This window comes from Serratia sp. JSRIV004 (genome assembly GCF_019968705.1).
Classification (GTDB): domain Bacteria; phylum Pseudomonadota; class Gammaproteobacteria; order Enterobacterales; family Enterobacteriaceae; genus Chania; species Chania fonticola_B.
Window position 1 is genome coordinate 3,561,606 of sequence record NZ_CP074140.1, and the last position, 55,038, is coordinate 3,616,643.

62 protein-coding genes, 2 pseudogenes and 1 riboswitch (2 of these 65 running past the window's edge) are annotated in these 55,038 nt (G+C 54.6%); of the genes and pseudogenes, 17 read left to right on the plus strand and 47 right to left on the minus strand.

The genetic code is table 11. From position 1 onward, the window contains the following. Window positions 1-425 carry the start of a prolyl aminopeptidase gene (gene pip, locus KGP21_RS17070; RefSeq protein WP_051363733.1) on the minus strand. 565 nt of this gene lie to the left of the window's left edge, so the window shows 425 of its 990 coding nt (coding positions 1-425); the start codon lies at window positions 423-425; its stop codon lies beyond the left edge, outside the window. A 112-nt stretch (window positions 426-537) separates the two neighbouring features. After that, the gene (locus tag KGP21_RS17075; RefSeq protein WP_021806760.1) at window positions 538-975 is read right to left on the minus strand and encodes a TraR/DksA C4-type zinc finger protein; all 438 of its coding nucleotides are present in this window, start codon (window positions 973-975) and stop codon (window positions 538-540) included. A gap of 421 nt (window positions 976-1,396) precedes the next feature. Between KGP21_RS17075 and exoX the strand changes: the two genes are divergently transcribed. Continuing rightward, complete coding sequence (gene exoX, locus KGP21_RS17080; protein ID WP_021806761.1) at window positions 1,397-2,065, plus strand: exodeoxyribonuclease X; 669 nt, start codon at window positions 1,397-1,399, stop codon at window positions 2,063-2,065. A gap of 30 nt (window positions 2,066-2,095) precedes the next feature. Here the strand turns inward: exoX and KGP21_RS17085 are convergent, their stop codons facing one another. The 4 genes from KGP21_RS17085 to dbpA form a co-directional block, all read right to left on the minus strand. Next, a complete protein-coding gene (locus KGP21_RS17085) occupies window positions 2,096-4,129 on the minus strand; it encodes a S9 family peptidase (RefSeq protein WP_223535843.1) in 2,034 nt (677 codons plus the stop codon). 154 nt (window positions 4,130-4,283) lie between these two features. Next, on the minus strand, window positions 4,284-4,592 hold the full coding sequence (gene yqfB, locus KGP21_RS17090) for a N(4)-acetylcytidine aminohydrolase (RefSeq protein ID WP_179246594.1): 309 nt from the start codon (window positions 4,590-4,592) through the stop codon (window positions 4,284-4,286). 39 nt (window positions 4,593-4,631) lie between these two features. Beyond that, window positions 4,632-4,958: a YebG family protein gene (locus KGP21_RS17095; RefSeq protein WP_021181047.1), complete on the minus strand. Its 327-nt coding sequence runs from the start codon at window positions 4,956-4,958 to the stop codon at window positions 4,632-4,634. Window positions 4,959-5,043: 85 nt separating this feature from the next. Beyond that, window positions 5,044-6,426, minus strand: a complete 1,383-nt coding sequence (gene dbpA / locus KGP21_RS17100) for an ATP-dependent RNA helicase DbpA (protein ID WP_021181046.1) — start codon at window positions 6,424-6,426, stop codon at window positions 5,044-5,046. Between the two features lie 211 nt (window positions 6,427-6,637). Here dbpA and purT point away from each other — a divergent pair, with 211 nt between their 5' ends. Further along, entirely contained in the window at window positions 6,638-7,816 is a 1,179-nt protein-coding gene (gene purT / locus KGP21_RS17105; protein WP_223535845.1) for a formate-dependent phosphoribosylglycinamide formyltransferase, read from the plus strand. A gap of 37 nt (window positions 7,817-7,853) precedes the next feature. On the opposite strand, the gene KGP21_RS17110 is transcribed toward purT, so the two are convergent. Beyond that, entirely contained in the window at window positions 7,854-8,093 is a 240-nt protein-coding gene (locus KGP21_RS17110) for a YoaH family protein (protein WP_021181044.1), read from the minus strand. A gap of 63 nt (window positions 8,094-8,156) precedes the next feature. After that, window positions 8,157-9,164: a glycosyltransferase gene (locus tag KGP21_RS17115; RefSeq protein ID WP_223535848.1), complete on the minus strand. Its 1,008-nt coding sequence runs from the start codon at window positions 9,162-9,164 to the stop codon at window positions 8,157-8,159. A gap of 266 nt (window positions 9,165-9,430) precedes the next feature. Here KGP21_RS17115 and pabB point away from each other — a divergent pair, with 266 nt between their 5' ends. The 4 genes from pabB to KGP21_RS17135 all read left to right on the plus strand — a co-directional run bounded on the left by pabB (window position 9,431) and on the right by KGP21_RS17135 (window position 15,054). Further along, on the plus strand, window positions 9,431-10,804 hold the full coding sequence (gene pabB / locus KGP21_RS17120) for an aminodeoxychorismate synthase component 1 (RefSeq protein ID WP_021806768.1): 1,374 nt from the start codon (window positions 9,431-9,433) through the stop codon (window positions 10,802-10,804). Continuing rightward, on the plus strand, window positions 10,801-11,379 hold the full coding sequence (locus tag KGP21_RS17125) for a CoA pyrophosphatase (protein ID WP_115158061.1): 579 nt from the start codon (window positions 10,801-10,803) through the stop codon (window positions 11,377-11,379). Before pabB ends, KGP21_RS17125 begins: the two co-directional genes overlap by 4 nt. A 372-nt stretch (window positions 11,380-11,751) precedes the next feature. Continuing rightward, a complete protein-coding gene (gene sdaA / locus KGP21_RS17130) occupies window positions 11,752-13,116 on the plus strand; it encodes an L-serine ammonia-lyase (protein WP_021806771.1) in 1,365 nt (454 codons plus the stop codon). Between the two features lie 336 nt (window positions 13,117-13,452). Continuing rightward, window positions 13,453-15,054 (plus strand): EAL domain-containing protein, encoded by a 1,602-nt coding sequence (locus KGP21_RS17135; protein WP_223535849.1) that lies wholly within the window; start codon window positions 13,453-13,455, stop codon window positions 15,052-15,054. Window positions 15,055-15,141: 87 nt separating this feature from the next. Here the strand turns inward: KGP21_RS17135 and KGP21_RS17140 are convergent, their stop codons facing one another. After that, on the minus strand, window positions 15,142-16,689 hold the full coding sequence (locus KGP21_RS17140; RefSeq protein ID WP_021806773.1) for a transporter associated domain-containing protein: 1,548 nt from the start codon (window positions 16,687-16,689) through the stop codon (window positions 15,142-15,144). Window positions 16,690-17,275: 586 nt separating this feature from the next. On the opposite strand from KGP21_RS17140, the gene manX reads away from it, so the two are divergent. The 5 genes from manX to mntP all read left to right on the plus strand — a co-directional run bounded on the left by manX (window position 17,276) and on the right by mntP (window position 21,453). Further along, window positions 17,276-18,247, plus strand: a complete 972-nt coding sequence (gene manX, locus KGP21_RS17145; protein ID WP_021806774.1) for a PTS mannose transporter subunit IIAB — start codon at window positions 17,276-17,278, stop codon at window positions 18,245-18,247. 56 nt (window positions 18,248-18,303) lie between these two features. Further along, entirely contained in the window at window positions 18,304-19,104 is an 801-nt protein-coding gene (locus KGP21_RS17150) for a PTS mannose/fructose/sorbose transporter subunit IIC (protein ID WP_021181036.1), read from the plus strand. Window positions 19,105-19,119: 15 nt separating this feature from the next. After that, window positions 19,120-19,962 carry a PTS mannose transporter subunit IID gene (locus KGP21_RS17155; protein ID WP_037376029.1) on the plus strand — a complete coding sequence of 281 codons (843 nt, stop codon included), beginning with the start codon at window positions 19,120-19,122 and terminating at the stop codon, window positions 19,960-19,962. A 56-nt stretch (window positions 19,963-20,018) separates the two neighbouring features. Next, window positions 20,019-20,477, plus strand: coding sequence for a DUF986 family protein (locus KGP21_RS17160; protein ID WP_021806775.1), 459 nt, complete (start codon window positions 20,019-20,021; stop codon window positions 20,475-20,477). A gap of 217 nt (window positions 20,478-20,694) precedes the next feature. Then, window positions 20,695-20,874: riboswitch (yybP-ykoY riboswitch) on the plus strand. A gap of 12 nt (window positions 20,875-20,886) precedes the next feature. Further along, window positions 20,887-21,453 carry a manganese efflux pump MntP gene (mntP, locus tag KGP21_RS17165; protein ID WP_024487163.1) on the plus strand — a complete coding sequence of 189 codons (567 nt, stop codon included), beginning with the start codon at window positions 20,887-20,889 and terminating at the stop codon, window positions 21,451-21,453. A gap of 137 nt (window positions 21,454-21,590) precedes the next feature. Here the strand turns inward: mntP and rlmA are convergent, their stop codons facing one another. After that, the gene (gene rlmA, locus KGP21_RS17170; protein ID WP_021806777.1) at window positions 21,591-22,457 is read right to left on the minus strand and encodes a 23S rRNA (guanine(745)-N(1))-methyltransferase; all 867 of its coding nucleotides are present in this window, start codon (window positions 22,455-22,457) and stop codon (window positions 21,591-21,593) included. Between the two features lie 145 nt (window positions 22,458-22,602). Between rlmA and pgeF the strand changes: the two genes are divergently transcribed. Continuing rightward, window positions 22,603-23,316, plus strand: coding sequence for a peptidoglycan editing factor PgeF (gene pgeF / locus KGP21_RS17175; protein WP_071682966.1), 714 nt, complete (start codon window positions 22,603-22,605; stop codon window positions 23,314-23,316). Between the two features lie 65 nt (window positions 23,317-23,381). On the opposite strand, the gene cspE is transcribed toward pgeF, so the two are convergent. The 3 genes from cspE to KGP21_RS17190 form a co-directional block, all read right to left on the minus strand. After that, window positions 23,382-23,591 carry a transcription antiterminator/RNA stability regulator CspE gene (gene cspE, locus KGP21_RS17180; protein ID WP_002221949.1) on the minus strand — a complete coding sequence of 70 codons (210 nt, stop codon included), beginning with the start codon at window positions 23,589-23,591 and terminating at the stop codon, window positions 23,382-23,384. A 41-nt stretch (window positions 23,592-23,632) separates the two neighbouring features. Then, window positions 23,633-23,749 carry a DUF2627 domain-containing protein gene (locus tag KGP21_RS17185; protein ID WP_002211058.1) on the minus strand — a complete coding sequence of 39 codons (117 nt, stop codon included), beginning with the start codon at window positions 23,747-23,749 and terminating at the stop codon, window positions 23,633-23,635. A gap of 746 nt (window positions 23,750-24,495) precedes the next feature. Then, a complete protein-coding gene (locus KGP21_RS17190) occupies window positions 24,496-25,494 on the minus strand; it encodes an MBL fold metallo-hydrolase (RefSeq protein WP_021806779.1) in 999 nt (332 codons plus the stop codon). Between the two features lie 213 nt (window positions 25,495-25,707). Here KGP21_RS17190 and KGP21_RS17195 point away from each other — a divergent pair, with 213 nt between their 5' ends. Then, entirely contained in the window at window positions 25,708-25,992 is a 285-nt protein-coding gene (locus KGP21_RS17195) for a hypothetical protein (RefSeq protein ID WP_115158066.1), read from the plus strand. 36 nt (window positions 25,993-26,028) lie between these two features. Here KGP21_RS17195 and KGP21_RS17200 read toward each other — a convergent pair whose 3' ends face one another. The 3 genes from KGP21_RS17200 to KGP21_RS17210 form a co-directional block, all read right to left on the minus strand. Continuing rightward, window positions 26,029-27,399, minus strand: coding sequence for an amino acid permease (locus tag KGP21_RS17200; RefSeq protein WP_024486480.1), 1,371 nt, complete (start codon window positions 27,397-27,399; stop codon window positions 26,029-26,031). A 162-nt stretch (window positions 27,400-27,561) separates the two neighbouring features. Then, window positions 27,562-27,798: a DUF4060 family protein gene (locus KGP21_RS17205; protein ID WP_021181027.1), complete on the minus strand. Its 237-nt coding sequence runs from the start codon at window positions 27,796-27,798 to the stop codon at window positions 27,562-27,564. Between the two features lie 90 nt (window positions 27,799-27,888). After that, window positions 27,889-28,191, minus strand: a complete 303-nt coding sequence (locus tag KGP21_RS17210; RefSeq protein ID WP_024486479.1) for a phage protein NinX family protein — start codon at window positions 28,189-28,191, stop codon at window positions 27,889-27,891. 110 nt (window positions 28,192-28,301) lie between these two features. Between KGP21_RS17210 and KGP21_RS17215 the strand changes: the two genes are divergently transcribed. Beyond that, window positions 28,302-28,709: a VOC family protein gene (locus tag KGP21_RS17215; RefSeq protein WP_209526762.1), complete on the plus strand. Its 408-nt coding sequence runs from the start codon at window positions 28,302-28,304 to the stop codon at window positions 28,707-28,709. A gap of 87 nt (window positions 28,710-28,796) precedes the next feature. On the opposite strand, the gene KGP21_RS17220 is transcribed toward KGP21_RS17215, so the two are convergent. The 3 genes from KGP21_RS17220 to KGP21_RS17230 form a co-directional block, all read right to left on the minus strand. Continuing rightward, window positions 28,797-29,078: a YebO family protein gene (locus KGP21_RS17220; RefSeq protein WP_059201072.1), complete on the minus strand. Its 282-nt coding sequence runs from the start codon at window positions 29,076-29,078 to the stop codon at window positions 28,797-28,799. A gap of 98 nt (window positions 29,079-29,176) precedes the next feature. Further along, window positions 29,177-29,320, minus strand: coding sequence for a PhoP/PhoQ regulator MgrB (locus KGP21_RS17225; protein WP_021181024.1), 144 nt, complete (start codon window positions 29,318-29,320; stop codon window positions 29,177-29,179). A 119-nt stretch (window positions 29,321-29,439) separates the two neighbouring features. Beyond that, entirely contained in the window at window positions 29,440-29,679 is a 240-nt protein-coding gene (locus KGP21_RS17230) for a DUF2766 family protein (RefSeq protein ID WP_021181023.1), read from the minus strand. 169 nt (window positions 29,680-29,848) lie between these two features. On the opposite strand from KGP21_RS17230, the gene KGP21_RS17235 reads away from it, so the two are divergent. Further along, entirely contained in the window at window positions 29,849-30,061 is a 213-nt protein-coding gene (locus KGP21_RS17235) for a YccJ family protein (RefSeq protein ID WP_021181021.1), read from the plus strand. Window positions 30,062-30,562: 501 nt separating this feature from the next. Next, complete coding sequence (locus tag KGP21_RS17240) at window positions 30,563-31,498, plus strand: IS110 family transposase (RefSeq protein ID WP_059199132.1); 936 nt, start codon at window positions 30,563-30,565, stop codon at window positions 31,496-31,498. Window positions 31,499-31,561: 63 nt separating this feature from the next. On the opposite strand, the gene cbpM is transcribed toward KGP21_RS17240, so the two are convergent. From cbpM to KGP21_RS17265, 5 genes and pseudogenes are all read right to left on the minus strand, one after another. Then, window positions 31,562-31,864, minus strand: coding sequence for a chaperone modulator CbpM (gene cbpM, locus KGP21_RS17245; protein WP_021181020.1), 303 nt, complete (start codon window positions 31,862-31,864; stop codon window positions 31,562-31,564). Further along, window positions 31,864-32,784 (minus strand): curved DNA-binding protein, encoded by a 921-nt coding sequence (gene cbpA, locus KGP21_RS17250; protein ID WP_209523953.1) that lies wholly within the window; start codon window positions 32,782-32,784, stop codon window positions 31,864-31,866. The genes cbpM and cbpA overlap by 1 nt, the downstream gene beginning before the upstream one ends. Before the next feature lie 608 nt (window positions 32,785-33,392). Continuing rightward, window positions 33,393-34,199 (minus strand): DmsC/YnfH family molybdoenzyme membrane anchor subunit, encoded by an 807-nt coding sequence (locus KGP21_RS17255; protein ID WP_223497974.1) that lies wholly within the window; start codon window positions 34,197-34,199, stop codon window positions 33,393-33,395. A 12-nt stretch (window positions 34,200-34,211) separates the two neighbouring features. Further along, complete coding sequence (locus tag KGP21_RS17260) at window positions 34,212-34,760, minus strand: 4Fe-4S dicluster domain-containing protein (RefSeq protein ID WP_024486412.1); 549 nt, start codon at window positions 34,758-34,760, stop codon at window positions 34,212-34,214. Between the two features lie 3 nt (window positions 34,761-34,763). Next, window positions 34,764-35,042, minus strand: a pseudogene (locus KGP21_RS17265) (molybdopterin dinucleotide binding domain-containing protein); the annotation flags it as partial. 390 nt (window positions 35,043-35,432) lie between these two features. Between KGP21_RS17265 and KGP21_RS17270 the strand changes: the two are divergent. Further along, window positions 35,433-36,356, plus strand: a complete 924-nt coding sequence (locus tag KGP21_RS17270) for a GNAT family N-acetyltransferase (protein WP_223535850.1) — start codon at window positions 35,433-35,435, stop codon at window positions 36,354-36,356. A gap of 4 nt (window positions 36,357-36,360) precedes the next feature. On the opposite strand, the gene KGP21_RS17275 is transcribed toward KGP21_RS17270, so the two are convergent. The 23 genes and pseudogenes from KGP21_RS17275 to KGP21_RS17385 all read right to left on the minus strand — a co-directional run. Beyond that, window positions 36,361-36,933 (minus strand): tail fiber assembly protein, encoded by a 573-nt coding sequence (locus KGP21_RS17275; protein ID WP_223535851.1) that lies wholly within the window; start codon window positions 36,931-36,933, stop codon window positions 36,361-36,363. Further along, a pseudogene (locus tag KGP21_RS17280) lies at window positions 36,933-37,631 on the minus strand (phage tail protein); the annotation flags it as partial. The gene KGP21_RS17275 and the pseudogene KGP21_RS17280, both read right to left, overlap by 1 nt. 488 nt (window positions 37,632-38,119) lie before the next feature. After that, the gene (locus tag KGP21_RS17285; RefSeq protein WP_223498980.1) at window positions 38,120-38,692 is read right to left on the minus strand and encodes a YmfQ family protein; all 573 of its coding nucleotides are present in this window, start codon (window positions 38,690-38,692) and stop codon (window positions 38,120-38,122) included. After that, window positions 38,689-39,759 (minus strand): baseplate J/gp47 family protein, encoded by a 1,071-nt coding sequence (locus KGP21_RS17290; RefSeq protein ID WP_223498981.1) that lies wholly within the window; start codon window positions 39,757-39,759, stop codon window positions 38,689-38,691. The genes KGP21_RS17285 and KGP21_RS17290 overlap by 4 nt, the downstream gene beginning before the upstream one ends. Next, window positions 39,759-40,109, minus strand: coding sequence for a phage GP46 family protein (locus KGP21_RS17295; RefSeq protein WP_223498982.1), 351 nt, complete (start codon window positions 40,107-40,109; stop codon window positions 39,759-39,761). The genes KGP21_RS17290 and KGP21_RS17295 overlap by 1 nt, the downstream gene beginning before the upstream one ends. Before the next feature lie 53 nt (window positions 40,110-40,162). Next, window positions 40,163-40,825, minus strand: coding sequence for a phage baseplate assembly protein V (locus KGP21_RS17300; RefSeq protein ID WP_223498983.1), 663 nt, complete (start codon window positions 40,823-40,825; stop codon window positions 40,163-40,165). 10 nt (window positions 40,826-40,835) lie between these two features. Beyond that, window positions 40,836-42,038, minus strand: a complete 1,203-nt coding sequence (locus KGP21_RS17305) for a phage baseplate assembly protein (protein ID WP_223498984.1) — start codon at window positions 42,036-42,038, stop codon at window positions 40,836-40,838. Further along, a complete protein-coding gene (locus KGP21_RS17310) occupies window positions 42,022-43,332 on the minus strand; it encodes a DNA circularization protein (RefSeq protein WP_245398477.1) in 1,311 nt (436 codons plus the stop codon). Before KGP21_RS17310 ends, KGP21_RS17305 begins: the two co-directional genes overlap by 17 nt. 41 nt (window positions 43,333-43,373) lie before the next feature. Then, a complete protein-coding gene (locus KGP21_RS17315) occupies window positions 43,374-45,614 on the minus strand; it encodes a phage tail tape measure protein (RefSeq protein WP_223498986.1) in 2,241 nt (746 codons plus the stop codon). Then, window positions 45,604-45,759, minus strand: coding sequence for a hypothetical protein (locus tag KGP21_RS17320; protein ID WP_223498987.1), 156 nt, complete (start codon window positions 45,757-45,759; stop codon window positions 45,604-45,606). Before KGP21_RS17320 ends, KGP21_RS17315 begins: the two co-directional genes overlap by 11 nt. Next, a complete protein-coding gene (locus KGP21_RS17325) occupies window positions 45,759-46,157 on the minus strand; it encodes a hypothetical protein (protein WP_223498988.1) in 399 nt (132 codons plus the stop codon). Before KGP21_RS17325 ends, KGP21_RS17320 begins: the two co-directional genes overlap by 1 nt. Beyond that, window positions 46,154-46,528, minus strand: a complete 375-nt coding sequence (locus KGP21_RS17330) for a phage tail protein (RefSeq protein WP_223535853.1) — start codon at window positions 46,526-46,528, stop codon at window positions 46,154-46,156. Before KGP21_RS17330 ends, KGP21_RS17325 begins: the two co-directional genes overlap by 4 nt. Before the next feature lie 13 nt (window positions 46,529-46,541). Then, the gene (locus tag KGP21_RS17335; RefSeq protein WP_223498990.1) at window positions 46,542-47,963 is read right to left on the minus strand and encodes a phage tail sheath C-terminal domain-containing protein; all 1,422 of its coding nucleotides are present in this window, start codon (window positions 47,961-47,963) and stop codon (window positions 46,542-46,544) included. Further along, window positions 47,956-48,207 (minus strand): DUF2635 domain-containing protein, encoded by a 252-nt coding sequence (locus KGP21_RS17340; protein WP_223535854.1) that lies wholly within the window; start codon window positions 48,205-48,207, stop codon window positions 47,956-47,958. Before KGP21_RS17340 ends, KGP21_RS17335 begins: the two co-directional genes overlap by 8 nt. After that, entirely contained in the window at window positions 48,188-48,856 is a 669-nt protein-coding gene (locus tag KGP21_RS17345; RefSeq protein ID WP_223498992.1) for a DUF1834 family protein, read from the minus strand. Before KGP21_RS17345 ends, KGP21_RS17340 begins: the two co-directional genes overlap by 20 nt. Continuing rightward, window positions 48,853-49,284 carry a gp436 family protein gene (locus KGP21_RS17350; protein ID WP_223535855.1) on the minus strand — a complete coding sequence of 144 codons (432 nt, stop codon included), beginning with the start codon at window positions 49,282-49,284 and terminating at the stop codon, window positions 48,853-48,855. Before KGP21_RS17350 ends, KGP21_RS17345 begins: the two co-directional genes overlap by 4 nt. Before the next feature lie 2 nt (window positions 49,285-49,286). After that, window positions 49,287-49,700, minus strand: a complete 414-nt coding sequence (locus KGP21_RS17355; RefSeq protein ID WP_223498994.1) for an HI1506-related protein — start codon at window positions 49,698-49,700, stop codon at window positions 49,287-49,289. Window positions 49,701-49,703: 3 nt separating this feature from the next. Further along, window positions 49,704-50,612, minus strand: coding sequence for a Mu-like prophage major head subunit gpT family protein (locus KGP21_RS17360; protein ID WP_223498995.1), 909 nt, complete (start codon window positions 50,610-50,612; stop codon window positions 49,704-49,706). 14 nt (window positions 50,613-50,626) lie between these two features. Continuing rightward, complete coding sequence (locus KGP21_RS17365) at window positions 50,627-51,025, minus strand: hypothetical protein (RefSeq protein ID WP_223498996.1); 399 nt, start codon at window positions 51,023-51,025, stop codon at window positions 50,627-50,629. A 4-nt stretch (window positions 51,026-51,029) separates the two neighbouring features. Continuing rightward, the gene (locus tag KGP21_RS17370; protein WP_223498997.1) at window positions 51,030-52,124 is read right to left on the minus strand and encodes a phage protease; all 1,095 of its coding nucleotides are present in this window, start codon (window positions 52,122-52,124) and stop codon (window positions 51,030-51,032) included. A gap of 208 nt (window positions 52,125-52,332) precedes the next feature. Next, window positions 52,333-52,869: a phage virion morphogenesis protein gene (locus tag KGP21_RS17375; protein ID WP_223535856.1), complete on the minus strand. Its 537-nt coding sequence runs from the start codon at window positions 52,867-52,869 to the stop codon at window positions 52,333-52,335. Beyond that, a complete protein-coding gene (locus KGP21_RS17380) occupies window positions 52,869-54,032 on the minus strand; it encodes a phage minor head protein (protein WP_223535858.1) in 1,164 nt (387 codons plus the stop codon). Before KGP21_RS17380 ends, KGP21_RS17375 begins: the two co-directional genes overlap by 1 nt. Beyond that, on the minus strand, window positions 54,019-55,038 hold the 3' portion of the coding sequence (locus KGP21_RS17385; RefSeq protein ID WP_223499000.1) for a DUF935 domain-containing protein. 564 nt of this gene lie beyond the right edge of the window; 1,020 of the gene's 1,584 nt are visible here — the last part of the coding sequence; the start codon falls outside the window, past its right edge; its stop codon occupies window positions 54,019-54,021. The genes KGP21_RS17380 and KGP21_RS17385 overlap by 14 nt, the downstream gene beginning before the upstream one ends.

Genomic DNA, 55,038 nt, shown 5'->3' on the forward strand with positions numbered 1-55,038 from the left:
CGCAGCGTGAAGATCCCCCGCAGCACCATCTCGCTGACGCGTTGCGGATGCGTCTGTGCATAGGCCAACGCCAGCGTGGACCCCCAGGAGCCACCAAAGACCAGCCACTGGTCCACTCCGGCCATGACACGCAGTCTTTCGAGATCGTCGACCAGATGCCAGGTGGTGTTATTGTCCAGGCTGGCATGCGGTTTGGAACGGCCACAGCCGCGCTGATCGAACAACAAAACCTTATAGCGTTGCGGGTCGAACAGTTGGCGATGATAAGGTGCGCTACCACCGCCAGGCCCACCGTGGATAAAGACCGCAGGCTTACCGTTTGGATTGCCGCTCAGCTCCCAGTAGATCCGGTGCCCATCTCCAGTATCCAGCCAACCGCTGTCATAGGCGGATAATGGCGGGTACAAACCTCGTAATTGTTCCATGGCGCGTACGTCTCTCTGTGAGTGATACCTTCATCAAAGCCGAAGCCGCTCATCAGGTCAACGGTAAAACGCTAAAACCTCCACCTATACCAACATGTTAGTGCGCGTTTGCTTAAAATGAAGTCGACTTGCTTTTACGCATATGGGGTTCGCGCATTTCTTGTGCGGTTTTGGCTTCAATACTCAGCTCTGCCGTGGGGCGCAATAACAGGCGTGGCAGGCCAATAGGCTCACCCGTTTCAAGGCAATAACCGAAATCACCGGTTTCCAGGCGCTGCAGGGCGGCGGCCATTTTGGGCAGCAGGCGGGTTTCCCGATCCAATTGGCGGAACAGCAGGCGCAGATCTTCTTCGCGCGCGGCTTTATCCGCTTCGTCACCACTGATATCGCCGCTGTCGATATCACGTTTCAGCACGTCGATGTGCTGCCAGAGTTTTTGTTGCTCGTCCAATAGGCGTTGGCGGAAAAACGCCCGCTGCTCCGTATTCATGTAATCAGATTCTGGCATCGCCAGCAGTTGTTGCTCGCTTAATAATGTCATGACTGTCATGGCACACTCCGTGTACATAAGTTTGTTACATTATAACATTTTTAACACATAAAGGTTAATAATAAATAATCATTGGATAAACAAGGCGTTGACGTTTCCATACCCTTTGCTGCTTGCATATGATGGTCGCTAGGGGGTTAATGGTCCGGCAAGCCACCCAACCATAGGTTAACCAAGAGGCCATCATGAGTAAGGGAATGGACAGCAAGAAAAATGCGAAGAAGAAGCCGTTGAAAACCCCAGCCGAGAAAAAAGCGGAGAAACGTTCCAAAAAAGGACAGGCGTCTACATCTGGTGAGTAAATCAGTTTCTGACCGTAGTTAAACCCGCCAAGGCGGGTTTTTTGTTGCCTGCGAAAAGACAGGTTGGCATCGCAACCCCATATCGTTAAGCTAGGCAGTAGACTTTAGCTGGGAACATCATGATGTTACGTGTAATCGATACTGAAACCTGTGGGCTAGACGGCGGCGTAGTGGAAGTCGCTTCCGTTGACGTGATCGACGGGCAAATCACTAATCCGATGAGCGACCTGATCAGCCCAGACCGGCCTATCGGCCTGGACGCCATGGCCATTCACCACATCACCGAGCAGATGGTTGAGGGCAAGCCGCGTATCGCCGTCGCTATTGGGCGTTATCAGGGCAGCCAATATTATGTTGCGCACAACGCCGCCTTTGATCGTGCCATGCTGCCGGAAATGAACGGTGCCTGGATTTGTACCCTCAAGCTGGCACGTACGCTGTACCCAGACATTAAATATGGTAATCAATACCTACGCTATGCGCTGAATCTGGATGTACAACTGCCGCAGGATACCGCGCTTTATCCACACCGCGCACTGTACGACTGCTACGTCACCGCCGCACTGCTGCAACGCATTGTGCAAGACTCCGGTTGGACGCCAGAACAGATGCTGGAAATCACCGAGCAGCCGGTATTGTTGAAAAAATTCAAGTTCGGCAAATATCGTGGGCAATCTATTGAGCAGGTTGCGCTGGACGATCCTGGCTATCTGCGTTGGATGCTGAAATCCATCGACGATCTCAGCCCGGATATGAAACACACGTTGAAATACTATCTGTTGGGTTAATCAGGCGGGCAGTCTCCTGCCCGCGATGATTTATTCCGCCAGCGCCAGAATAAACGCATATTCCAGCGCAATATCTTCGTAAGCCTTAAAGCGCCCAGACTTGCCGCCGTGGCCGGCATCCATATCGGTATACAGCAGCAGTTGGCGATCGTCGGTTTTCAACTCACGCAGTTTCGCTACCCACTTGGCAGGCTCCCAGTATTGCACCTGCGAATCATGCAGCCCGGTGGTGACCAGCATATGCGGATAATCCTGCGCTTTCACCTGGTCGTAAGGGCTGTACTGCAAGATGTAATCGTAATACGCCTTGTCGTTTGGGTTGCCCCACTCGTCATATTCACCGGTGGTGAGCGGGATGGACTCATCCAACATGGTGGTGACGACGTCTACAAACGGCACCTGAGCCACTACGCCATTGAACAGCTCAGGAGCCTGGTTGACTACCGCGCCCATCAGCAAGCCACCGGCACTGCCCCCCATCGCGAACACCCGGTCAGCATCGCCATAGCCCTGCTCTACCAGCGCCTTGGTGACGTCGATAAAGTCGTTAAAGGTATTTTGCTTGTTGAACAGCTTGCCGTCTTCATACCAGAGCTGCCCCAGCTCGGCACCGCCGCGAATATGCGCCAGCGCGAAGACAAAACCGCGATCCAGCAGGCTGAGGCGGCTGGCACTGAATGCAGGATCCATGCTGCTGCCATAGGAGCCGTAGGCATAGACCATCAGCGGGTTCGTCCCATGTGCGAAGCGGTCAGCACGGTAAACCAAAGATACCGGTACCTCAACGCCGTCACGGGCTTTCACCCACACGCGCTCGCTACGGTAATCTTCCGCCGTGAAGTTTTTCACTTCCTGCTGCTTGAGCAACTCCCGCTCGCCGCTGTCCAGATTCAGCTCATACAGCGTAGTTGGCGTGGTCATGGAGGAATAGCCGTAACGCAGCAGCTCGGTTTCCGGGTCTGGATTGTAGGCCAGCCATGTGACATAGGTCGGATCGTCAAAAGCGATGCGCTTGTCTTCACCGCTCTGCCAGTGGATTTGGCGCAGCTGGGTCAGCCCGGCGATGCGCTCCTCCACCACCAGCCAGTCACGGAACAGGCTGAACCCTTCGAGCATGACATCGGTGCGCGGGGCAATCAGTTCCTGCCATTGGCTTTCCTCAGCCTGCTCGCTCTGATACAGGCCAAAGTTCTTGCCGTTTCTGTTAGAACGAATGTAGAAATGCTCACGGTAGTGATCGATGGCATATTCGTGATCTTTGCGGCGCGGCGCAAACATCTGCGGCTTGCTGTCTGCACTGTTCGCATCCAGCAGCAGGATCTCCGAGGTGGTGGTGCTGCTGAGGTGGATCAGAATAAAGCGCTCGGAGGTGGTTTTTTCCAGGCTGACGTAGAAAGTGTCATCCTGTTCCTCGTAGATCAGCACGTCCTGCTGCGGATCGCTACCCACCACGTGGCGATAGACCTGATACGGCAGCAATGTCTTGGCGTGTTTACGCACGTAGTAGACGGTGGCGGAGTCATTCGCCCACTCGAAGTTGCCAGAGGTGTTTTCCAGCACCTCATCGGCCCAGCTATCGTCGCGTAGGTCCTTGAAACGGATATCGTATTGGCGGCGTGACAGGAAGTCCTCCGCCACGGCCAGGCGCTGGTTGTCCGGGCTGACATCCAACCCGCCCAGCGTATAGAATTCGTGCCCTTCCGCACGCTGGTTGCCATCGAGCAAGGTGTCCCAAAGCTCGGTAGCCGCTGCAGGCTGGCGCACATACAGCGCATATTCATTACCCGGCTCATAGCGGGTCTGATAGCGGAAACCACGCCTGACGTAAGGTACGGAATGTTCCTGCTGTGGGATGCGCGCGACCATCTCCTGATACAGAGTTTCACGCAGCGCCTGTTGCGGCTTTAGCTGAGCGTCGGTGTAGGCATTTTCGGCCCGCAAATACTCCAATACCTGAGGATCGGTACGTTCGTCATCGCGCAGCCAGTAGTAGTCATCCACACGCGTGTCGCCATGGATAGTGATGGGATAAGGACGTTTTTCTGCCTTGGGAGGTGTCATCATTGCTAAATCATCCGCTTACTTTGATTAAGGCAAGAATGACACGAATTTCACAAGGTTAACAAGCCACGTAAGTAAATGGGCGCAGCAGCGCCCCTACGCAGTGAACCGGTTAGGTTTGTCAGCATCTCATCGCAATGTGAGATGGCGTACCGCATCAGCGCTTGGTAAACGCGATGACAAACAGCTCATCCAGCCCTGGGTAGATATCCTGGATCACCTGCTTGAGTTCGCTGAGCGTCATATTCTCCTGCTGCGCATGTTCATGCGTTAGCTCATCCAGGCGCACCGGCGTTACCGACGTTACCTCGATATAACAGAAAAATACGCCGTCTTCGTTGCGGCTGACGCGCAGCACCTCGTTCGGCTGGAAGTCAGCTTCGCTGGCATCCCGAATGGTGATGGTTTTGCGCCCGGCCAGAATATCTTGCTCAAAACGGCTGAAGAAGGTTATCTCACGGGACATGCTGGATCCTTGGTTATCATCATGTTGCTGTACCACTGCTTAGGCGGCCTGCTGCTCTTCTGACGCAGCGCCTTCTTCCGGAGCGGCGGCAGGTTTCTCACCTTTGGTTTTGGCTGGTTTTTTGGCGGCTTCTTGCGGGGCACCACCACGCAGGATCTGCGCCAGCACATCTTTGTGTTCCGCCAGGAAGAAGCTCAACCCTTCACGCTGTTCTTCTTCCAGCGAGACTGGCGCTTGCTGCAACCATTCACCGAGGCTATCGGCCAGATCCAACATTTTGTCGTAGGCATCGGCTTCTTTCTTGTTTGCGAAAGTCATTTTTTCCTCACCGTTTCTCACTACTACATATTTCACTTCAACAGCCATGAGCATCTTCCTCAAAGGTTATGATACTGTATTTTTATACAGTATAGAGTGATTTCGGGCAGGGCTGCAAGCGCCCTGTCGTTTATTATTTCAACAGCCGCACTTTGCAGCTCTTGCCTTTGATCTTACCTTGCTGAAGCTGTTGCAGTGCCTTACGGGCGCTGGCCTTACGGATAGCCACATAGGCATGCACCGGGAACATGTCGATCTTGCCGACTTCTGCCGCCGTTAGCCCGGCGTCACCGGTCAACGCCCCAAGAATATCGCCAGGGCGGATTTTTGCCTTGCGGCCACCGTCTATGCAAAGGGTGACCATTTCCGCTTCCAGCGGCGCGTTAGACGCCCCGCTCAGCTCAGACACCGGCGACCATTTTGCGCGCATGGACAGATACTCTTCGAGAGCATGAACACGCACCATTTCCTGCGGCGTACACAGGCTGATTGCCAACCCACTCAGACCGGCACGGCCAGTACGGCCAATGCGGTGGACGTGAACCTCAGGGTCAAACGACAACTCGTAGTTGACCACCAGCTCCAATTCTTTGATATCCAAGCCACGCGCGGCCACGTCGGTCGCCACCAATACACGGCAACTACGGTTGGCAAAGCGAACCAGCACCTGGTCACGATCGCGTTGTTCAAGATCGCCATGCAGCGCCATACAACTGATACCACGGGCTTCCAGCGCTTCATACACACTCTGGCAATCACGCTTGGTGTTACAGAACACCACGCAGGACGCAGGCTGATAATGGCGGATGGCGCTCACCAGCACCGCAGGACGTTGATCGCGAGTGGTTTCATAGAAACGTTGTTCGATAGAGGCTTGCTCATCGCCATCTTCAACCTCCACATTCAGTGGCTGGCGTTGCACACGGGCGCTAATACGTTCAATGCCCGCCGGATAGGTGGCAGAAAACAGCAGGGTCTGGCGCTGTGGCGGCGTGTAGCTGATCACATCATCGATATCATCGGCAAAGCCCATGTCCAACATGCGGTCGGCCTCATCCAGCACCAGCACGGTCATCTCGTCCAGCACCAGGGTTTTCTTGCGCAGATGCTCCTGCACACGGCCCGGCGTACCCACCACAATGTGCGGCGCATGCACCAGGGAGTCGAGCTGTGGCCCCACCGGTTGGCCACCACACAAAGTCAGTATCTTGATGTTCTGGGTAAAGCGGGCCAGGCGGCGCAGCTCTTTGCTCACCTGGTCGGCCAGCTCACGCGTCGGGCACAGAATAAGCGCTTGGGTTGCCACTTTGGCAACGTTGATTTTATCCAGCAGGCCGATGCCAAATGCCGCCGTCTTACCGCTACCGGTTTTCGCTTTGGCACGTACGTCCTGCCCGTTCAGGATGGCAGGCAGTGCTGCGGCCTGTACCGGCGTCATTTCGGCATACCCCAGTTCGTTGAGGTTGGCCAACTGTTCAGCTGGCAGCGGCAGGGAAGAAAAAGAAACTGTGCTCACGGCAATAACTCTTATATAGCAAGTGGAAAGGCGGCGCTGCGCTTGGCTGGCACCGGATCAGGCGCAGATGATAACAGAGTTGGTGGGGTTTCCGGATTTCGGCGTTAAAAAAAGCGGTTATTATGCACCGCTGGTCGTACGCAATCGTTTTCGTATATACTGCGCGCTCAGTGTCAGACCCGTGAATTCATTCAGATCCAGGTATCAGACTATGTTAACTATTGGAACCGCCCTGCGTCCTGCCGCCACCCGCGTTATGCTACTCGGCTCAGGCGAGCTGGGCAAAGAAGTGGCCATCGAATGCCAGCGTTTAGGCTTGGAAGTGATTGCCGTTGACCGTTATGCCGATGCCCCAGCCATGCATGTGGCACACCGCAGCCACGTCATCAATATGCTGGATGGCGCGGCGCTAAAAGCGTTGATCGAACAGGAACGCCCCGATTTTATCGTGCCGGAAATAGAGGCTATCGCTACCAGCATGCTGGTTGAGTTGGAGCAACAGGGCCATAATGTCGTCCCCTGCGCAGAAGCCACTCGTCTGACCATGAACCGTGAAGGTATTCGCCGTCTGGCCGCTGAAACGCTGGAGCTGCCAACCTCCAGCTACCGCTTTGCCGATAACGAGCAAAGCTTCCGCCAAGCGGTGGCCGAAATCGGTTACCCGTGCATCGTCAAGCCAGTGATGAGCTCATCCGGCAAAGGGCAAAGCCTGATCCGTGAAGAGCAGCAACTGGGCGCCGCCTGGGATTACGCACAGCTCGGTGGGCGCGCTGGCGGAGGCAGGGTCATTGTTGAAGGGCTGGTCAAATTTGATTTCGAGATCACTCTGCTGACCATCAACGCCGTCGATGGCGTACATTTCTGTGAGCCGATCGGCCACCGTCAGGAAGATGGAGATTACCGCGAGTCCTGGCAACCGCAACGGATGTCAGAGCTGGCATTAAGCCGTGCTCAGGCGATCGCCGCAAAAGTGGTTAACGCACTGGGTGGATTTGGCCTGTTCGGCGTTGAGCTGTTCGTCTGCGGTGATAAGGTGATTTTCAGCGAGGTCTCACCACGCCCGCACGACACCGGCATGGTCACGCTGATTTCGCAGGATCTGTCCGAGTTTGCGCTGCACGTGCGTGCTTTCCTTGGGCTGCCGATTAACGCGATACGCCAGTTCGGGCCCGCCGCCTCTGCGGTGATCTTGCCGGCGCTAAGCAGCGACAACGTGCGCTTCAGCGGGTTGGAGACGGCACTGAATGGTTATAATCAGGTGCGGTTATTCGGTAAACCGAACATCGAGGGCAAACGCCGGATGGGCGTTGCACTGGCCGTTGCGCCAGAAGTAGAGCAAGCGGTAGAGCTGGCCAAACAGGCTGCTGCTGCGGTGACGGTGCAAGGGTAAACCGGTTGGGGATTCGGGACGCCGACCCCCGCTAACGTCAGTAGTTTTCGTCGTCTTCGCTATCTTCGTCCAGATACTCGGTCGGTTCTTCCTGCTGCTGTTCTTCTTCATCGTCGAACATCACGCTAACCTGATCGCCCTGATGTTTTTCGCGGATTTCTTGCGCCACAGTCGCGATGGCCTCTCCGCTGCTCATGCCCTGCCCCATCAGCAGATGGATACGTTCAGCAGCTTCCTGCTGTTCTTGGTGACTCAGTGACGGCATACCTGCAAGCATGTCTTTCTCCCCGGTAAAATAGGCATGAATTATACGCGCTAACGACGCAGATCCCTACACCTGTTATTCGCTGGCCCGCAAGGGGGTCGCGTTATCAATGCGCCACTGTTTTAAGCGATGCAGCCACAGCAACACATGCCAGGTCTGCTTGATACCTCGCATATTGTCGATCATCATCCGCTGAATGCCACGCCGGTAAAAATCTTCAGCAATCTGTTGTTGTGCCTGCAATTCGGGCTCACGGCGAATACTATGGCAAATCCCCAGTGCTTCACGCGCGATTTGCCAGTGGAAGGCCGCACAAATCGGGACCTTGCTGCTGTAACGCTGATTCAGCGCCACCAGCATCTCGACGATTTTCATATAGTGGCGCTGGTACTCGACGTTCGCCTGCCCGGTACGCCGACGGTTGCTGATCGAGCGGTCGTGTACCCGTTGGCGATATAGCGGTTTGCTCGGGTATTTCACTCGTTGAGCATTGAACATTACCTCGGTGGTCCACGGGATATCCTGGTGGTGTAAACCAGGTTCGAAATAAAGTTGGTGCTGCTTGATAAAATCCAGGCGATACACGGCTAACCACACCACATGAATAAAGCGTCGTGATTTCAACGCCATTTCCAACCACTGCGCGCCAGAAATAACCGCCGTATCTTTCAAGCGCCCAACAGGAATAATGGGGTTCACATCACCATTATTTGCAAAATAGCGTTCGCCGTTACATTGCATCACGTCTAATTGATGTTCTTCGGCTAATGTAAGCAGCGTTGAATATATTTTTGGATCCAATAAGTCATCGGCATCGGGGAAGGCAACATATTTGCCACGGGCCACGGCCAGCCCAGCATTGCGGGCATTGGAAACCCCTGAATTGGGCTGGTCGATGACCTTGATATGCGGATGCTGCGCAGCGTAGCGGTGCGCGATCTCTCCTGAGCCGTCGGTGGAACCATCGTTAACGATGATCACCTCCAACTGCTGCTCATCTTGCGCCAGCAATGAATTCAAGAAAGGAATAAATAGCTCCCCTACATTATGCAAAGGAACAATAACGCTTAATTTTAATGACATTGCCGCCTCACCTGCAGAATGATTTTCGGGTGAAAAAAGATAATTTTGAATTTATTTTTACTTATTAGAGCATCCATCGCGGAAATTTATTCCGGTGAATATAGGCGGGATTTTTACATGTTATAATATGGCAGACGTGGCAAAAAATGCTCCATTTACGCTTGGTTTACTTTTCATCCGGCTAATCTGTAAGCAGCACCCTATAGCGTAATGTGGCAGAATGGCTGCCAACACCGCTGTTTACGTAAGTCAGGTTGATTGATCCTATGAATGTCACCGCCCCAAACCTTAAATCGTTACCCTATACGCGCGAAGCCGTATTAACGCTGTTCGCTCCATTGGCACAACGGCCTTGGGCTATGCTGCTGCATTCAGGCTTTGCCGAGCACCCGCATAACCGGTTTGACATTCTGGTGGCAGAACCGCGCACCACGCTGACGACTTGCGGTGCCAGCACCGAGATCCAGCAGGGAGAGACTCGCAGTCACTCACCGGAAGATCCCTTTGTGCTGTTGCAGCAACAGCTAGATGCTCTCAACCTGCATCCGCCACTGAACGGCGAACTGCCCTTTCAAGGGGGAGCGCTGGGGCTATTTGGCTATGATTTGGGGCGACGTATCGAAGCATTGCCGCAGTTGGCACAGGCCGATATCAAGCTGCCGGATATGGCGGTGGGTATTTATGACTGGGCCCTGATCGCCGATCATCATCAGCAAAAACTGACCCTGCTCAGCTATGGGGATGTAGAACAGCGCTGGCAATGGCTTAACCAGCAGCGGGTTGTGCCACAGCCCCCCTTCGCACTGACCGGCAACTGGCAGGCCAACATGACGCGCCAACAATATGGCGAAAAATTCCGGCGGATCCAGAGCTATCTGCGCAGTGGCGATTGCTATCAGATCAATTTGGCTCAGCGTTTTTCCGCCCCGTACCAAGGGGACGAATGGCAGGCATTCCAACAGCTAAGCGCCAGCAACCGTGCACCGTTCTCCGCTTTCCTGCGCCTGCCCGCCAACGCGGTGTTGAGCGTTTCACCAGAACGTTTCCTGTGGTTGGCCGATCGGCAGATCCAGACCAGGCCCATCAAAGGCACACTACCCCGCCTTGCCGATGCCGCGCTGGATGCAGAACAGGCACAAAAGTTGGCCAATTCCCCCAAGGACCGGGCCGAAAATCTGATGATTGTCGATCTGCTGCGTAATGACATTGGCCGTGTGGCAGAGCCTGGCAGCGTCAAGGTGCCGGAACTGTTCGTGGTTGAGCCGTTCCCGGCGGTACATCATCTGGTCAGTACCATTACGGCCACCCTGCCCGTTAACCGCTCGGCTAGCGAGCTGTTGCGCGCCTGTTTTCCCGGCGGATCGATTACCGGCGCGCCCAAAGTGCGGGCAATGGAAATCATCGAAGAGTTGGAGCCGCAGCGTCGTAATGCCTATTGTGGCAGCATTGGCTATCTCAGCGTTTGCGGTACCATGGACACCAATATCACCATCCGTACCCTGATTGCCGAAAACGGGCGCATCAGCTGTTCTGCCGGTGGTGGCATCGTTGCAGATAGTCAGGAACAGGCGGAGTATCAGGAAACCTTTGATAAGGTAGGCCGTATCTTGCCACAGCTGGGGGAGTTTACCGTTTCGTGAGCCATCAGGACTATCCGGCCTCATTGGCCGATTTTATCAGCCGCTTTCAGCTGCAACAGCCGCAAGCGATGCAGATCTCCCACCACTCGCGCCCAGCCGCCGTGCTGATCCCGATCGTTTGTCGGCCAGAACCGACCCTGTTGCTCACCCGCCGCGCCGATTCACTGCGTAAACACGCGGGTCAAGTGGCCTTCCCCGGCGGTAAAACCGATGCTGAAGACGGTTCTCCCATCGTTACCGCACTGCGTGAAGCGCAGGAAGAAGTGGCGATCCCGCCGCAGCGGGTGCACATCCTCGGCCAGTTGGCCCCGCTCGACAGCAGCACCGGTTTTCAGGTGACACCGGTGGTGGGCCTGATCCCGGCAGATGTGGCGTTTCATGCCAACGAAGATGAGGTCGCCGAGGTGTTCGAAATCCCGCTGCAAGAAGCGCTGCGGCTCTCACGCTATTATCCACTGGACATTCATCGTGGCGGCCACGCACATCGAGTCTATCTTTCCTGGTATCAGAGCCAGTTCGTCTGGGGTCTGACGGCCGCGATTATTCGCCGCCTGGCACAGCAAGTCAGCCTTTGAATCGGGCATTTTTTGAGACATACATCACGTTAAAGCCGGGATTACCTGTCGTTTTGAGTATAAAGCGATCGCTATCACTCCAGCAGTCTGTTTTATCAACTACCGTTACCGCTATCGATGTTTTAAAAAAACTGTAAACTCTCTCTTCAACCTTACGAAATACCTGTAAAATAGCCACGACCGGAATAAACCACTAATATTATAAGGATTACCCCGGTAGCGTTTTAAGGCGTTAACAGCAATACCAAGGATTACTTTATTTCATGCGAAAAGGGCCGCAAAACCCGTACGGCCCTTTTACACTATCGCCGTTCCCTGCGCGGTTTTTAACCGTAGCAGCCATAACAATATGCCTCTTTAAGGAGTTTTAGCGTGATTAGCGTTTTCGACATGTTTAAGATCGGCATCGGCCCGTCCAGCTCTCATACGGTTGGACCGATGAAAGCCGGCAAACAGTTTGTCGACGATCTGGTAAACGAAGGCTTGATGCCTTCCGTCACGCGTGTTGCCGTCGATGTTTACGGCTCACTCTCATTGACCGGTAAAGGTCACCATACCGATATCGCCATCATTCTCGGCCTGGCGGGCAATATGCCTGATACCGTCGATATCGATGGCATTCCAGGCTTTATTCGCGATGTTGAGCAACGTCAACGCCTGATGCTGGCCAACGGCCTGCACGAAGTCGATTTCCCCCGCGACGGCGGCATGGTATTCCGTAGCGACAATATGCCGCTGCACGAAAACGCCATGCAGATCCATGCCTTTGCTGGCGACAAGCAGATTTACAGCAAAACTTATTACTCCATCGGTGGCGGGTTTATCGTTGACGAAGAACATTTCGGCAAAGCCGAAAGTAATGAAATCTCGGTTCCCTATCCGTTCCACTCGGCAAGTGAAATGTTGGCCCACTGCAACGCCACCGGTCTGTCCCTCTCCGGGATGGTCATGCAAAACGAACTGGCACTGCATAGCAAGCAGGAGATCGAAGCCTATTTCGGTAACGTTTGGCAAACCATGCGCGCCTGTATCGATCGTGGTCTGAACACCGAAGGCGTACTGCCTGGTCCTCTGCGGGTTCCACGCCGCGCCTCTGCCCTGCGCCGCTTGCTGGTTTCCTCAGACAAACTGTCCAGCGACCCAATGAACGTGATCGACTGGGTCAACATGTTTGCGCTGGCGGTGAACGAAGAGAACGCCGCCGGTGGCCGCGTGGTGACCGCCCCAACCAACGGAGCCTGCGGGATCGTCCCTGCGGTGCTGGCTTACTACGATCATTTCATCGAGTCCGTCAGCCCGGAAACCTATGTCCGTTACTTTATGGCATCCGGTGCGATTGGCACGCTGTATAAAATGAACGCCTCAATTTCCGGTGCCGAAGTGGGCTGCCAGGGCGAAGTTGGTGTGGCCTGTTCAATGGCCGCTGCGGGCCTGGCCGAGTTGCTTGGCGGCAGCCCTGAGCAGGTTTGCATCGCCGCCGAAATCGGCATGGAGCATAACCTGGGCTTGACCTGCGATCCCGTTGCCGGTCAGGTACAGGTCCCTTGCATCGAGCGCAATGCCATTGCCTCGGTGAAGGCGATCAACTCGGCGCGTATGGCATTGCGCCGCACCAGCGAGCCGCGTGTGTCGCTGGATAAGGTGATCGAAACCATGTACGAAACCGGTAAAGACATGAACGCCAAGTATCGTGAGACCTCCCGTGGCGGTCTGGCGATCAAGGTTCAGTGTGACTGATTAAGTCTGTCCCCCCTCGTCATCACCGGCGAGGGGGAACGGCTGAAAAAGCCTGAACTGGCTACGCAACCGCGTGCTGCGCACACTCAGAGAATCAATAGATTAGCTGGGGAAAAACCTCGTTGCCCCGTACAAATTCAGCAATACTGCTAACCTGACCACCTCGCCCATCCGCCGGTTAACCCCAAAATTTCCCCTTTGATTGCACGAACCGAAATAATTTGTTGAGTTACCATCAATTTTCCATGCGAACAGGCTAGAATTAGCCAAGCATAGTATTACTGAATTGCGCCTGGAAGTGGCGTCAGGCAGCTAGACTGAACAAGGACTTACCGGATGTTGATGACCCAACTTGCCGCATCGAAATACCGCTATTACCGTTGGCTTCTCGCCGGCGCGGTTGGGTTGGCTATTTTGTTGATTTCGCTTTATACCCGCTACTATCAGGAAATCCGTAATACCGAGCAGAACCAGCGCGTCCTGGCCAGCCGAGTGATCACCAAACTCAATGCGTTGCTGCTGCCCGCAGAGCAACAGGCTCTCAGCACCATGTCGCTAATCGGGCAACCCTGCGATTCGGTGATGCCAACGTTACGCTTTCGTGCCGCACAGAATCAGGCGCTGCGCTCGTTGCTGCTAGTCAAGGATGGTACGATTTATTGCTCCAGCCTGTTTGGTCAGCGCCACTATGTGTTTACCTCCATTTTCCCGACCATGACCCAAGGCGGCATGCAGCTGGCACTGCGCCCCTCCCTCATGGTGGCAAAAGGAACGCCAACGCTGGTGCTATGGACTCCGTTGCCCAACCAAAGTACCAGCGGAGTGTTGAACGTTTTCAATATCGATCTATTGTCCAATTTCCTGCTGGAACCACAAGAGCCTTACGCTCACCGCGTAGCCCTGAACGTGGGTGCCTACAGGCTGGAATATGGTCAACAGGAAATTACCCTGAGCGATGCCAATGCAGACGGCCTGCAATACACTGCAAAATCCGCCAAATATCCTTTTTCCATCTCCCTGTTTGGACCTGATGCCCGAACTCTGGCGCTGGCCGCACTACCCCGCCATTTTCCTCTGGCGCTGATGCTGAGCCTGCTGGCGGCCTACGTGGTCTATCTGATCACCGCCAACCGCATGAGCCTGTCTTACCACATTGGCCACGCCATTTCGCATCGCGAATTTCGCGTTTATTGCCAGCCGATTATCAACAGCGATAATGGGCGCTGCGTCGGTGTTGAAACCTTGATGCGCTGGAAAAACAAACGACAAGGCTGGATTTCGCCAGACGTGTTTATTCCGCTGGCCGAACAGCACGCCCTGATCATTCCCCTCACGCGTTATCTGATGACCACGGTGGTAGAAAATCTCAACCTGTTCCCCCCCCGCCCCTCTTTCTATATCAGCATCAACGTCGCCGCTGAGCATTTCAATACCGTCAGCATTATCGATGACATCCGCCGGATTTGGCTGCCCGCCCATCCGATGCCTTCATTGATGCTGGAACTGACAGAGCGAACCGCCCTGTCAGAAATTCAGTATGAGCAGATTAAAACGCTCAAAGAGATGGGCATCATGCTGGCGATAGACGACTTCGGTACCGGCCACAGCTCGCTCAGTTACCTGAAAAAGCTCAGCCCGGACGTGTTGAAGATCGATCGTGGCTTTACCGCCGCCATTGGTACTGACGCAGTCAATGCCACCGTGACCGATACCATCATAACGTTGGCACAGCGCCTGAAATTAAAACTGGTGGCCGAAGGGGTTGAGACAGAGGAACAGGCTGAGTATCTACGTTCACAGGGAGTAAATGCCTTACAGGGATATTATTTTGCCAAGCCGATGCCGATCAACGTGTTCCCGCTGTGGCTGCAGCAGTATGAAACCCGCCAACGCGCGCTGCATCAAAAGCCGCAAACAAAAGAAAAGCGAGACGGCTGATACAATTCAACCGGCTCGCTATGTACGTTAGCCAATGGACCAGCAACGCGGCAAACTGTGGCCGGGAGATACCCCCGGCCTGAACACTTACTCGTCTTGTTCGTGCAGCGGTTTCACCTTGGTGATACTGACCAGCTCGATGCGATAATCCGAGATCTCAAGGATTTCAAAGCGCAGGTCGTGAAGTTCGACCACGTCGCCCACCGTTGGCATCTGGCCAGAATATGAGAGCAGGAAGCCCGCCAGCGAGGCGTAATCCTCGGTGGGGCTAACCAGATCGTCACAGTCCAACGCCTGCTCCAACGAGTGGAGATCCGCTCCACCTTTCACCAGCCAACGGTCGCCATCCTCGATAATATCCGGCGTTTCATCTTCATCCGGGAACTCACCGGCAATCGCTTCCAGCACGTCTAATGGCGTGACCAGCCCCTGCACCACGCCAAACTCATTGGTCACCATCACCAGACGGCCCTTGGCCCGGCGCAATACCGCCAGCAGCTTGATCACGTCCATGGTTTCCGGCACCACGATCGGTGGGGTACGTGCGGCAAACTCGGCGATATCCACGCCCTGATCCAACGCGACCAGCAGATCCTTGGCTCGCACTACGCCGATAAACTCGTCCAGCTCATAGCGGCAAACCGGGAACAGGCTATGCGGGGTATCCAGCAACTGTTCGCGCACCTCGTCGCGGGAGCGTTCGCAATCTACCCACGAAATCTCGGTGCGCGGCGTCATGACGCTGCGCAAGGTACGGGAAGCCAACGTCAGCACGCCGCTGATCATATAGCGTTCCTCCTGCGCAAAGGTTTCTTTCACCTTATGCAGGCTGTCTTCATCCACCTGCTGCTGGGTACGCTGTTGTCCCATCAGGCGCATAATCGCTTCAGCCGTGCGTTCGCGCATCGGGCGACGAGACTCGTGCTTGATGAAGTTGCGCCGTGCAATCTGGTTAAACATCTCGATCAGGATCGAGAAACCAATCGCCGCATACAGATAGCCTTTCGGAATGTGCACGCCAAGGCCTTCGGCAATCAGGCTCAGGCCGATCATCAGCAGGAAGCTCAAACAGAGCACCACGATGGTCGGATGGGCGTTCACGAAGTTGGTCAAAGGTTTCGAGGCCAGCAACATCACCGCCATCGCAATCACTACTGCTGCCATCATGACCGGCAGATCGTTGACCATCCCCACCGCCGTGATCACCGCGTCGAGCGAGAACACCGCATCAAGGATGACAATCTGTACCACCACCGCCCAGAATTTGGCGTAGCCACGGTTGGCACCTTCCTGATGGGTGCTGCCCTCCAGCCGTTCATGCAGCTCCATCGTAGCTTTGAACAACAGGAATACCCCACCAAACAGCAGGATCAGGTCGCGGCCAGAGAAAGCGAACTCCCCCACGCTGAACAGCGGTTTGGTCAGCGTCACCATCCATGAAATCACCGACAGCAACCCAAGACGCATCACCAAGGCTAATGAAAGACCGATAATGCGCGCTTTATCACGCTGCTTGGGCGGTAGTTTGTCGGCCAGAATGGCGATGAATACCAGGTTGTCGATACCCAGCACGATTTCCAAGACCACCAGGGTCAATAACCCGGCCCAAATCGAGGGGTCCATTAATATTTCCATATCAGACTCCAGAAGAAAGACAGGTTGGCAGAGCTGTGCTCAGACGTAGGGAAGCAAACGCAGACGTGGCGTTGGCGATGACAGAGAGAAAACAGGATGGCACTAACAGGAAGCAGCCATAAGGCCGAGCGAACGTTGTGGCGCCAACAGGTGGCGGGTGAAACCTTGTAAAACAGTAACTTCGGTGACAGTCCATAGGGAGGGCTGAGGCCCTTCACTCCTTGGTTATGAAAGAAGAATGCACTCTAACAGGAAATTTTTCGCCAGAAAAGTGGCTTTGTTCAGTTTACGTCTCATTTTGTAACAGCTTTGCTGTTTAATTCCGCAAACCAACTATTCGGCTTAATCGATCCACTAATAGCAGAGCAATGTCACAAAATTTATTTTTTCACGCACTAAAATAAATGTCGTTAACAGGAATTAACGGCCACAGGTTTTTGAAACTGCGTGATAAATGTTAAGTGTGAGTTTCTTTTTTTCTACCATAATGTATTTGAACCAACGTATCTGAACCGCGGAAGTGACTGCCAGGATGGTGATGAGTCAAGACACGATCCGTGCCTTAAGTTCAACGAGGAGGTAGCGAGTGGCAATAGCTATTATCATCGGCACACACGGGACTGCAGCGGAACAACTGCTGAAAACAGCAGAAATGCTATTGGGTGAGCAAGCCAACGTCGCCTACATAGATTTCGTTCCCGGTGAAAATGCTGAAACGTTAATTGAGAAATACAATGGGAAAATCAGTGAACTCGATACCAGCGATGGCGTCCTGTTTCTGGTTGATACCTGGGGCGGCAGCCCGTTTAACGCGGCCAGCCGCATCGCAGTAGACAAACCACACTATGAGGTTATCACCGGGGTTAACATTCCCATGCTGGTGGAAACATTCATGGCCCGTGATGACAACCCAAGCTTTGACGAACTGGTCGCGCTGGCGTTGGAAACCGGCCGTGAAGGCGTGAAAGCGCTGAAGAAACCGGTGGAAGAGAGTGTTAAGCCCGTCGCGCCACAAAGTGCCCCTGCTCCAAAAGCCGCTGCGCCCCAAGCGCCTCTCGGCCCCAATGACCATATGAAAATCTGTCTGGCACGTATCGACGATCGTCTGATCCACGGCCAGGTTGCTACCCGCTGGACCAAAGAGACCAACGTCAGCCGCATCATCGTAGTCAGTGATGAAGTAGCCGCCGACCACGTCCGTAAAACCTTGCTGACTCAGGTTGCTCCTCCAGGCGTTACCGCTCACGTTGTTGACGTGGCAAAGGCGATCCGCGTCTGGAACAACCCGAAATATGCGGGTGAGCGCGTAATGCTGCTGTTCACCAATCCAACCGACGTTTGGCGTCTGGTAGAGGAAGGGGTGGATATCAAATCGGTGAATATCGGTGGTATGGCGTTCCGCCAGGGCAAAACCCAGGTAAATAACGCGGTGTCCGTCGATGAGAAAGACATCGAGGCGTTTAAGAAGTTAAACGAACGCGGGATTGAACTTGAAGTCCGTAAGGTCTCTTCCGACAGTCAGTTAAAAATGATGGACCTGATTAACAAACTCAATTAACGGCAACGTCGTTAATTTTTTTACTCAGAGCTGTTTGGTCATATAGGAGAAGTGCAATGGAGATCACCACTCTTCAGATTGTACTGATATTTATCGTTGCCTGTATCGCCGGGATGGGTTCCGTCCTGGATGAGTTTCAATTCCACCGCCCGTTAGTGGCCTGTACGCTGATTGGCTTCGTTCTCGGTGACATCAAAACTGGTATCATCATCGGCGGTACGCTGGAGATGATCGCACTGGGTTGGATGAACATCGGGGCTGCGGTTGCACCCGATGCGGCGTTAGCATCGATTATTTCCACCATTCTGGTTATCGCCGGTGGGCAAAACATCGGTGCCGGTATCGCCCTGGCGATCCCACTGGCAGCAGCAGGCCAGGTACTGACCATTATCGTGCGTACCATCACCGTGGCCTTCCAGCATGCGGCGGACAAAGCGGCAGAAAGGGGTAACCTGAACGGTATTACCGTGATCCACATCGCGGCCCTGTTGGTACAGGCAATGCGTGTCGCTATTCCTGCGGTGATCGTGGCGGTCTCTGTCGGTACAGCTGGCGTCCACGCCCTGCTTAACTCAATTCCGGAAGTGGTCACAGGCGGTCTGAATATCGCCGGTGGCATGATCGTGGTAGTTGGTTACGCGATGGTCATCAACATGATGCGTGCCGGCTATCTGATGCCATTCTTCTACCTGGGCTTTGTTACCGCAGCCTTCACCAACTTTAACCTGGTCGCACTCGGTGTGATCGGTGTGGTGATGGCGGTGCTCTACATCCAGCTCAGCCCTAAATACAACAAGTCTCAGGTGGTTCAGGCCAACCCTGCCGGTGCCAACGACCTCGATAACGAATTGGACTAGGAATAGGTGAAAGAAATGGTTGATACAACGACTCAAAAGAAACTGACACCTGCCGATATTCGAGGCGTATTCGTACGCTCCAACCTGTTCCAGGGTTCATGGAACTTCGAACGTATGCAGGCGCTAGGTTTTTGCTTCTCGATGGTGCCGGTGATCCGTCGCCTGTACCCTGACAATAACGACGAACGCAAGCAGGCAATCAAACGCCATCTTGAGTTCTTCAATACGCAACCGTTCGTCGCAGCGCCAATACTTGGCGTTACCATGGCGATGGAAGAACAGCGTGCCAACGGCGCACCGATCGACGATGCGGCCATCAACGGCATCAAAGTAGGTCTGATGGGGCCACTGGCCGGCGTCGGTGACCCGATATTCTGGGGTACCGTTCGCCCGGTATTTGCCGCATTGGGTGCCGGTATTGCCATGAGTGGCAGCCTGCTCGGCCCGCTGTTGTTCTTCGTACTGTTTAACCTGGTACGCCTGTTGGTTCGTTACTACGGTGTCGCCTACGGCTACCAAAAAGGGGTCGATATCGTTAGCGATATGGGCGGTGGTTTCCTGCAAAAACTGACGGAAGGGGCGTCTATCCTCGGCCTGTTTGTCATGGGGGCTCTGGTTAACAAGTGGACGCACGTGAATATCCCGCTGGTGGTGTCAAAAATTACCGACCAGACCGGGCAGACCCACGTCACCACGGTACAAACCATCCTTGACCAGTTGATGCCTGGCTTGGTACCGCTACTGCTGACCTTCGGCTGTATGTGGCTACTGCGCAAGAAGGTCAACGCGCTGTGGATCATTATCGGCTTCTTCGCCATCGGTATCTTCGGTTACTGGATTGGTCTGTTAGGTCTGTAATAGCAATTGATAGCCGGGGGGCAACCCCCGGTTTTTTTTATTTATGGAGTGGTGAGATGTCGCTGACCGATAGCGTAATACTGATTTTTATTCTGCTGATGCTGGCGTATGCGCTGTATGACGAGTTCGGCATGAACCTGCTGAAAGGAAAAACGCTGTTAAAGGTGCAGCTCAAGCGGGGTAATCGCCTGGACTGCCTGATCTTCGTCGGTCTGATCGCCATCCTGATCTACCGCAACCTGGTCGAGCAGGGAGCGCCGATAACTACCTACCTGCTAATTTCCCTGGCGTTGATGGCGGTATATATCTCCTATATCCGCAAGCCCAAAATGTTGTTTAAAACTACGGGCTTCTTCTATGCAAATGCGTTTATTGACTATCGACGCATCAAAGCCATGAATTTATCCGAAGACGGCATTCTGGTTATCGACTTAGAACAGCGCCGGTTATTAATCCAGGTTACGCATCTGGATGACCTGGAAAAAATCTATCATTTTTTCCTTGAAAATAAATGAGTTAAATCCACCTCACTCCATCCTGATTAATTAACAGTGTTTTTTTGGATAATTAATCAGCATGGCTGGTGTTTTTTCTGCTTATTATTTACACACCATTGATGCAACTATCGCCATTACTTCCCTCAATAAACACGCTAATGAAAATAAGTCTCAATTTCACCCAATACCCCGGTGAAATTAAACGTTGTCCGCAGCAAAAATATTATGGTATGGTTGCGCCGTCATTGGGGAGTAGCCGGTTTCTGGGGGAGTTTTAACCAGAAACGCCCGTATCAACATACTCGTTTCGTCAGCGAAACGTGGTGCGGGCAGCCAGGTAGGTTGGCGAGACCATAGGCACGTAACTCCGTCGTATGGTTGGGGGTGGGTTACGTGTATATGGAGCCACCCGGCCGAGACTATTTCAATGAACCTTTCCGCAACTCTTATCCTGGCTTTTGGCATGTCTATGGACGCGTTTGCCGCGTCGATCGGCAAAGGTGCCACTCTGCATCAACCGCGTTTTCGCGAAGCTATCCGTACCGGTCTGATCTTTGGCATCATTGAAGCCATTACCCCGCTTATCGGCTGGGGCATCGGGCTGTTTGCCAGCCAATACATCATGGAATGGGACCACTGGGTCGCCTTTAGCCTGCTGTTTATCCTTGGCGCACGCATGATCGTTGAAGGGGTGAAAAACAAGCCGGAAGAAGAGAAAGTCAATCGTCATGGTTTCTGGGTGCTGGTTGCTACGGCCATTGCCACCAGTCTGGATGCGATGGCAATCGGTGTGGGTCTGGCATTCCTACAGGTTAATATCCTGCATACCGCGATGGCGATAGGTATGGCGACCATGATCATGGCGACGCTGGGGATGATGGTTGGCCGGTTTATCGGCCCGCTGCTGGGCAAGCGCGCAGAAATTCTTGGCGGCGTGGTGTTGATCGGGATTGGCTTTAATATCCTGCTGGAGCACTTGGGCTACCTGGCTTAATCCTTGGCAGAGAAGAAGACTCCCTCACCCTAACCCTCTCCCCAAGGAGAGGGAACCGACCGAGTTCGTTGATCTTTCTGCGTAATACCTCAACTTTCTTGCTTTTACACCCTGGTTTCCGAAGCTACATTGGCCAATTACCTACTCTGTTCAGTTCCCTCGTCCTGTGGGAGTGGGTTGGGGTGAGCGGCGACCCGACGGTACAAGCGGATGGCGAAATCCGTCTCGCAGGCAAAGGTAGCCATGTCGAGCAAACCTTGCTGCACCTCCGGCGAAGCGCGCCAGGCAAACGGCGTCATCTGCAACAGATTGGCAGCCTGCTCACCCGGCAGCGCCATCGGATAAGCCAGTGACTCGGCCAATTCACAGCTGAAGCCCTCAAGCTGCTCATCATGCTCCGCATGCAATTGAACCTCCTGATAAACCTGCTGTTTTAGCTGATAAAGGTGACGCGGCCCCGGTGACACTGTCACCACCACCCCACCCGGCTTGACGACCCGCGCCAACTCCTCGGCTTTACAGGGGGCATAGATACGTAACACAGCATCGAGCGACGCGTCAGCAAACGGCAGGCGATGGCTGGAAGCCACGCAGAAAGAGACCGCCGGGTAGCGTTTGGCTGCCGAGCGGATAGCCACCTTGGCAACATCCAGGCCATACACCGCTACGGTCCGTTCCTGAGACAAGCGTGCAGCCACGGCGGCCGTGTAATAGCCTTCACCACAGCCAATATCCAGCAGTGCCTGTGGCTCAATAGGCAAGGTGCTGGCTAACAGTTCAGCCACCCGCTGTTGCAACGGCTGGTAGTAGCCGCCGTCAAGAAATGCGCGGCGGGCCTGCATCATCTCGGCACTGTCACCCGGCTGTTTAGAACGCTTGTGTTGCACCGGCATTAAGTTGACGTACCCTTCTTTGGCACGGTCGAATTGATGGTTATTTTCGCAACGCCACTGTTGGTTTGCGAAATCAAGCGGTTGGAAGCACAGGGGGCACTGATAAGACATGGATGAGATCCCAGAGAGAGATGGCGCGGGTAGTCTAAAGAAGGCTGGTGTACGATGCAAGGCGGACGCCCATCTGCCACTAGCCAAGTAATCCAAAAGCTGGCTACACTGGATATCTCCTCTCAGCCACAGGCAAAAACGTTCTATGACCGACTATTCCCCGCTGCTCAGCGGCGTTCCTGGCATCGCTCATGGCTTTGGCAATAAAGGTGCCCTGCTGCCAACGCCGTTACAGCCCTTTCGCAATACGCTGCCTGAGAAAAAACAGGTACACGGTACTCGCATAGTCGATATCCATCAGGCGGGCCAGCAATGCGGTGAGGCCGATGGCTTCTTTACCCGTGAGCCAGGGATCCTGATCAGCGTATTAACCGCAGACTGCCTGCCGGTGATTTTCAGCCGTAAAGACGGTAGCGCCATTGCTGCGGTACATGCGGGCTGGCGCGGCCTGCTGGATGGCATTCTGGAGCAGATGGCCAAACGTATCGGCCAGGATGACGATACCGCCAACTGGGTGGCCTCCATCGGCCCCGCTGCGGGCGCTTGCTGCTATCAGGTTAACCAAGAGTTGGTCGAACAGTTTCAGCAGGCGCTGCCCTTGCCAGCAGAGCTGATCAGCCCGACCCAACGCCATCTGGATCTGGCCGCCATCGCCGTAAACAAGCTCAAAGCCTTGGGCTTCGCCGCAGTCGATCACGCAGGCTCTTGCACTATCTGCACGCTCAACAGCGACCCACGGCAGCCCCAGCGCTTTAAATACACCAGCTATCGCCGCAACAGCCATCGCCGCGCACAAGATCCCAACCATCCGGGGATTAAAGGCCGCAACCAGTATTCCGGCATCATCATCACCGGGTGATATTCATCGACGCCAGATACGAAAAAACCCGCACTAAGGCGGGTTTTTTGTTCAGCTGAAGCTGATTAGATTGCAGTAACGTTTACTGCAGATGGGCCTTTCTGGCCATCTTGGATTTCGAACTCAACGTTCTGGCCTTCAGCCAGGGTTTTGAAACCGTTACCCTGGATTGCAGAGAAGTGTACGAACACGTCTTTGCTGCCGTCAGCTGGGGTGATGAAACCGAAACCTTTAGACTCGTTGAACCACTTAACTTGACCTTTGATCTTTGCCATCTTGAGTATTTCCTTTGGATTGTTTAAACCGCCCGTAGGCGTTACATAGACAAACTAGAGTCGTTACTGCTTGAGGCACTAAGATAAGGATCGGCAGAGAAGCGGTATTCAACGCTAACGTCTTTACTCAGAACTTCTTTACTGAAAATGCCACACATATACAGAACTGTACCTCGTTTTACCCAAGTGCGTTATCACATACTCTGGAATCGATGGCAAGCCATTTTTAATCACTCATGGACGTGTCGCACATATTTGAAACGGTCAGCCGCAAGAATAGCTTAAATAGGGCAAAAGAGGTTGAAGCCTTGGCTATTTTCTGCTTTGTAAAGAAGCCGGGCTGTACTCCGCGTGGCGCCTCAGTTTTAACAATTCTTTCAACTCGACAGCGAGCGATTTAGACCACATATAAGCCGCAGACAGGCCAAAGAACGTAAAAAAATTTGAATCTTTATGGAATTTTATATGCAACTATTGAATATCGAAGGCCGGGGGCCAAACGGCCCACTGATCCGACCTTTGGGGAGCAAAGCCTGTCATAGCAGGATAGTTATGCTTTGGCCACCGCAACAGAACCGTTCACTCGGGCCAAAACGCTCACACAGGCCAGTGCATAATCATGCAGCGAGCCAAATTTTGCACCAAGAATGTGCAACTGGACGAAATAGCCACCCCACCCTGCGGGTTTATATCCGTAGCTAAGTTAGTAAGGATAAAAAAAATATTAAAAATACCACCTAGCCACTCAGCAGCTATTTCCGCCGAAGATTAACGAAATCGCCAAGGCATTTTTTTCACTACTCTTGGCGTGACGGTTTTATCCATTACCCGCCGTAAACCCCGCAAAGCCGCACCACGCCCAGCGCCACCCGATGCGGGGTACGCCGCAACCCCATGATACTCATTAGGAGTTAGGGCTAACCTCCAGATGTTCACCAATCTTCAGCGGATAAAAACTGTGCTGCTCGACCCCGGCTTCGCGTAGTGCCAGGCTGAGTTGCACAGGTGGTTCATCCAACGACTCGTCGGCCAATTCAAACACGCCCCAATGGATAGGGATCACTCTGGGTTCATTCAATTGCTGATACAGCCTCACCGACTGCTGTGGGTCCATATGCTGCTCTTGCATGAACCATCTTGGGGCGTAAGCACCAATGGGCAACGCCGCGATATCGAACGGCCCAAGGCGGGTGCCGATATCAACCAACCGTTCGCTGTAACCGCTGTCACCAGAGAAATAAAAACGCAGCGCCGGGTGATGGATCACCCAGCCACACCATAGAGAACGATTGCGATCCCACGGTGTACGCATGCTCCAGTGGCGTGCTGGCGTGGCGTAGAACGTCATCTCATCCAGCGTCAGGCTCTCCCACCAATCCAGTTCGACCACCCGTTTGGCCGGGTAATGGCTGAACCAGCGTTTGAGGCCCAGCGGGACGACAAAGGTGGCATTGCGAAAGCGTTTGGTCAGTTCCCTGATGGTTTGACGATCCAGATGGTCGTAGTGATTGTGGGAAATCAGCACCACATCTACCGCTGGCAGCTGTTTTACCGTTAGCGGGGGCGGCGTCTTGCGATGTGGGCCGTAGAAGCTCACAGGTGATGCCCTTGGCGACAATACCGGATCGATCAGCACGTGGCGGCCCCCCAGGCGCAACAGCAGAGAAGCATGGCCCAACCACCATACACGGTCCTGATCGCCGCTCAGATCGGCGGCTTGCCACCAGTTGGCGATAAACTGCTCGTAGCCTGCCTGAGGAGGTTTGGGCAGGCCGAGCTTCTTGCGTTCGTCTTGCCAGCGCTTCAGATCCCCGGGCTGGTGTAACGACGGCTCCGGGTTGCAGAATCCCTGTGGCGTATGATGCGCTTTGCTGGCGTCGTAATATTTGTTGGTTATTTTCAACCGATTCTCTCCCTGTAGTACCATAGTGGTGCCGCAATCGTTACAAGATTGCCTACCCAATAGCTTATAGTATCGCAATGACAAACAACTGACCTTTTTGTGGATGTTGTTGTCATAGCCAGAGTAAGAAGGCCAAGGTCGCCAAGAACCTGTTAAGCCTTTCTTAAGAACCTTGTGATTTACTTACTAGGACATTCTGAAAAAGGAGGAGTTATGAGCCGGACTGCATCAGGCAAGTCACGCGTTCGTATGGGCCGCTATCGCCGAGCGCTGGCGACGCAAGGGCAATACTGGAAAATGTATCTGGCAATGAAGCTGCGCCGGCTACGCGTACCGTCACCGCTGCGGTTACTGGCAAGCACCCTGGCAGGCTTTTTTATGCTGGGCCTGCTGATGCTTAGCGTGGTGGTGATTGATGTTATCAGCACCCTGTTCCTGCTGTGCAGAAAGCTGCTGCGGCTGGGGCGCCACCCTCAGGGCAATGCCGTCGCCCGTTAACCGTTCGGAGGCGCTGAGGCGCCTCCAACGTGAAAACTACCTCTTGTTGCCACCTGCCTTTTTACGCCGGGTCAGCAAAAATCCAACCCACAACAACAGTACCCAAACCGGCATCAACAGTACGGAGATGCGGATCCCTGGGCTGAAGTACATGATCACCAGGATCAACGACAGGAACACCAGGCACAGATAGTTGCCAAACGGATACCATAGCGACCTAAAGCTGGTGATCACCCCTTGGCGATCTTTGGCTGCGCGGAATTTCAGGTGCGCCAGGCAAATCATCACCCAGTTAATCACCAACGTCGAGACTACCAGCGCCATCAGTAAGCCAAACGCCTCGCCGGGCATGACGTAGTTAATCAATACGCCTACCGAGGTGGCCAACGCCGATAACGCGATAGACAGCACCGGTACGCCACGTTTGTTAACCTTGGTCAGCGCCTTTGGCGCATTGCCTTGTGTCGCCAGGCCAAACAGCATCCGGCTATTGCAATACACGCCGCTGTTGTAGACCGACAGCGCTGCCGTGAGTACCACTACGTTGAGCATGGTCGCCACCAGGTTGCTGTTGAGCGCATGGAAGATCATCACAAACGGACTGCCCCCTTCCACAACCTTGCCCCACGGATAAAGTGACAATAACACCGTCAACGAGCCGATATAGAAAATCAGGATACGATACACCACCTGATTGGTGGCTTTAGGAATGCTACGGCGTGGATCGGCGGCTTCTGCTGCGGTAATACCCACCATTTCCAGTCCACCGAACGAGAACATGATCACCGCCATCGCCATCACCAGGCCGCTAATGCCGTGTGGCATAAAACCGCCCTGATCCCACAGGTTGCTAATGCTGGCTTCCGGGCCACCGTTGCCGCTGGCCAACAGGTAGGCACCAAATACGATCATCCCCAGGATCGCCGCCACCTTGATGATGGCAAACCAGAACTCGGTTTCCCCATACAGGCGTACGTTCACCAGATTGACCAGGTTAATCACGACGAAGAAAACGGCCGCCGATGCCCAGGTTGGGATTTCCGGCCACCAGTATTGAATATAAATCCCTACGGCGGTCAGTTCCGCCATACCGACCAGGATAAACATCGCCCAGTAGTTCCAACCGGATAAGAAACCGGCAAAGTCCCCCCAATATTTATAGGCAAAATGGCTAAAGGAACCGGCAACCGGCTCTTCCACTACCATCTCCCCCAGTTGGCGCATAATCAAAAAGGCAATAAAACCACCTATGGCATAGCCTAGCAGCACGGAAGGCCCGGCCATCTGAATGGTTTGTGCAATACCCAGGAACAGGCCGGTACCGATGGCACCTCCCAGGGCAATAAGTTGTATGTGTCTGTTTTTTAAACCGCGTTTTAGCGGGGTATCCTGAAGCTGACCGCCCATCTTATCCTCGTCCGGCTGAGTATCCAGGCAGCATTGCGCAAGATATCGCCAACCAATAAATAAACCTGCGGGCGTTTTAACACTTAACCTTTCAGGCATCAAGGATTAGCGCCCGGCGATCGTTAACCGGGCCAGAGGGTTGCAGGAGGTTTGCTACGCCAGCTAGCTTGGCATACCGCACAGTTTGCTGAGGTTACGTGCGCCGATCATCAGCGTCGCCACATAGGATTGACGGCGGGTGATGACCTCCACCGCCACGCGATCGTTTTGATACTTTATCAGGTAGGTTGAGGGCCAGCCCTGTCGGTGCAGCCCATAGCTTTTGGCATGACAATCGATCGCCGCATGGGCAATCACTAAATGAGAGAGAGTGGTATCACCTTTGATAATGCGCTTCATAAAACAGTCTCCGTCAGCGACAGGTCCATTGTCAGAATAAGGCGGTGTCTCATCATTACGGGTCATCTACATTATCGACTAACATTTGATTTATTGCGCTTGCTGACTCAATAAAAAACAGATCATTGCGGCACGCAACGGGCTGTGACTGCCAGCTTGCCACTCCCCTTGCTGGGTGATCATACTGGCTTGCCACTGTGGCTGGTCACTTTGTTCGGGGGCATTAAGGCTTATTTTGTTGGCGCAGATAATCGGCCAGGCATCGGAGGGATTTTTGCAGTAATCTTTCCCTTTCACGCCGCCGTAAGGATACCATTTGTCCGGATTTTCTCCGGTGATTAACGCAATGCTGCGGTTTACTTCGGCGTCGCTTTCTTCGTACCATCTAATCATTGCTGATATCCATCTTTCGTAGAGTTGGCGCTACATTACGACGCCAATACGACAGATTTATGACAGCTCGCGTGCCGTAAACATTATTTTTACTAACGGATGAATTGATTATGTTGCTGGGTCTTAACCACCTGACGCTCGCGGTAAGTGAGGTAGAACGCAGTTTTCGCTTTTATGTTGAGGTGCTGGGGTTTATCCCTAAAGCCCGCTGGCATCAAGGTGCCTATCTTGTATTGGGTGAACTGTGGTTATGCCTGTCATTGGATGATGCCCGAAAAAATCAGCTGTTGGGCGACTATACACATTACGCGTTTAGCGTGGCACCGGAGAACTATGCGCTCATTGTGGAGCGTTTGCGCAAATCAGGCGTACAGGAGTGGAAGAGTAATCACAGTGAGGGCGAATCTTGCTATTTTCTCGATCCCGATCGGCACGCGCTGGAAATTCACTGTGGCGATCTGGCAAGCCGGTTGGCAGCCTGCCGGGAGAAACCCTATCAGGGGATGGTGTTTTACTGAAACGGAATGGTGAGAAGGCGATCCGGTTAAAACTGAAACTGAGATAACCGACGTGTCCTTAACCTTCTCACCAAATGAGGGACGCGATTAACGCTCTGGGATAAACCCTTTATAACTCAGTGCCGGGCTAAGGTCATCATCATAATCGTCAACCGATGCCTTGTCCCCGCGGGCGGTTTGCACCAACGTTTTTAACAGTGCCGTTTGCTGGCGCTGCTGCTCGGCGATTTCCTGCAACAGCTGGATCTGTTCGTTGGCGCGTACGCTGGCGCGATTCACGATGAACCAGACCCACAAGCCAAACGATGCAGCCAACACCACAACGGCGATGGAAATCAGGCCGGACGGGCCAGAAGCTAAATCAAACATGAACAACCCTATCTACTCTACTGCCTCAACCAAGCCGACATAGTAACATTCTCACCAAGGCCAGGGGCAAGTTTGCGAAAAATTGTTATTTCGCCATGTTACCAGGGAACGATACGCGTGATTGAGCAAATGCCCAGTGCAAACTTCTCACCTTGATCGCAATAGCTATCCAGAGCCAGCAGATAGAAAAGCAAGCAGGCAAACAGCGTTGCCGCTATCACCAGCAGTTTTTTACGCCCCAAACCTTAGCAGCCTTATGATTATGTTGTTAACCTAATCATCGATGCTAGCATAGGCAACTTAAACGAAGTTTAACCGGCCGTTTAGATTTCTCAGCCATCTGGAACAAAAAATAACCCGGTTACTCGCGGTTAAATTTCATCTCAATCAGCGCAATCGCTTTTTCAATCGCCCGCTTGGTGATCGGATCGGCGCCGGCCGGGTGGCTGCTAAAATCGATACTCTTGAGCTGGCTGGCCATTTTGTCCCGTACTTCGGTCGGCGCGATCACGTCGATCACATCCAGGATCTGCTTGATAACCAGTTGGCAGGCAACCAGATCGGAAACCAGTTCTTGATCGTTGCTCAGTGCGCTAGACATAATTTTTCCTCTGTTGATTTATACGCGGCAAAGAATACCACGCCGTTTTGCATTTTGCCGCAGGCGTTCCGCCCTGAATTTTCGGCAATAATACGCATGCCTTGCAAAAACCAGCGGCAGAATTGTGGCCTATACTAGGCTGTGCCTCACACTCAACAGGAGAGCAGTCATGGCAAATCATAATGTGAAATCTTGGGCGACAGTGCGTGAAACCTCGGTAGAAATTGCCGAAGCGATCTTTGAGTTGGCCGGTAATGACGAGGTTTTGGCGCAAAAAATTTGGGAGGAAGGCAGCGATGAAGTGTTACCGCTGGCGTTCAGTAAAACCGAAGCCGACCAACTGTACTGGGGTGAAGAAACCATCGAGCGTAAAAACGTCTGAGGCCCCCTCACCCCAACCCTCTCCCACAGGGAGAGGGAGTTGTTTGCCCCCGCCCATTTGGAACTAAAGAGGTCATATCAGCAAACCCGATCACCCTTTAGTCCAAGGTGAGTCAGCCGATGCTCAACTTTCACCCAACTCGATCGGTCCCCTCTCCCTGTGGGAGAGGGAGTTGTTTGCCCCTGCCCATTTGGAACTAAAGAGGTCATATCAGCAAACTCGATCACCCTTTAGTCCAAGGTGAGTCAGCCGATGCTCATGAGGAATCACTGCACTTTCACCCCACTCGATCGGTCCCCTTGTATGTTTAAGGTACTTTAATTACCCGCCCAAAGGCGGGTAGACTTTAACCGAGTTGTACCTGACGCTACAGCCCGATTCCCCTCTGGGACAACAAGCCCGTGGGAGAGCTTATGGCGTGGCGTCAGTTTTCCTGTTAACCCGAACAGCTGCCAGGGCGGCATCAGCCAGCCCGTATCTTACAAGGCCGGGAGACTTGAAATGACTGAACATGCAACCGTCGGTATCGACATTGCCAAAGACACTTTTGACGTATACATCGACCCAACTCGTCAGCTTCTGCATCTGGATAACACACCGGAAGGCCATCAGCAGTTGCTGAGTTCGCTCTCTGCCATCACCGTCAAGCTTGTCGTGATGGAGGCGACAGGCCGATATCACTCGTTGCTGGCCGCCACGCTTGAGTTGGCTGGGTTACCCGTGGCCGTGGTCAATCCACGCCAGGTAAAAAACTTCGCTCGTGCGCTAGGGACCCTGTACAAAACCGACCCGAATGATGCGCGTATCATCTGCGAGTTTGGCCGGAGAATGGAGCCCGAAGCCCGCCCCACACCGGATGAACAGACGCAGCGTCTGGCCGGGATGGTGACCCGCCGTCGCCAACTGGTCGATAACAGGACCATGGAGATAAACCGCTATAAAAGCTGCGATGACGTGGTGGTCTCAGCGGGCATCAAGCGGCATATCGACTGGCTGACCGCTGAAATCCGGGATGCAGATGACGATATCGACAGGCAAATAAAAGTGATGCCTCTGTGGCGGGAAAAGGCGACGTTGTTGGAGGAAGTCAAAGGTATCGGGCCGACAACGATGGCGGTGCTTCTTGCGATGTTGCCGGAGCTGGGGAGGCTGAATCGGCACAAAATAAGCGCGTTGGTTGGCGTGTGTCCCTATGCCCATGACAGTGGAAAAATGAAAGGGAAGCGAAGTATCTGGGGAGGGCGAAGCGCGGTGCGTTCAGCGCTATACATGGCGACCTTGTCAGCGGTGCGGTACAACCCGACAATCCGGGAGTTTTACGAGCGCCTGACAGGGCGTGGAAAACCGTTCAAGGTGGCGGTGACCGCCTGCGTGAGAAAGCTGCTAACCATCCTGAATGCGATGCTGCGGGATAATAAAAAATGGGTGACAAATTAATCATCACCCGTTGATTTTAAACACAGCTGCTCTCCCTGTGGGAGAGGGCTAGGGTGAGGGGCATCACTCTGCGATAAAGCGCTCAAGACGATGGCGTAGCTGAGCGTTCTCCCTGCGCAACTGTTCAATCTCATCAAGCAGCGTCAGCGCCACCGCAATGCCGGGCCAATCCAGAGCGAGTTCACGCTGCAAGCGCTGGGCGCGATTAAATGCCGCCACCGCCCCATCATCAAACAGCCAATCATCCACCGTCAGATCGCGGGGCTGGATCACTCCCAACCCCACCACCTCGGCCAATTCACTTTCCGTTACGCCGGTATGCAGGCAAAACTCGGTAATGGTGAGGGTTATCTGTAGCTTGGCCATTATGCTTTACTCCATTGCTTACGAGGATCGAAGGCCTGATTCGCCTCGGCCAGTCGTTGCCAGAGTGCGGCGCTGTCTGCATCGGGTTTGGCCGGCATGACAATCTTGATCACCGCATACAAATTGCCGGTCTCTTTTTTGCTGACCAGCCCCTTCCCTTTGACGCGTAACCGCTGCCCGGTCTGGCTCCCCGCAGGGATGGTCAACAGGATATTGTCCGCCAGTGTAGGGACAGAAACCTTGGTTCCTAACGCAGCCTCCCAAGGTGCCAAGGGCAGAACGATTTCCAGATCGTGCCCGATCACCTCAAACAACGGATGAGGTGCCAGCTGAATGATCAGGTACAAATCGCCATTGGCTCCGCCAGCCATACCAGGCACGCCTTGGCCTTTCACGCGGATACGCTCCCCGTCTGCCACGCCCGCCGGGATTTTCACGTTCAGCGTTTTAGCGATCTCTTTCTCTGTCTGACCAAATGCGTTGTACACCGGCACCTTATAGCTCAGGGTGCGGGTTTGCTCAGTGAGGGTTTCCTCCAGGAACAGCGCCACGCCGATCTCAACATCCTGCCCACGGGCCGCACGCGGTTGGCCCTGCTGGCGGCCACGCGCACGTTGGCCAAACATCGAGGAGAAGATGTCGGAGAAATCCTCGGCACCACCATACTCTTCACGTCGGGTCTGGCGGCCGAAATTGGGCTCGTTACGATGCAGCCGCATTTGGTCATATTCGGCCCGGCGTTCGCTGTCTTTCAGCACTTCATAGGCTTCTGCGACTTCTTTAAAGCGCGTTTCGGCATCGGGCTCGGTACTGACATCGGGGTGATATTTGCGTGCCAGGCGGCGGTAGGCGGTTTTGATAGCCTTGATATCATCTGAGGGTTTAACCTCTAGAATGGCGTAGTAATCCTTGATTTCCATAATGCTATGGTCTCTTTACTGTGGCCGGAAAAGTGGATAGCGCGTTGATACGTGAGCAAGTTGAGGAGATAAGACTCATTGTAGCGCCATCAAGCAGTTAGTGCAGTATGCGCATCACTTCACGCGGTGATTTAGCGTTTCGAGCTGATTTATTGCGGAACGTGCGGGAATTGCGGTGCTGACAAAGTGTTGATGACTCGGCCCATATCTGAGCCGGTCAACAGGTAGTGAGTGAATTTCGAGTTAACATTGCAGGTTCCGGTTGCTAGCCAGTTTCACGGTTCTTCACCTCCCACGCCTTGCGTGTTATTGACCATCATCACTGGCATTGCCAGAAAAGCGGCGACGCCCACGATCACAAAAAGAGTAATAATCACTGTCATTAACATGCGATCACCCCATCAACGTGGCGTTGTTACGGCTGACTCTCTGTTTTGGTTAATTACATTGCTGGCCTGGACTACTTGGCATTTGCGGTAGCGGGCAATCTCAGATTAGCTGGTTTTTCCGAATGCTGGCAAGCCCTGTATTGAGGCTTTTTTCTGCAGGATGTTGGGTCGGCCCATCGCTCGGCGGTTGCACGGCTGGACCGACCTCAGTTTATTGCCTCAGAACCAGGGGAATTGGCCCATGACGTTATGATAAAACAGCATACGCCCGACAATCTCCCCCGACACTAATACCACTCCGGCTATCACGGCCATTGACGGGGCCAAACGTGTGCGCAGGCCAAGCACCGCGAACAGCACACCGCCTACCAACATGCTGCCAACCAGTTGCCACCAAAGCATGATCCCTTGAGCGCTGGCCCCGGCAATTTGGTAACGCCCCACCAGCGTGGCCAGCAGCATAAGGCAGCCCACCAGCAAACCGTAGCGAACCGTACGCGGAACGGCCAGGCCGCAGCCATTCAAATAGATCCCCAAGGTAGCGAACCCCAGCAGTAACGCGGTACTCAGAAACGCCAATTGGGTCAGTGGCGTATGCCACAGCGGATGGCTGACCATCTGGTAGTAGATTTGTGCCGAGACCAGAATGGCGGCAATCCCCAATACCGAGGTCACCATTCCCAATGTGGTGATCAAGGCCGACTTCTGCGGCCGCAGCCAGCAAACTGCCAACATCAGGAACAGGCTGATATTCACCAGGATAAAGGCGATCACCTCACGGCTTAGCCAGGAGTGCGGCAGGCCCAGCACCGCGCGGTAAGCCCCAAACGGGCTCCCCAGGTGCAGCAGTGACAAGCTGGAGCCAACGACTTCCACCAGCCACAATCCCAGAACCAGATATTTCAGTTGCCCAACGGACATCTGGGAGGTTGGTCGCAACCGATAGAGCGTCAAGGCGATAATACCGCCAATGCCCCATTGGCAGAGCACGGTAAAAAACACCAACGGCAGTTCATATTCGTTCATGGTAGCACCCTATTATTTATCCGCTGGAATAATGACCACGTTCGGGCCGCTGATTCGGTGATCGGGCATGTGATATCTAGCCTCCAGTACCGCCCAATCCGTTGAGTGGATTTTCCTTAACTCCTCGATATCACCAAACTTCAAGACGCCTGCGGGGCAAGACGCCACGCAACGCGGCGGTAACCCTTCGTCCAAACGCTCGGCACACATATTGCATTTGCTGGTTTTACCTTCCTGCGGATCGAAGACTGGGGCGTTGTACGGACAAGCCATAATGCACATGCGGCAGCCGATGCATTTCTCATGATCCTGCACCACAATACCGTCCGGGCGCTTATGGTAAGTATCCGCCGGGCATACCTTCATGCATTGCGGATCGTCACAATGATTGCAGGACATCGAAATAAACCCTTCAGAATTCGGGCCATCGGTTTCATACTCCCGCACCCGCCGCCAAAGCACGCCCGGTGGCGTCTGATTCTCTGACTTACAGGCCATGGAACAGGTTTTACAGCCGTAACAACGTTTAATATCAATCAGAAAGCCATATTGTTTGGTCATGGGTTATCCCTCCGCCCGTACATCAACCAGCGTACTGTTACAGCAATGCCCTGTACCCAACGCCTCTACGGCGTCATTAGTGACGTGGCTGCTACTGCCTCCCTGTTGTTCCCACCAGCCGTTATCCAGGGAAACCACTCCTCGCTTGATATGTGTCGTCACCACGGCTATAGCCCGATGCTCCCCTCGCTCATTAAATACGGTGGTCCAATCGCCATGTTTGATCCGGCGCTGCTGTGCATCCTGCGGATGGATCATCACGTTAGGCTTATTGCGCTGCATGTAGCGCGGCGAAATTTTTCGGACTGTTTTTAATTCAATTCTGGAGTGTTGCAAACCTCAGAAAATGTAGATTTCGGATCGTCCAGAATTGAACGACACGAACACCAATCGGCTACATGTAGACGTTATTACTATTCCCGCCGCCTTCTCCCTGTGAGTAGAGAACGTTACTTGCTCCCATCACTGACAAACCAATTAATCGAAAATAACGATCAATAACATTTAATTGATCTGTGATACCAATTTAAAGTTTAGAATCCGATAGCGGATACAGATTACTTTTGGTTTGTGTAAAAAAACACAATCCGCAGCAGTTAAACAGTTTCAATGAAAGAAACTCTCCCTATATAATGCCACCCCCCTTAAGAAGGATGCACTGGACTAACTGTAATGATAAAAAATTTGATGATGCCTACTTTCCTGGGGTGGCGTGCAGGAACTTCCTCAGACTACGAGACGTGCCATCGTCAGTATGGGGGCAGCTTCATCACACATCCTGAAGTTCTGGAATTCCTTCACGCCCGTTTTGATTGTTCGCCCTCTGTTCATATAAAACAAAATCGAGATGGTACTTTTCTCGGCGCCTTCTGTGCATGGAAGAAAGCCCACCTTGCAGGGGATACCCCCATAACAAAAAAATTAGGTATCGTGCATTATCCATTCAATAAGGACGAAATTATTTTGCCTTTTCACCAAAAACTCAGAGGTGTGATCCCATTTAAAACAAAGCTAATTTCCTCGTTTAACCGAAAAAACATATTTAATTCAACATTTAAAATGAATAGCGATCGAGCTATTTGCATAGCAAAAGGATGTGGCCCTGATGGGCTATCGTCAAAGACTAAAAGCAGCAGAAAAAGAGAGTTTGCAAAATTTCTTTCTGCCGGTGGTCAAATTTTCGACCAATCAATGTTTTCTCCTGATGAACTCACGACAATCTACTTTGACCTGTTTCAGGCCCGGTGGGGACAGCGGCCAGGTAATTACAGCGAAACTGTGGACATGCTCACCTCACTTCGCTCATTCTTCTTCGGCCATGTGCTCTTTCTTGCTGGCAGCCCCTGCGCTTTTCAACTCATAACCAAAGCTGAAAGTCCTCAATGGATCAATTTCGACTATGTCAATGGTGGTTATGATAAGACGCATCACTCTTTCTGCCCCGGGACAGTTGTAACATGGGTAAATATAAAGTCGGCCTATGAACTATGCGAGTCTGCCGGAAAAATCATGCGCTATTCATTTGGACGCCCAACAGCCGAATACAAAGACCGCTGGTGTCGAAAAGAACCTCTGGGGCGCATTCTTTCACTGTAGTGACTTATTCCGCTGGTATAGCTGGCCAGAAAATATCAGCGGGTAAAGAACAATCAATACGACTTAACAGGACTCGGTACTTTCTCCATTCGGTCAGTTTTACTTTCTCTGCCTCTGTGGCCATATCCAGCTCAATGGCATCAATAAGTGTGTTGATGATTGAATCTGCATACCTGGTAAGTTGAGCTTTTTTATCTCTCGCTTGTTTCTCTAGCGCAGCCTTCTCAGCTTCAATATCAGTGACCCACTTTTCACCATCCCACATAACAAAATCACCTTGTGGCTTCAATGAGGTATACCCATCAGGAAGTGGTCCTAAAAGCTCGATAACTCGCTTTTGCTTCGTGGCTTTGTCATAAACCACCGAGCCTCTATGGTCTTCACGCTGTTGCCACTCATTGTTGTCAAAGCAAACAACACAGCCTTCAGCGGCTTTGGGAGCTTCTAGAACTGTGCAATAAGCGGGGAGACCTGTACCAGCAGGAATATAACAGTCGCTGACTCCAATAAACTCCTTTGTATCAGCCATGAAATTATAAACTTTAATGGTTTTCGCTTCATCTGACATTTTAAACATTATGCTAATCTCACAATATAGTTGTAGGCGATATTCTTGACGGTATTTTCTGCATTACCAACAGCATTAATGGTCAATCCATGCGAATGACTTCCAAGAGCGATTGTGTGACTGTGCGCACCAATGCCGACCCAGTGATCATGGGCGCCAATATACAAGTTGTGTGCATGTGCTCCAGCCCAAGAGGTATCCATGTCTGACTGAAAGGAAACAGCCGGTTCATTTTTACCATTATAACCAGAAACCCATCCATTGTATTTATGGCTGTGATTACCCTGTACATCGGTTGATTTAGACCCGTAATCAAACGCCGTTGTTTGTTTTGAACCATAGTCGAAAGCTGACGTTGTCTTTGTTCCCAAATCTGTCGCATTGACTGTACCACCGTGCGTGTGCGACTTAATGCCATCTTGCTCCTGGCTTAATAAATTTCGTCCACTGGCCGGTTTACCTTTAATCATCCATCCGCGCATATCCGGGATTACACCACCAGGATAGGCAAGGGCAAGTTTAGGATATTTGACCTTGTCAAACGTCTGACCTTGCATAAATGCAAACGCATTACCCGCAGGAAGCGTATCGCTTGGCCAAGGGATAGGTGAGCCAACAGGCAGTAATCCATCAGGAGCCGGAGGTGGGTTAGCCTCATCGAAAATCATTATCCACCCTTGCCAAACTCCATTACGCAACGAGTTTCGCCAGTGTTTATCGTTAACCTGTCCCTTATCGGTCAATGCTCTGGCAATCAAAACCCCAGACCGGTTACCAATGGCTGACATTAATGACCAATCCAGCTCATAGGAAACGGCTGTTGAAGGCATGTCAAGTGAAGGCGCATTGACAGCATAGTTGCCGCTTGCCATCCCTTTAATCACTGTTAATGTATCTTCTTTAGAAACCTCTTGCGTCTCGCCACCAATACCAAACTCACCACGTTTGATATAACCTTCCGTAGCCGTGCCGGTGATTTTCTTGATTGCCGCCAGTAATTGGTCTTGTTTGGCGGGGTCAGCTTCAATACCCGCAGACTTCAGCACGTTGATTATTTCCTGCTGAGCGTCACGGACTGCACCCTGTGAGTTATTCATCCATTCAGCGGTGACGATGGTTCCTTCAATCCCCTGCGTCGGATCGCCATCGTGGAACAGTTTATCCGGCGTATTGACCGGTGGCATTAAGCCTTGCATTATTTGTCATCCTCATACGTGAAATAACAATCTGTAAAGGCCGGTTTAAGGTCCTTAAATGTGCTTTCTAAAATAGATTCACCGAACGCTAACAATGGCTCACCCGTTGCCGATGCTCCCGTCCGGAATCGGTATTTCGGGGTAACGGCCTGCAAAACGTTCACCTGCCATACCCAGCGCATCCCTTCGATATAAAGACGTTCACCACACCGGTTAACCCCGACCTGAAAGGCTCGGGGTTCGCTGATAGTGATGGTGTAACCGAGACTGGCGGCCAGGCTGGTAAAGTACGCAATAGACAGCCCCCCTGTGGCAGCCATCTTGACCAACACATTCTGGCGGCGTTCCTGCTGCGTAGCCCCATCACGCGGGACCACGTCATAAACCCGCTCCCAATCAGAGAGCGTCACCGATGAATAAAATGGCGTAATGGATGCCAGAACGCTGGCCGCTGACGCTCGAACCGTGTCCATCAAATTCGCCTCCGCCGTTAACTCAGCAGAGAGATTTTGACCGTTAGGGTCATAACTGAGCGGCGGCAACAAGGCTCGGAATAAATCAACCGTGTTCATTTCAGTGGCTCCACGCGGATATTCCCGGGGCGCAGCCATTCCCATTTTGTCGCGTCAATCATTGCCGGGACATTTCCGGCAGGCGTTATTATTTTCCTGTCGGTTATGCCGCTAATGAGTGAAATTTCGGTTTCGAGCTGGGAAACAATAAGTGTTTGCCCAGGCTCCAATCGGTTCATAAAGTCAGTAATGACCGACTGAACCAAGGGCGTGACCTGCGCTATCGTCAGACCAGTGACGGCAGACTGAACCACAAAATCAACCGCCTTTTTCGTCGGAGCCAGTACCAACGTATCCTTCGCGGTGACCGGGCGAATTTCATCAATATGGGACTGAACGGCGTTTATCAGCGCCTGCGGCGGCAGTTCATTATTTGACGTAATGGCCACGTCCACGGTTCCAAGCCCTCGCCGTAGCGGCGCTACATAGGCAGATGTGACTCCCTCGACCTCTAACGCCCAGCGCTTGTAGTCGTACTTGTTCCCGCCCGCAGGAGGCTTGCGCAGGATGTCCAGGTAACGCGCCAGCAGGCTGGCGTCCGATTCTGTCTCGGTGCCACCCGCCAAAGGATTAACCGTCACCGTAGTGTTAATGCCTTCAGGCGGGCTGACCAGCGTCGCTGTCTTTGCCGTTGTCGTGTTGGTGCTGACGCCGGTTGCCGTGCTTTTTACTGCGACCTGGCCAGTGCCATCATCGCCAATGGTGCAGGTTTCAGTGGTCGACACGCTGACGCCTTCCCCCCGGATTTGTGCGCCTGTTTCGAGCACCTCACCGACCGTGCCGGTGATCGTGACGTTGCCTGACGAATGGGTGGCTTTTTTGCGGTAAATATTACGCTGTCGACAATGCAGCTCCAGATTTTCGGTGTCGGCGGTATCGGGGAAAATCTGACGGACGATCCAGCCCTGGTGAGCATAGAGACCATCCGCTACGCCGGACACTGCATTGGCGCGGACGCCATAATCGCTGTCGGTGCCGGTATCGATGTTTTCATCCGGGAGCGCGTTTTTAATATCACGCAGCTGGCGGGCTGTGCTTTCTGCAACAGTAGGGACAGGGAACGTCATCAGGTGATCCTTACGGGGTGTTTGAACGTATGGGGCGAGCCAGCGCTGTCTTGAACCGTGACGCTCAAGAACAGCCACCCCTTCGGACCCTTTTGCGCGTCGATGGTAATGGATTGCGCACGTCCGTCATTCAACAATGGCTGAAGCGCCTGCTCTGAATACTGAATGGCCAGCAGCCTGACCTGGGGAAGGTCTTTATCCCGCTTCAGTTCATGGAGACGCGACCCCAGCGCGGGGTCTGCCCAGTAACTCCCGAGCGGAGTTTCAAGGCGCAGATAAACCGCGTTCTGAAGTGAGTCAATCCGGCTGTGAGTGTAATCGCCGGTCGTGGGGGAAATATTCTGGTCCATGCTGCCAGTGTGGCAGCATGGACCAGGGAGTAGCGGCTGAGGGGGTTCAGCGTTTAGGGGATGGGGTGACCAGTGGGTTTGCCGCCGTTGCCGTTTGGATGGTCGTGACCCGTCAGTGAAATGGTTCCGGCTTTCACGTCGCCATCTGTCTCATAATTGCCAGCGGTCTGGCGGAGTGTACCCTCAAACGTTGCCGTTGCGCCATCACCACCGCCTTTGATGTCCATACCGCCGTTACCGCTGATTTTCCCCGTTGCGATAACCTGCTGACTGGCAGTGACTTTAGGCGTCGTAAAGTCGGCGCTTTCTTCGGCGTCCACCTCATATGTTTTGCACTTGACGCGGTAGACGTCGCAGGTCGCCTCGATAATCTTCCCGCGCTTGAGGACGATGCGGGTGCCCTCATCGGTATACAGTGCCACCTCGCCGGTCTTGAGCGCCGTCAGTCTGTAGCCGCCGTGCTCAGTCGCCACGATGACGGTGTGGGACGTTTGGCCATTGAGCGGGACAGCTATTCCCATGCACCCGGCGGGCGGGTTGGAGGTGTAGCCGTAGTGCTGAAAATACTCCGCCCCGTCCAGCCGCTCCCCGGCCAGACCACTGAGCTGGATCATCTGGACCTTCGTTGTGCTGTTGGCTGAGCCGGTGACCACACGGAACGCCTGACGGATGTTCTGGAGCGCCTGCGCAATGCGCTGATTCACTTTTTGCCACATCGTAATCCCCTTATACGTCCACAATGGCCACGTCGTTATTGTCTTTCTTGCCACGGCGGTGGCGGCGTTTTTTCTCACGCGGGAACGCGTCGGGGATCCACACGCCATCCTCTTTAAATCTGAGGCGGGTGGTCTGGCCATTGCGCCCTCCACTGAACTGGCGACCCATCAGGAAGAAAATGGCGTCCAGTCCGTGGGGTTCACTGACAATGCGGACCCGCTGACCAGGTTCCCACAGGATGCCCTCCGGGGTTCTGTGGCCCGCTACCTCGGCGCTGATATCCCAGCCTGACAGACGGGCGTCGCTCATCTCTTTTTTTGCTCTGTAGTTCACCTGCTCCCTGTTGTTGGTGTCCCCGAGGGTGATGATCTGCGGACGGTAATACGACACCGTTGGGTCGGTGGCGACGGCCTTCATATTGTGGGTGCCTGTCTGGCTGTCAACGGTATTGTCGCTGACGGCGTTGCGTCTGACGCCACCGTTATCGTCCCAGATATCGATGGGGAGCGGCGCGGTATCACTCTGACTGTCTGCGCTGCGGGCGTGGCTCTGTGCCAGCGCGGTCAGCGTTGAAAAACAGCCATTCATGGAGCGGTTATCTTCCAGGGATAATACGTTATTACCCGCACCGTCATTCTTCAGAACCAGCGTAGCGACCGGGCTTGCCGAGTAGTCAGGGCCACCGACGATTAACGTCCCGTCAGCCGCCATCCAGGGCCAGAGACCGCGACCGGCGGCGGCTTTTTCCAGTGCGTCCCATGCGCGTGTTCCCGGCTCGATCGTCACCTTGTCGTTACGTGGCGCACTGTCGGCCTGTATGCGGATATTACCGATCCCCAGGGGGCGAACTATCTTCTCGATCACGTCGTCCAGGCCAAGCTGGTTGGCACTGAACACCGGCGCGGCGCAGTCGACCAGAATGGCCGCGTCATCGCGCCCGCTCAGTGCCAGCGAATAGTTTTGCCGGGAGACAATGCGGCTGACTGTATCAATCCGACCACTGAGGACGGTCTCACCGCCCACCTGTAGCCTGACGATCGCGCCGCGCACAATGTCCGCCGGAAAGACCTTATCCGGCAGGCCAAGCGATAATTGCCAGGCGTCCGCAGGCTTTAGAAAATCGCTGTCGATGCGATAGCTTGACCAGTCGGCGTGAGATCGGCCAGCAATGACCAGGCTGATCACTTCCCGGTCATCATTTTGCGTAGGCATTGAGAACCATCCCGGCGGTGATGAGGTTCGGATCCCGAACCTGTGGATTGAGGCGAAGCAACTCTGCTGCGCGGTTGTGGTCGGTGTACCAGTCATGCGCCAGAAGGCGCAGACAGCTATCGGTCTGGACGCGTTTACGCGTCAGCGGTGGTCGACGCGACAGGACCAGCAGACCTAAACCTTGTACGGCCAGCCCGATGGTCTCCAGTCGGTCGACCAGCGTCAGCCACATGATCCCGACCGGTGCCGTGGTTTCGGTTATCAGCGCCCGCGCTGGCTCGTAACGTGAACGCAAGAACGTGATGGCAGACTGGATCCGGGTGCGGACGTCGTGGACCAGCCGTTCGATATCGTCAGGTGTGAGTAAGGTTGTCTGTGCTTCATCTGATAATATCGCACAGGCCGCGCTGGCCAACTCCGCCACGGCTGAAATGGAATACGCCGCTTTAACGTCCTGCACGTCAGACAGCGACGAACCCGATGGCAGCGGGACGCTCGGGGTCACGTCGCCATTAATAAAGGACTCCGGCAAGTCGACCAGGCTGTCCATGTCGCTGACAATCTCATTCCAACTGGAGATCACGGTCGATGGCGTTGCCACGTCAGGGGCGCGGGGAGCTATCCCGAGTGTCGTCACGGGAGCGGACAGTGCCAGTGAGGGCACTGCGCTGGCCACGTTCGCCGTGTGAACCTCCAGAACGTTGCCCAGCTCCTGAATAAACGTATCAGGGGCACTGGCCAGCCCGACCCACTGCTCGGCGCTAAAGCGCACGTCGCTTTTAAAGGTCAACAGCGTGTTAATGAGTGCGGACTCAATGGTTTTACCCCGTTTAATGAGACTGTTAACGGTATTTAATGGCGCAGTGATCGCGGCGAAAAAGTCGCCCAACTCGTCGGTGAGCTGGTCTAGTTCGTCGAATAATGCACTGCCGAACATCTCCGGTAATGCCGTGCTGAACAGCCTGAACCCGGTTCTGTTCTCCAGGAAGTTCAGCTCCACCGTGCAGCTGTCAGGAGCCTCTGCATCGTGCTGGATGTCGTAACGGGTGACGATGACTGACGGGACAGAGCCATAGACCGGGTGGATCAGTTCGCCGTCGCCAGGCTCGTCCAGGACCGCCATCAAGCGCTGTAACCGGTATTCGTAAGTATTACCCCACAGAAACGCCGTCAAGCGGAACGTCCTTGGCTTGCGCCCCAGGTCCTTCACGTCTGCACCGTCGACGTGTGGGTATTCATACTGCGCGTGGTCGCGGCTGATTTGTTCGTTTGTGGCCGTGACGTCAAACGTCACGCCCCTGAATGATGCGATTTGCAGATTGTCAGCCCAGCCCATTATTGGGATCCTCCTGTGCCTCTGTTACCGTCCTGCACGTTGTAGGCGTTGACCGCCTCCGCCAGAACGTGGCCATCAACGACCAACTGTGTCGTGACATTAACCGGGGTCGTGGGCGGTGATCCGGCTTGTGCCTGCTGAGGGGGCGTGTTGTTCCTCACCCCGGGTGTCGTACCTTGACCGCTCCCTCCTTGCGTGACGGCAGTGACCTGGTCTGGCGAAACGGACGCATTCCCGGCGCTGCTCTGCTGGTCGGCCAGATAACGCTGGATCCATTGCTCGTTTTCCGTTGAGTAACCTTCTCCGAACTGATACCAGGGCTGGTATTTTTTCCGGGCGGCGTCGATGGTGGACTGCGGGTAGTTGGCGCGGATCTGTTTCCAGCGTTCCTCGCTGCCGTTTAATGCGGTATCTTCCTCATCCGTGGTAAACGTGGCAATAGAGGTCACGGCCATGGCGGGACCGGCTATTTTTGACGCTGCCCCGAGCGCACCCGAAACGCCTATGCCCAGTGTTTCCGCGACGCCAGCGGTGTCTTTCAGACTGTCGACGGTGTCTGATAACCCGCCATCACCTTTCCCCCCTCCGCTAATAAACTTGAGTCCTGCAAAGGCCACTGCCGCAGCGGTCATCGACTGGATAGCGGTCGCCGCCCCGGCGGCGGCAGTCGCCAACCCCGGGAATTCTTGCGCCAGGTCTGTCAATTTTCCCGACGCTGCCCCCGCCGCATCGGCCAGACTTTTTACGCTGTCCATCTGCGCAAAATCGGCCGTGTTCTTTGCCTGCTCAACCTTGTAATCGTTGGTGCTTGTAATAAAAGCAAAATCTTCATCCCCGGCCCGTTTGCCGACAGGCAAGGTGCGCTGCTGGTTAATCTCAGCCTCGACCTGTTTTCGGTATTCCGGATTGTTACGGTAAGCCAGCAAGGCCATCAGCGCCTGGCGATCTGCCATGATTTTACCAACGCCGCTCCCTTCCAGAAGACTGGCCATCGACTCCATCACGGCTCTGCGTTCGCCATCGTCTTTCGTGCTGGCCATCTTCGCTTGGAGTTGCTGATAGCGTTTATCGCTGCCCACAACCTTATCCACTACCCGGGAGAATGCTTCGATAGGGTCAATCCCTTTTTCACGGGCGTTCGCCAGTGTGCCAGGCAAGTCGATGCCGTGGCCGTTGATCTTGATACGGGCAGCGGAGTCTGCCGCCTCACGGCTGGTGAGTTTGGCCAGCAGGTTGACGACATTATTCCCGGCTTCGTCGCTGCTGCCTGCCGTGACCCCGGCGACTTCGTTCAGGGTCAACAGCTTGGCGAAGTCGTCCATGCCCTTCATCCCCGCAGCCCCCGCAGTGGCCATCTGTGGTGCCAGCCAGCGAGCCATGTCTTTGAGTTCAAAGTTACCGGCTTTACCTGCGGCGATGGACATATTCAACATGGTGGAAATGTCTTCATCCTTCAGGCCGAAAGACTGCTTTCCCTTGATGGCCAGCGTGGCAAGGTCGAGCGCAGACGCACCGGAGGCGGTGGCGCTTTTCATAATTTCCGGCAGTAGCGTGTTCGCAGAGTCATAAGACACCACGCCGCTGGCCAGCATCTGGTTCATCGCTTCCGAGGCGTCTTCTTTGGTGCCACCACCGTAACCGACAGCCTGGCGAATGCTGGTTTTCAGCTTGTCACGTCCCGCCAACCGCCCGGCCTGGCCGCCGTCGCTGAATGCAGTATTCGCCATCATGGAGAGCTGGCGTTCATAAACCATTTGACGGTTTACGGGGGCGGCTGTCATGGCGACACCAGCGGCCAGCCCTCCCGCAATGCTCATGGTATTACCGCCAATGCGTTTGGCTTCAGCCACCCGGCTGAATCCGCGCATTTCCTGGCGCAGTTCCCGGATGCGGCCTTTCATCGACCTGAAGGCTTTATCCTGCTCCTGGGCGGATACAACGCCGCTACGCGTCAGTCGGTTGTAACTGGCGATGGTCTGGGCTATTTCTCGCTGGATGGTACGCTCGGCACGAACGCCAAGATTTTCACGGGCTGCCGCAGCGCGTCGGGACTCATCCGCCGCTGTTCTGGCCCCTCGAGCACCTTGCTCGCTGCTTTTCTTCGCCGCGTCGCCAGCGCTTCCAACCGCCTTTTCCGCATCGCTAGCGGCTTTGGTGGTGAGTTTCAGGCCCTTGGCCAGTACCGCAGAGGCGTCATCCTTTGCCGTCAGGGTCATGCCAACTTTGAAGTTACCGGCCATTGCGCGTTTTCCCTTTTTTACGTTTCGTTCTGCGGGACTTAAAGGACTTGTGAGTGACGGCAGGATCCTTTTTACCGGGCTTGTTGCCGTTCAGTTTGCTGAGGGCCGCCAGTCTGCCGTCCAGTTCCGGACGGCTCATCTGCATTATGTGTTCTTCGGTGATGCCGTATCGCCCGAGGGCAAGGGCGGCGAGTCTGATCCCGGCGAGCCGGGATTCCCGCCGTTCCGCTTTACCTTCAGTCGCTTAATCGCTGCACTCAGTACGTCATAGTCGTCTTCGGTCAGATTGTCGTTTAACAGCTCCGCCGTCAGCGCCTCAGCAGGAATATCGCCGAGGCGAATAAGCGCCAACGCAAAAACCGCCGTTCTGTAGAACGAATCAGCCGCGTAGCCTTCAATGGTGCCGTATTTTTCCTCCGTGTCTTCGAGGGCCTGGCCGGTCATCTTCATCACCGGCAAGCGGATCTCAAATTCACAATGGACGGTGTCACCGAACGGGATCCCATCCAGCAGGGTCCCGGTCTCTGTCTTGACCTGTGTCATGCGTCAACCTTCCTCAAAGCAGCCAGTTTGATATCGACTTTAGCTTCATTGTCGACCGTATATTTCTCACCCACCTCCACGGTGAAGCAATCCAGGTATGACGTCCGTTTACCGCTGTTATTCAGGGGGTAAATGGAGATCTTCACGCCTTCCAGACCCTCCCAGTCCGGCTCGTCGGTATCAGGAATAACCGCCGATACAGACAGTTCATAGGTCGCGATACCCCGGGAAAAGCCTTTTGCCTTACCGGTTTTGTTCATCGTTTTAACGAGCTTGCGGCCCGTTGCGATTTGTACATCCAGGTCGGTGATTTCGATTTCCTGGCTGTCAATCTCCAGCACAATCGAACCGACGTATTCTTCAAGCGCCATGCGGTAACCCTCCTTACAAAATCATATCGATACGGCCTGCGAAAACATGCAGGCCATTGACGACGTCAACCGGGATGACCGAATCACAGCGGTTTGGATCAAACTCACTTGGCTTGACGATAAGCTTGTCCTTGTTGGCGGCCACGTTCTCCAGAATTTCCGCGTCATCCAGCTTGGTCAGCACGTCGTAAAGCTCGCTTTTAACTTTTGGCGGTGTGCGTATATTGAGTTTTTCACGCGGAAAGCGCAGGCTCATACGTTCACGGCAGGCTTTCCGGGTGTAATCCAACGTACGGATAGAGGTAATATCCAGCAGGGCCGGATCCTCGACGCCTTGCTGATTGACGATGTACGAACTGACCGCACGGACAATCTGCACCGTATTACCCGGGCCGACCTCAATCGGGGTAAGACCGTTATACAAGGCGCTTTCCTGTTCATTGCGGCCTTCTCGCTGCGTCATGGAAACAATATCCATCCCTTTCAGCGGGAGGGTATTGAGTGGGCGGGCGGGGTCTTCTTCGCTGGCCATCACTGCGCCATACGTTGCCGCAAGGATGGCGGGCAACTTTTGCGACCCGCGATACCAGGGAATGGACACTCGCCCGTTGTTCACCTGGGCGGCGAGCGTCGTCCCCGTACCGAGACTGCCGACCCAGCCCGCACAACCGACCGCGCCACGTTGCTCCATTGCGCTACCGGTGCTGGTCAGGTGTTCACTCAGCGCCGCCAGTGCGTCATCGGTGCTGAACGGGCAGATCAGGATGTTATGGCCCGCCGCAAAGACGGCATCCAGCGCGGGCTGAATATCGGGGTCCATTTCACCGCCCGCCATGGGAGTGAGGGTGAGCGTCAGGCCGCTGGCGGTGGTGCTGGCCTGTAGCGTGATACCGTTACCCCATTCGCCAAAAGTGCGGGCGGAGAGCGTAAGCTGGCTGTCCTGTGAGTCATACGCACCGGAGACCAGGAGCGTCGGATCCTGCGCCATCGCTGCCACCAGGGCTGGAATGATAGTGTCGGGCTTGTCGCCGCTGCCCACGTTCACCGCAACCTGTTTCCCGGCAATCCACACCGTGATCGTCCCGCTCTTTGTGGCGGTGCCTGCAATCTTCAAGCCACCGCTCGCGGCCACCCCGGCGTTTCCATTTTCAATACCGATAACATCCAGTTGAAGGTAGCGGTTGGCGGTAATGGCCGCGCTGGCCATGTTGGCTGCCAGCGAACCCGCGCCGAAATAAGTCGCGGCCTCGTCGTCAGAGAACACAGAGACTGGGGTCAGCGGCTCGGCAGTGCCGGAGGGTAACATCGGCCCGATCACCAGAACCCGCTGAGGGTTCCCCGGAAGCGTGTTAACCGCCAGACGGGTGTTAAACTCAATGTATACTCCCGGTTTGCGGATGCTGTTCGGGATGGTGTCAAACTGGATCTCACTCATTTTCTGACGCCTTCTTGGTTGTTTTATCCTGCGCGGTGTCGGCTTTGCTGGCCGGAGCCTGTCTGCCGGACGTCGCTGGCGGTGTAACCTCATTAACCCGCAGCAAATCGCCCTCTTTGAGGGCGCGGCGGTAATAGGCCGAGCTTTCAACCTCGACCGGCTCCCCGGTGATGTAGTTTTTTACGTCGCGCTCCTTCGGGAATTTATCCACCCCCGGGGCTGCTTTAACCTTGATTGTTGCCATTGTTCTCTTTCCTCAGTTCGAGCAGGTCTTCGGGGTCATCTGCCGCTACCGTTCCTGATGAGTGATAGCGCATCCCGATATGCAGTAAATCAGGGTCTGGGTCAGACAGTTGACTCCTGTAGGTATTAAACGCGGCATCCGGTGCGTCCGCGTCTGTCGATCGCTCAGGCCATTGGCCATTCTCCAGCGCCAGTTCAATCCACGTCGTATCAAATTCACAGGCAAAGACCGATGCCGCCTTGTCTTCCGTTTTCGAGTTAAACAAGGTGCGGACCCGACCAGGCTCGAAATAGTCGATTTTCATCCCCAAATCCTGCCCGGTGATGAGTCGGCGAACCGACTCCACCAGGAGGTTGGTCCCCACCTCATTGAGATTGACGCCGCCGTGCCGGGTACTCTGTTCGTCACGGGTGTTGTAGTCGCCGACCACGACCACAAAACGGCCCGTCACTCTCCGCTTCTGGCGAGATGTGCTGCAACGCTCGGTCTTTTGGATCCCGCCGAACGTGACCCAGACACCGGGGAGGCGACGGAGGATTTTCCCCATGTCGTCGTCCAGTTCGCCTGCGTAGGTCGTAACATCGAGGATCATCTGCCCAAGACCACGACGCAGACGGTCGACCAGGGCCAGTTCAATATCGGTGATCAAAACGCCCCCCCGTCAGTAGACTCACGACCGAACTGGCGAACACCCGAATAAATCCGCATCTGAGACGATGACGGGATCACGCCACCGGACGTGTCGCGCCCGAGGTTTATCTTGCCGCTGGCCACTTTCTCCAGAAACTTGATCGAGTCGTCATAACGCAGGCGCATTTCCTCGGACAAAATCCGGTGATCCGTGGCCAGTTGGTAGCGGGTAATGTCGCAGCAGTAGCCGATCAGGATCCCCGGGCTGTCCGGCCACGGTGTTTTGTAACGCCCCACCAGGTAGCCATCGATGACGTTACTGGCACGCTCCAGCGCAAAGGTCAGCTTGTCGTTGTCGACCGTGCCGGTGCGCTTTTCGTCGGTCAGTGAAACGGTCTCCCGTTCGCTGAAGGTTTTAACGAACTGCTCTGGTGTGGCGTAGGGCATGGTTATTTCCCTTTCTTCTCAGTGGCGGCCGCCAACTGCGTCGCCAGGTCAGCAGATGTCTGACGTTCGGTGTCCAGTGCAGCAGTCAGGTCAGTCACGCACTGACGGGCCGTTTCCAGGTCTTTGGTCAGCGTGGCGATCTCATCCTTGGCGGTGGACTCCTGCGTCACCAGGATTTGAATATCCCCCTCAAGCTGGAGAACCTTTTGCTTTAGCACATCGAGCTGGCCGCCTCCGCTGTTTGCCGTATCGTCCTGGTTACGGATGGCCACGACCAGCATCGGCTCGGCCTGAAGCTCCGCAATCTGTTTAGGCGTGAACGTATCCAGCGGCCAGGTCTGAGTGGTGTCGCTGTGGGCCATACCGCAACGGCGAAAACCGTCGCGTTTGGCGGTGATGTCGATAACCTTTTCCATGTCTTATGCCTCCGTTCCGATAGAACCGTAGCCCAGTTGCCACAGACCAAAACCTGCCGCGCCGCGAGCTTCTGCGCCGAATTTGAATTTTTTGCGGTTGAAAACATCGTCCGCATTGAGATCGGTTTGTTCAACCGGGTGCGGGGCTTCACGTTCCTGATAGAAGAACGGCGTGATCGCTTTGCTGGTGTCCAGCAGGAACCAGGCGGTGTCACTGGTTAAACGCGGCTCGGCGACAACCTCGGCGGTCCCCTTGTATATGTTGACCTTGCCATCCTCCAGGCGGTCAGCCGTCATCAGAGTGCGAGCGGTGTCTTCCAGGGCTACCGGGACCAGGAGAATATTCGGGTTCACATTCAGCGGTCGATTGTCATCGTCCTTGACCTTGCGCATTTGGGTACGCGCCACCCCGAACGACGCTTGAGCCGCTGCAAGAGAGGCGCAGGACAGCGCTTTTGTCCCTTTGTTGGAGAAGACGCCATCGCCCATCGGGTGGTCGGTGTCAAAATAATACTGGCCGTCGTAACACGGGGTGCTGAACGACGTATTAATTAGCCCAAAGACCAGATCGTCAGGCAGCTGTGCCGCCGATTCTCCCGCGGATTTGGCCTGGATGGCATAAATCCCGGTCTGGTCGTCCTGAAGGTCGTTGCGGTCGACCTCGATGGTGGCTTCCCAGTCATCGTTAATGACGGTGTATTTAAAGGCCGCCAGTGATTTGATGACCTTGTCACCAATCCACTTACGCATACCTGGGAAGCTGGACAGCCAGCTGTAATCATTGGCGCGCCCCGTTGACTGGATTTTCATCGCCACCTTTTGCCACTGCGTCGGGGCGGTTTTTAATGCCCCGTTAAACGTGGTTTTAAGGTTGACGAAAAACAGCTGAATATTCGCCTTGTTAACAATCATTTTTTTATGACTCCTTAAGAGATGTAAACCCAGACGCCGTCTGGAGACACTTCGATCACAGTACCGGCAGTGCGTTTCGAGGTGGCATCAACGGCGACGGTCACGCTGTCTTGCACCTGGCAACGTCTGCCGACCAACGCCTGCGTCACCGGTTTGGATGCGCTGTTAGCCAGGCAAAAAGCCCCACCGCGCCGGATTAGCACGATCACGTCGCCGTCTGCGCCGCCCGTGTTATCCACGAACTCGTCGGAAACACCGCTGACCGCCAGATTATCGGTGTCGCTGCCCCTGTCGGCGGGCACGGCGAAACCTTCCTCATTGATGGCGACCATATGGCCCCCGTAAATTTTCACACCGCTGGCGACCTTTAAGGCGATGCGCAGCCCGTCTTTACGCCACGTATTACGATCCATAGTGTTAATCCTTCAGTAATTTGGCCATTTCTGCCGGGTCGTTGCCGAACTGGTTACACAGTGCGATTTGTTCGGCGGTTAACTGCGCCACGCTGATTTTGTCTTCCGGCTTCGGTGGAATAAAATCCTCGCTCTGCTGATGAGTCAGGGCGGCAATTTTCGGGGCGTTGCCCAGCCAGGACTTGAGCGCGGCCAGGTCCTTTTTGCCGTAGTCCTTCGCCCATTGCTCCTGAACCGACAACAGGCGGCCATCCGACAGTGCGGCCTGAACCAGCGTGTCGACTTCAGCGGTGCTGGAGGTTTGCGACATTGCCGCCAGGCGCGTCTGTAATTCGGTGACGACCTCAATCGGGGAGTGTTTCGAGGGGTCATACGCATTGGCTGACAGGCTGGCGATTTGTTCATCGCGTTGAGCCAGCAGCGCAAGCAGCCCGACAGAGGCGGCAGCTGTTCCCTGGCCCGTCGAAATCGCGTCGATCACTTTTTGAAGTTCGGCTTTGATTTCTTCCGGGGTTGCAGTGACGGGCAGGTTCAGCATCCAGCGAATGCTGGTGAGTAGCTCTGCTAAATATTCTTCGTCCACGGTTGTGGTCTCCGATTCGGTTGATAAGGACGCCAGACGACTGGCAGCGGCAAGCATCACCTCGTCCATGTCGTCTAACGCGGGGGTGTTGGTGAGCGCGGCGTGAAGCAGTTGGCGAACCTCGCCACGTTTGTTGTAGCTAAAGACGGGGGAAATAAAGCGGTATTCTTTTGCCGCAATCATCGCCGCCGCGTTGGCCGTCCATTCGACGCCTATCGCATACAGACCATCGCCTTCACGCCATTCCACCTTGCTGAACCAGCCCGCAGCCGGGGCGGGCTTGCCGTTCTTGGCGCTGTGCAGCGTTTGGTGTTCGTAGTCAATGACGAAAGGGTTTTTTGCCGCGTCGACCTGCGCCACCAGAGCGGCAGCCAACTCGGCGTTAATGATCCATTTGCCGCCGTCGACATCGAAGGGACGACCATCGACGCCAGCAAACTCCCCGGCGGGGAACAGCTGGATCTCGTTGGCGGTGCTGTTGATTTCGAGGGCTAAAGCCGCGATACGTGTTTTCATGACACGCATGATGACGCGCCTGGAATATCGGTAGCGGCTGAGAGGGTTCAGCGCTTAGGTGTGTTTAATGCAGGGGGGACTGGAGGCCAAACCGCTTTTAAACCCTTTTTAAAAACGCGCCTGCGCGGTTTTAACCGGGTCAGAGCCATCGGACTGCATTCAAGGGGACAAAAACGCGTAGCGGGGATTACAGCGCGTTTGTATGCACTTAGTCAATCACTCGGGCAAAATAGCGATTGGCGGTGTCTTCCAGATCAGTAATATCGCTGTCAACAATTTGCAGGAATGGACGCGCTGGCATCTTCACGGTATAGGCACCGACCGTGGCACTTTGCACAAAATTACTGTTACGCTTTTTGACGAACTGGCGGCTGACGCTGCCGTTCTTGTACTGCTTGAAATAGAGATTTTGGCTTTTGGCCGAGTGCTTAATCTCGCCGCCCTCGTTGTGGATCCTCGCGTAGCGAACATTTGTCCCGACCGTGGCGTCGTCATTCGTTACGGCGGCGCGGATACTGGCCGCCAGTCGCCCGGACTTCTGGAGGATTTGTCCGGAACCGCGTTGCCTGGCATAGGCAGGACTCCAGCCCATCCACTTGGGGCGGCCCTCGTGTTGGAAATTGGTTTCCACCACATCGAGCAGGGTGCCCGCCAGCGCCGTCATCAGGTCATGCCGCTGGGTCGTTGAGCGGATGAGTTTTCCCAGCGTGGTGTTATAGGCGGTCAGGTCTATTTTAATGTCCATCATGTCCCCGGGGTGTCCTGCATTGACCAGGCGATCAGCTCGTCACCATCGACAGTGGCCACCGACCAGCGGTCGCCTGATTTCATCGCATAGCGCCAGGCTTTACCGTCCTGCGTGAGTTGCTGCGCGTTCTCGATGGTCTGTTGCATCAGGACGTAATCTGACAGCCTGGGCGGTGCGCCAGTGCTGGCTAACTGCTGCATGACAGTTGCACCGATGTTGACCGCCTGAAACTCGGCGGCGGTCTGCCTGACCTGGGACGGGGAGAGCACGGCGACCGGGTAGTGCTGCTGTTTGTCCAACTGCGTGACGTTCTTCAGGCCCTGTGCAAAATCGGGACCGGTCAGGGAGCCGGTAACGTACTGACGCGCCGACAGGTAATCATACTTTTCCAGTTGCGGCTGATAGGCCACCTTGCCCGGATTGAACCCGAACCCCGGGTCGGCGGTGTAGACGCTGCCATCCGGCATCGTGAGACCCATCGTCTTGATGGTCTTCCCGGGCTGGCAGTATTCTTGCTCAACCTCCACCAGGCGACCTTCGCTGCGCTGAACGTTGAGACCATACTTGTCGACGTCAGACTGCGAGCGGGCGCGTATACGGCAGCGGCAACCGTACCCGTCGGGGGTGTAGAGGAATTCCCAGACCGGGTCGTCTGCGGGGGCGGTGAAACCGTTCAGCGCGGCATGTTTGGGCCGGGTGTGGATGTCCATCACGGCGACGCGCTCAAAATAGGGACGGTCGGCCACGTTGGCCATCTGCTGAACGTAACGGCCTGCGTTATAGCTGGACTGTATGTTGGTGTTGAACAGGGTCTGTAGTCGGCGCGGCGTTAACTGCTTACCCTGGAGTTCCCCGGTATCAGGATCGGCGACCAGTCCTTTCCCCATCCAGCCCTTCGCCTCCAGTACCGGCTGCAGGGTCTTCACAAACTCCTGATAGGTGTCGCCGTTTTTCAGTGCCGAGTGCAACCCGCCCCGGATATCCTGCAACACATCGAGTTTCAGAACGCCCGCGACCGTGAACGCCCGGGCATGGGCCACCGTCTGCACGTCGTGCCAGTTGAAACCGATGGCGTAGCCCTTGCTTTCGAAATAACGGATCGCCTCTTCTGGGGCCAGCGTGTAGGCGTACCCCAGATCAACATCGTCAGCTGTCGGCATTCAGTCGCCCCCAGATATCCGAAACAAAAAGGGCCTGCTCCAGCAACTGCCGCAGTGCTGCATCCGGGAGGGTCGGCCACGCGTGCGCCAGGATGTTCATTGCCTCATCCGCGCTGTGGCCCTGCTGGAGTGCGGCAACCAGTGGGGTCAGTAACGCCTGCATCCCCTGATTAATCGCCTCTGCTGGGAGGTCGGCGCGGTCGATGGCGCGTTGTGCCGGGTCGTCGTCTTCCTTCGCCTGGCTCAACGCGGCCAGGCGCAGGTCCTCACGAATACGGCTGAGGCTGGCGGTGTTATCGCTGACCGCAGGCAGCGCCAGCACCGGCTCGCCATCCTTCGGTGTCGGGATGCCGATTTTTTTGCGGACCCACGACTGCGGGATATCCGGCAGACGGACATCGTTCACCAGCGTGGCCAGGGCCGTGGCCCAGTCTTTAAACGCGATTTCTTCCTGGGTATCGAAGACAAAACGCGGGAGGCGTCGCGTTCTGATATGGCCGTAGCCGTTGAGGGCGGCCATCATCTGGGTGAGGCTTAGAAACATCCCCTCCAACTGACGGGCGTCGGCGGTCAGGATATCGTGGCGGACCTCGTTGTGGACGTTCCCCAGCGCGTTGGTCGAGGTTTTACCGTCGGCCTGGCTAGTCAGCGTACTGCCTAAAATCGCTTTGGAGACGGTACGTTCCGACCAGTCGATCATCGCCATAAAGGGCGTTTCACGCCCGCTCGCCGCACTTTCAAACTTGATTTCATTCCCCTGCGGAATGGCGGCCACGGCCTCATGACCGAGATGGACCAACGCCTGAAGGATTTGGTCGCGGTCTTCGTCGCTGGTCCCCTGAGCGTAGTAGGCAATACGTGCAGGAAGGCCGTAAATCTCCAGGAACTCGGCGAGGTCGCGCAGCGCAAAGTTCTTGAACAGATACGGCCAGACCAACACGCGGAACAGTCCCGACGAGCCGATGAAACCAGACCGGGCATTGTTGCGGTGAACCAGCCAGCCAAA

Bases quoted from the DNA above. Each gene is read 5' to 3' on its own strand.
- KGP21_RS17160 (WP_021806775.1), top strand. From the start codon at position 20,019: ATGTCGCTGACCGATAGCGTAATACTGATTTTTATTCTGCTGATGCTG.
- KGP21_RS17110 (WP_021181044.1), bottom strand. From the start codon at position 8,093: ATGCTTGCAGGTATGCCGTCACTGAGTCACCAAGAACAGCAGGAAGCT.
- KGP21_RS17300 (WP_223498983.1), bottom strand. From the start codon at position 40,825: ATGTGGCAAAAAGTGAATCAGCGCATTGCGCAGGCGCTCCAGAACATC.
- cspE (WP_002221949.1), bottom strand. From the start codon at position 23,591: ATGGCAAAGATCAAAGGTCAAGTTAAGTGGTTCAACGAGTCTAAAGGT.
- KGP21_RS17215 (WP_209526762.1), top strand. From the start codon at position 28,302: ATGTTGCTGGGTCTTAACCACCTGACGCTCGCGGTAAGTGAGGTAGAA.
- mntP (WP_024487163.1), top strand. From the start codon at position 20,887: ATGAACCTTTCCGCAACTCTTATCCTGGCTTTTGGCATGTCTATGGAC.
- KGP21_RS17355 (WP_223498994.1), bottom strand. From the start codon at position 49,700: ATGGAAAAGGTTATCGACATCACCGCCAAACGCGACGGTTTTCGCCGT.
- KGP21_RS17140 (WP_021806773.1), bottom strand. From the start codon at position 16,689: ATGGAAATATTAATGGACCCCTCGATTTGGGCCGGGTTATTGACCCTG.
- KGP21_RS17155 (WP_037376029.1), top strand. From the start codon at position 19,120: ATGGTTGATACAACGACTCAAAAGAAACTGACACCTGCCGATATTCGA.
- yqfB (WP_179246594.1), bottom strand. From the start codon at position 4,592: ATGTCCCGTGAGATAACCTTCTTCAGCCGTTTTGAGCAAGATATTCTG.
- KGP21_RS17335 (WP_223498990.1), bottom strand. From the start codon at position 47,963: ATGAGTGAGATCCAGTTTGACACCATCCCGAACAGCATCCGCAAACCG.
- KGP21_RS17305 (WP_223498984.1), bottom strand. From the start codon at position 42,038: ATGCCTACGCAAAATGATGACCGGGAAGTGATCAGCCTGGTCATTGCT.
- KGP21_RS17375 (WP_223535856.1), bottom strand. From the start codon at position 52,869: ATGGACATTAAAATAGACCTGACCGCCTATAACACCACGCTGGGAAAA.
- KGP21_RS17260 (WP_024486412.1), bottom strand. From the start codon at position 34,760: ATGACCAAACAATATGGCTTTCTGATTGATATTAAACGTTGTTACGGC.
- KGP21_RS17210 (WP_024486479.1), bottom strand. From the start codon at position 28,191: ATGATTAGATGGTACGAAGAAAGCGACGCCGAAGTAAACCGCAGCATT.
- rlmA (WP_021806777.1), bottom strand. From the start codon at position 22,457: ATGTCTTATCAGTGCCCCCTGTGCTTCCAACCGCTTGATTTCGCAAAC.
- KGP21_RS17365 (WP_223498996.1), bottom strand. From the start codon at position 51,025: ATGGATCGTAATACGTGGCGTAAAGACGGGCTGCGCATCGCCTTAAAG.
- KGP21_RS17095 (WP_021181047.1), bottom strand. From the start codon at position 4,958: ATGGCTGTTGAAGTGAAATATGTAGTAGTGAGAAACGGTGAGGAAAAA.
- exoX (WP_021806761.1), top strand. From the start codon at position 1,397: ATGATGTTACGTGTAATCGATACTGAAACCTGTGGGCTAGACGGCGGC.
- pabB (WP_021806768.1), top strand. From the start codon at position 9,431: ATGAATGTCACCGCCCCAAACCTTAAATCGTTACCCTATACGCGCGAA.
- KGP21_RS17320 (WP_223498987.1), bottom strand. From the start codon at position 45,759: ATGCAGATGAGCCGTCCGGAACTGGACGGCAGACTGGCGGCCCTCAGC.
- KGP21_RS17315 (WP_223498986.1), bottom strand. From the start codon at position 45,614: ATGGCCGGTAACTTCAAAGTTGGCATGACCCTGACGGCAAAGGATGAC.
- KGP21_RS17220 (WP_059201072.1), bottom strand. From the start codon at position 29,078: ATGTTTGATTTAGCTTCTGGCCCGTCCGGCCTGATTTCCATCGCCGTT.
- KGP21_RS17230 (WP_021181023.1), bottom strand. From the start codon at position 29,679: ATGTCTAGCGCACTGAGCAACGATCAAGAACTGGTTTCCGATCTGGTT.
- KGP21_RS17325 (WP_223498988.1), bottom strand. From the start codon at position 46,157: ATGACACAGGTCAAGACAGAGACCGGGACCCTGCTGGATGGGATCCCG.
- KGP21_RS17290 (WP_223498981.1), bottom strand. From the start codon at position 39,759: ATGACGTTCCCTGTCCCTACTGTTGCAGAAAGCACAGCCCGCCAGCTG.
- KGP21_RS17350 (WP_223535855.1), bottom strand. From the start codon at position 49,284: ATGCCCTACGCCACACCAGAGCAGTTCGTTAAAACCTTCAGCGAACGG.
- KGP21_RS17275 (WP_223535851.1), bottom strand. From the start codon at position 36,933: ATGTTTAAAATGTCAGATGAAGCGAAAACCATTAAAGTTTATAATTTC.
- KGP21_RS17075 (WP_021806760.1), bottom strand. From the start codon at position 975: ATGACAGTCATGACATTATTAAGCGAGCAACAACTGCTGGCGATGCCA.
- KGP21_RS17085 (WP_223535843.1), bottom strand. From the start codon at position 4,129: ATGATGACACCTCCCAAGGCAGAAAAACGTCCTTATCCCATCACTATC.
- KGP21_RS17150 (WP_021181036.1), top strand. From the start codon at position 18,304: ATGGAGATCACCACTCTTCAGATTGTACTGATATTTATCGTTGCCTGT.
- KGP21_RS17370 (WP_223498997.1), bottom strand. From the start codon at position 52,124: ATGAAAACACGTATCGCGGCTTTAGCCCTCGAAATCAACAGCACCGCC.
- KGP21_RS17185 (WP_002211058.1), bottom strand. From the start codon at position 23,749: ATGTGTGGCATTTTCAGTAAAGAAGTTCTGAGTAAAGACGTTAGCGTT.
- cbpA (WP_209523953.1), bottom strand. From the start codon at position 32,784: ATGGAAATCAAGGATTACTACGCCATTCTAGAGGTTAAACCCTCAGAT.
- KGP21_RS17340 (WP_223535854.1), bottom strand. From the start codon at position 48,207: ATGGCAACAATCAAGGTTAAAGCAGCCCCGGGGGTGGATAAATTCCCG.
- cbpM (WP_021181020.1), bottom strand. From the start codon at position 31,864: ATGGCCAAGCTACAGATAACCCTCACCATTACCGAGTTTTGCCTGCAT.
- KGP21_RS17240 (WP_059199132.1), top strand. From the start codon at position 30,563: ATGACTGAACATGCAACCGTCGGTATCGACATTGCCAAAGACACTTTT.
- KGP21_RS17205 (WP_021181027.1), bottom strand. From the start codon at position 27,798: ATGAAGCGCATTATCAAAGGTGATACCACTCTCTCTCATTTAGTGATT.
- purT (WP_223535845.1), top strand. From the start codon at position 6,638: ATGTTAACTATTGGAACCGCCCTGCGTCCTGCCGCCACCCGCGTTATG.
- KGP21_RS17135 (WP_223535849.1), top strand. From the start codon at position 13,453: ATGTTGATGACCCAACTTGCCGCATCGAAATACCGCTATTACCGTTGG.
- KGP21_RS17380 (WP_223535858.1), bottom strand. From the start codon at position 54,032: ATGCCGACAGCTGACGATGTTGATCTGGGGTACGCCTACACGCTGGCC.
- pgeF (WP_071682966.1), top strand. From the start codon at position 22,603: ATGACCGACTATTCCCCGCTGCTCAGCGGCGTTCCTGGCATCGCTCAT.
- KGP21_RS17360 (WP_223498995.1), bottom strand. From the start codon at position 50,612: ATGATTGTTAACAAGGCGAATATTCAGCTGTTTTTCGTCAACCTTAAA.
- KGP21_RS17115 (WP_223535848.1), bottom strand. From the start codon at position 9,164: ATGTCATTAAAATTAAGCGTTATTGTTCCTTTGCATAATGTAGGGGAG.
- KGP21_RS17285 (WP_223498980.1), bottom strand. From the start codon at position 38,692: ATGAACACGGTTGATTTATTCCGAGCCTTGTTGCCGCCGCTCAGTTAT.
- KGP21_RS17235 (WP_021181021.1), top strand. From the start codon at position 29,849: ATGGCAAATCATAATGTGAAATCTTGGGCGACAGTGCGTGAAACCTCG.
- KGP21_RS17270 (WP_223535850.1), top strand. From the start codon at position 35,433: ATGATAAAAAATTTGATGATGCCTACTTTCCTGGGGTGGCGTGCAGGA.
- KGP21_RS17295 (WP_223498982.1), bottom strand. From the start codon at position 40,109: ATGGACCAGAATATTTCCCCCACGACCGGCGATTACACTCACAGCCGG.
- KGP21_RS17330 (WP_223535853.1), bottom strand. From the start codon at position 46,528: ATGGCGCTTGAAGAATACGTCGGTTCGATTGTGCTGGAGATTGACAGC.
- KGP21_RS17195 (WP_115158066.1), top strand. From the start codon at position 25,708: ATGAGCCGGACTGCATCAGGCAAGTCACGCGTTCGTATGGGCCGCTAT.
- KGP21_RS17255 (WP_223497974.1), bottom strand. From the start codon at position 34,199: ATGAACGAATATGAACTGCCGTTGGTGTTTTTTACCGTGCTCTGCCAA.
- KGP21_RS17200 (WP_024486480.1), bottom strand. From the start codon at position 27,399: ATGGGCGGTCAGCTTCAGGATACCCCGCTAAAACGCGGTTTAAAAAAC.